Genomic DNA, 43,602 nt, shown 5'->3' on the forward strand with positions numbered 1-43,602 from the left:
GCATGATGATGTTGGCGTTGTTGTAGCCGCCGGTGTAGGTGGCTTTGGCGATGTCGCAGAAGCTTCCGACTGCCTGCGCTGGCGTCGCGATCGCGGCTACGGCGGCAGTAGCCGCCAAGCACACTGAAGCTAGGCTGTAGCTCCGTCTGCGTATTGCGGTGGCCCGATGGCCATGTGCGGTCATGCGTTGATTCCCCCTCGCTGGTTCGACCATCCACCGTGGCTTGCGCAGTGGCTGTGAATGTCGTTGGTTCCACCACATTCGCCTGATGGCGTGCCGAGAGCCAGACGCCGCCTGCACCAGTGTCTGGCGCACCTGTGCTTGCTGGGCCTGTGCCGCCATTGGCACTGTCCATACCGGACGATCCGGCGAATACTCGGGTAATGACCAGCCGACGAGACCCACAAATGGTCCAGGCCTCAAGGAAGAGCCAGTTGGGCGTGCGTGGTATGTGGTCCTCAGCCGGCGCGTGGTCGGTGACGGCGTTGGCTTCGGCGCGAAACGTTGGTGAGCCGGCAGGTGTCGGTGCTCGGGGAAGCCGGACTACCGGCGCGGTGGCGTTGGACCCGCCACATCCGGCGAACAGCTGCGGTAGGTTTGACTTGGCGAAGGCAATGGTTCCTGTCAGGGTGATGACGGTGGTGGCGACGGCCATCGCTGTGATCGTCAGGCGTGCCTTCCGAGGGTTGGGTGTGTAGGGCACGCCGGTGGCCATAAGGTCGTCGAGTGTGCTTGTGCCAATTGGCGGCGGCTCGTGGTGTTCGTTGGTGGTCACGACGGCGGCCCCTCGTGTGTGCGCCGCACAGACCGCAGCGTTGCTGGGACCGCTGTTCATGGCGCGGGGGAATGATGGTTTCCATCGCCGACGTAGTGCCTAAGGCAGGCAGATCCAGGCCGCTCGTCCTGGCGGCCCTCCTGCGCCGAAACTACTGTCCACATAGGCGTATTCGGAACGGCGGTGGGATCTTCACGCCGAGAAGGATGCACCCGGACGTGGCCTAGGATGCCGGGCCTGGAAGGCGATGATGCCGAATGAGTGTTGCGTTCGGATGCCAATGCCAACAGGATGTCGAACAGGGCGTCGTCATCCTGTGGGTACACCCGGCACAAGGCGAGTCGACGACGGTGCGTTTAATGATGCCCAAGTCCGAGACTGCGACATCTCAGGCGACGCCGAGGGTGGCGATGAGGATGTCGGCGGAGGTCGAGCAACTGGTGCCGGTCGAGGATGTCGATGGCACGGCGGGCTTTCGCGCGGATGGTGACCAGCGGGACGCGGTGCAAGGTGGGTGGTGCGTACAGCAGGTCGCGTAGAATGTTGATCAAGTTGTTCGCGAATGCCTTGCTGTGGCAACGGATGCTGTCGTCTTCCTAATGGACGACCGTGCTGACCGAACCGATCTCGACTGGGTGGACGCCGAGCTCCTGGCGGAGCAGGGCGGTAGCGTAGGGATGCCCGAGTCGCAGTAAGTGCCGTAAAGCATTTTCGCTTGGGCTGGCGTGAGCGACGGGCGGTGCGCAGCTGGTCAGGCCGGACATCGTCTCCTCTGCCGTTGCCGCTGCGCCACGATCTGGCGAAGGTGTGTGGCCCGGCGGGTGTGAGATCGGGTAGCGGTGAGTTCTTGCCGCCTGACCCATGGGTTATTGCGCATCCGCGGATTCTCTTCGTGGCATTGGTTTCAAGGCCGGGTGACGCCGTTGTCGGCTGGTGGGTTGCGCGTCGGTGTCGCAGGCCGCGTTGCAGCGTCAGGCATGCGATGGCGGCGGCTACACCGATCACGGCCCCCGCTCCCCACAGCAGCCCAGTGCCTCCGAGCCCGATTAGGACTGTGGCGAGGATCGGGGCCAGTAGTGCGGCCAGTCCTTGTGCCAGCCCCCATAGGCCGAAGTAGGACGCCATGCGTTGCGGCGGAGCTAGAGCGGCGACGAAGTCTTGTGCGACGGCGAGGAAGACCACCTCACCGGCGATCCATAGCGGCATGGTGGCTGCATACCAGCCGATGCCGTTTCCGACGCCGGCTATGGCAAGGCCGCCGCCGACCGTGGCTATGCCAGCCGCGCAGGCGTGTAGTGCGTTGGCAGACAGCAGCTTGTGCTGTATCGCGAGCTGTACGGCGGCGACAATGAGCGGATCGAGAGCCAGAAGCAGCCCGAACTGCAGCGGTCGGGTGCCGTGTTCGGCGATGACTAGCGGCAACGCGACGACGCTCTGCATGTGGATGGTGTAGAAGACGAGCGTGATACCAGTGAAGGCGAGGAGCCTACGATCCTTGAACGCTATCCGTAGCCGGACCGGCACATGCGTGCGCCGGGGATGGTCGGCGCGCACGCAGTGGAACACGGCGATTCCGAACGCCACATTGATCAGCGCGTTGGCCGCGAACAGCGGCCAGAACGCGTGACTGGCGACGACTCCGCCAATGATGCAGGCCGTGCCGCGGCCCACGTTGAGGGTCAGGTAAAGCACGGCAAGCGCCTTCTTGCGCTGCGCTGGTTCGGGAACTACATCGGCCGTCAAGGCCGACAACGCTGGCCGGTACAGGTCGAAGGTGAGGCCGGCAGCGCACGCTGACGCCGCTAGAAGCCCGACCCCTCGTGCCGAACCGAAGGCGAGAAAGGCTAACGCGGAGGCGAACGCGCCGCCGGTGATGACGACGCGGCGCCCGAACCTATCGGCTAGCCACCCGCCGACGGGCTGCGATGCGGCCCAGCCCAGCCCGAACGCGACCATGACCAGGCTGGCCGACGTCGCGGTCAGGTGCCGTTCGGTCGACAGGTAGAACGCACGGAACGGGATGACGAAAAAGCCGAGCCTGAACATGCCCGCTCCGGCGGCTAGCAGCCAGTATTCCTTCGGCAGTCCACCGAATCGGCGCTGCATCCACTGTGACGCGGCAGTGCGCCCCGCATGCCCTGGCACATGTTGCTGTCTGCGAAGACGGGGCGAGGTGTGGGTGGGTGCGTAGCCGATGCTCATGATCGGGCTCCGGCAACAGGGCGCAGCACACCGACCTGATAGCGGGCGGCAGCTGCGCCCATCGTCGACAGCACGTGCGCCGCGGAGTCGCCGTGCAGCCAGGTGTATCCGGCTAGGCCGCCCCATAGTCCGCTGCCAGTTGGTCCGCCCATCTGCCCGGGCGCGATGGCGACGGTGGCGTCCAGGACACCGGGATACGCCACGAGCTGTTCGCGGGAAGCGACGTGCACAACGCGTCCCGACGGCACTGCCGGGCCGCACCATCCCACATAGCCGGGGCGGGGATCCAGCCGCACCTGCGGCTGTGCCCCACAAGCCAGCTGGGCGTGGATGGTGGGCACATCAATGCCGTAGGCGAACCCGATCGCTTGCTGAATGCCGCCGCCCCCGGGGCGCGCGGCGATTTCTCCCACGTACCAGCGGTCGTCGACGGTGCGCATCACTTCGGTGTGCGTGAACCCGGTCCGCATCCCCAGCACGGTCCCGGCGCGGGTGGCCAGATCGGCCAGGAATGCGCCCACGCCGTAGGTGGATTCGAGCAGCACCGATCCCAGCAGCGGCGAGCTCATGCCCTTGAGCGGCGGCAGGTGGTACAGGCCGGGGATCTGATAGACCGGCTTGCCCCCTAGCCACAGTCCATCGATGTGGTACTCCTCGGCGATCTGTAGGTACTGCTCGACCACGATGCCGTCGGGCTGATGGGCCAGTCCGGCGAAGGCGGGCTCGCCACGGTAGAACGGCGATGCCGGGACCGGCCGGGTGAAGATGCCATCGGCTTCGTACTCGGCCAGTTCCTGTTTGCTGGCCACGATATGGGTGTTGACGGAGGCGAAACCCTTGCGGGGCTTGAGGACAAGAGGCCAGCCCAACGTCTTGGCCACAGTGGCCGCGTCGCCGACGCGGGTGACGACCTGATGCCCGGCCACTGGGATACCGGCCCGCCGCAGCCGGGTCTTCATGACAGATTTGTCGACGAACCCGATCGCCTCGTCCAGGGTCTGCCCGGCCAGCCCCATGCGCTGGCGGATGAACGCGGCGGCGATGATGGCGCCCTCGTAGCGCGTGGCTACGTGGCCGATCTGGCCACGCAGCCGGTCGGCCAGTGCGGTGAGCTGGGCGAAGGCATCCCAGCTGGGCACAGTCACCATCGGATAAGGCAGCTGCGGTGAACGAAGCTCGGCGTGGGCACTGGTAAGGCAGACCAGCACTGGCTTTCCCAGGGTGGTGAGGGCGGCTTCCAGCTGCGGCATGTGGTTGGCAAGGACAAGGGTCGTTTTCACGGAAAGGTCCCCCCGGACATGGATTCTGCTGACGGATAGGTGAAGAGCTGCGGGCTACTGCATGCATCCGGCGATCGGCAGCCTTCCGGCCCCAGCGCAGAGCGCCGCGCGACGCGACACCTCAGCGATGCCAGCCGCTACCGGCGGTGGTCCGGATGGCGGTGCGGTTGGGGACGGAGCCGACGGAGGTTTTGGTGGCGAGTAGCGTGTCGCGGTCATTCCATCTCCCGGAATGTGATGGCGGCTGTGTCGATGCCAGACTCGCCTGCCCAATCACGACGGAACCAGACTGTCCCGTGACCTGCGCTACTGTCACCTGTCCCGCTGGCACCTGTACTGCCAGGAGCAACGTCGGGATTGGACGAATCCGTCGTGCGGCAACGTACTATTCGATCTCTGTTGTGGACGTCTGACGTCGCTTCAGATCCGGCCGCCCATCGGCCGCGCGCTGCTCCTACACCGGGTGGGACTGCGCGATGTTGGCCTGAGTTGACCGGCGCACTAGCCGGGGTCTAGTGGCGCGGGTTATTAAGTGCTCGGCCCGACCGAGTGTTCGCAGCTCGGTCGACTTGTCGCTGCCGTGTATTCGTGGGGGTTGGCTCATGGAGGTTAATGAGGAGCTCAGAACGCTCATGCGTTCGTGGCGGGCGCGCCTTACCTGCGACGGGATTCCCGGGCTCCGGTCGCAGAGGCCCAATCGCCGTGGCGACGATGTCAGCCAGGCCGATATGGCTTGGCTCACCGACGTCACTGAGGTCTGGTACGCCACACTGGAATCAGGCAAGTTGGCTACTTACAGCGATGAGTTTCTCGATCGAGTCGCGGGCGCTCTGCGGCTTAGCCATCACGAGCGAACCGTGCTGTATTACCTTGCCCTCGGCCGCGAGCCTCGACCCCGGCCGCAGCTGCCACAGCCTGCCTTGCAGTCGGTCAGCCCCGCCGTGCGTCAACTTCTCGATGCCCTGCCATGGCCCGCGTGCGTCGCCGATTCCAGTTTTGAGCTGCTGGCGAACAACCAAGCGTTGGAAGACTGGCTGCCGTACTTCCGCTGGGAACGCAACGTGATGGCGTGGGTGTTCAAGTATCCGGAAAGCCGGGTGCAGCTCATCGATTGGGAAACGGTGTGGGCACCGGTCATGCTGGCCCAGATGCGCGCCGCCAAGGCACGCATGCCGCAGAACGTGGCCCTTGGGCAGCTTGTCGACGAGTGCCTGGCAGCCAACGAATTTGCGCGAAATCTGTGGGACACCCAGCCGGAAGTTTCCATTCATCCGGATGGCGACGTGCGCCAGCTCTATCTTCCCTACTCCGAGGACAAGCCAACCAAGGTAGAGGTTGTCGCCTTGGCCCCCATGCGCAACGCGGACACGCGCGTCGTGATGTTCGTCCCTATCGATGGCTTCGTTCCGCCGCCACCGGCCGCGGGTTCGTAGGCTCAACTGCCACTTTGTCAACTGTTACTTTGTAGCTACTGCCCGCCAACTTCAGTATCCTCGGGGGTCTTGAGTTCCCGACTCAGATCAATCCGGTGAACCAAGGCGAACAGGAGCCACAATGGACGGACTTCATCATATGATCAAGGGGCAATTGACCGCTAGATAGGCTGGGCGTCGTGGGGCGCTGTGCGGCCACCCGGGGGGCGTTGTGATCGCACAACGCATGGGTGGCGGCAGGGCGAAATTCCACACCGTCTTTCAATGGACTTCAATCAAGGCTACGGGCGACCTGCCTACCAGGCGATCGCCCACTGTGTCCGTGCGCCGAGATCCGGCCGGAAATCCGCTAGCAACGGGGGAGAATTTCCGTGATCACCATCGACCATCGACAGACGACAAGGTCTAAACAGCTGCGCCGGCAGATGAGAAAGTGGCGCGAATCGTTGGACCGCAGCTCCATTGCTGGACTGGTCGGCAGCAAGAGGATCGTTACCCAGGAAGAGGCGGCAGTGCTGTGCGGACGTGCCGTATCGCACTACGGAAACTTAGAACGCGGCAGGATCGACCTCAACTATTCCGACGAGGTTCTCGACACTGTGGCGGACGTGCTGCAGCTCGGCGAGACATCTCGGCGAGTGCTGTATCTGCTTGCCACCGGGCGCGAACCCAAACCGGCCCCATATGCGGCAACGAGAGTGAACACCGCGGTGCAGGCCAAGCTGGCGTGCCAGCCATGGCCGGCCTACGTGCTGGACCCCCTATGGAACGTCGTGGAGTACAACGAGGGGACTCTGCAATGGTTCCCGCATGTCGCGACTGAGCCGAACGTGATGCGTGCCTTGACCTGCCTACCTCAGTTGCGCCGGCAGCTGTTGGACTGGAACGACATCTGGCTGCCGCGCGCTATCGCCCAGCTGAAAGGACAGCTCGCCTGGCCCGAGCATGATGAACGCCTGGACCAGCTGGTCGCTGACATCCTCAACCGCTGTCCGCAAGCACGGCACTGGATGTACCACGACGTCACGGTCTGGATGTACGAGGACGGCCAGGTACGGCGAATGATGGTGCCAGGAGCAGATCGTCCCACCACGGTCGTCCTGTCATCGGACACCCCGGCGAGCAATCCGGGAACTCGGCACGTCTCGATCGTGCCGGTGAGCGGCCACATCCCAGCCAGTTGCCAGGCTTACCTACCTGCCGTAAAAAGGTAACTACATTGGCCGAGTTGAGTTTAGAATGTTTGAGCATGTTTCGAGCGGACCTCTAGCGCACGTGGTGATCGTCGACGTGTTTGTAACGGCGACGTAGTCCCGTCGGCCTGTCCAATATGGCCTCCATACCCATCGCCAGCGAGAGCGAGAGCGAGTGGGCATGCCGGCGAGGACGGATCCCGGCAACGCTTCGCGACAGTTCAGACACGCAGATTTGCAGCGCAACCGCCGGACAACATCGACAGGTAGTCCGCCGCACTCGCGATCCACATAAAGCACGGGCAGGTTGCCATGGCTCTGCCCGGTCCTTCCGGCGAAGGAAAGGCCGGACAGCAAGCCATGGCGCCGACACTGCACGAGGAGTGATTAGTTTGTCCGGGGCTCATTCGGGGGTAGCCGCCGCTTGCCACCAGCCAGCCCAAGTCCGCGACATGCCAGGTGCCTTGGGAAAGCTGCGGTACCAGAGCGGCATTAGTCAGCAACGTCGCGGCTGCGTCGTACCTACCGCCCGTCCGCACACAGCACGTGTGGGATGAGGATGTGCGGCGATGCCTAACGTCACGGGCGTCTACGAGTTGCACACTCACGATGGCGGCCACATCACACAGCCCAGCGCCGGCCAGCTCGCCGAGGCCATCATGGCGTTAGCCGCGCCGGACAACAGATACCTATATGTGCAGCCGGAACCAGACACCAACTGGTACGTCGAAGTAACCCTGCCCGATCCCGCCACCGCCGACGTGTTCAACGGTCCTTACGAAATCCACTTCCAGGACAACGATGCCGACCCGGCAAGGTGGAGCGTCTACGGCGACGACCCGCAAGTCATCGCTACGCGCATACTAATCTGGGTCCAATCGATGATCAACGCGCGGCTATGATGCGAACGTTCCGTTCCATGACACTTAAAGCACAGGCAATTTGCGTCACGGGTAGGTGCTCGGCGTTCCAATCAGACGGGCCTCACCGCACCCGCGTGGGCGGGATACCGCTGCGGTGAGGCCCGATCGTTAGCGTTCACTGCGATGGTGCGCGGCGGGAGCCCACGGATGCCGCATAGCACATTTGCGCCAGCGACCTGTGGGCTCGTTTCAAGCCGCTCCTCGAGCAGGCGATTGCCTGCTGTGGTGATCCGCTGCACGTTGCGAACGTATTTGACGTCGCCGAATCCGCGGTCCGCTACGCGGACGTCGACTGCCATCTCTTCGAGATGGCAGTCGAGAATTGTTACACGTTCACTGGGCATCACCCGGATCCGCTTGGAGCATGAGCGGTCGACTCGATCGCCGCCGCGGCCGGTCGCCGGATAGCGTCGTGCTGGCCGTTGACCGCCCGGTCGCCCAGCCAATCCAGCCTGGCTGAATCCTCACGCCACCCCGCGCCGACCGCCGCGGCAACCGTCTCCCGGCACCGATCTATGCGTTCGGCCGCGGACCCGGCGCCGAACACCGTCGAGATCACGTCGACGACGGCATGCCTAGGGTCCTGGCCGCTTTCGAGTCGACCCTCAATCACCGCAACCGCAAGCGCAGCCAGTAGGTCGCGGCTGGCCTCGTCGGTCTGCGCGTCCTGCTTAGCCTTACCCGGCTCTGGTGCCGATATCGTGTGCACGCTATAGGTCGAGGCGACCAGCAGCCTCTTGCGCTCGAACGGCCGCTCGACACAGTTTGCATACCAGCTCGGGTGAGAATGCATAGCAGCGACCACCGTTGCGATGTCGCGCGCCACCGAGTACATGGCTTCCCGATCGTCTGCGCCCTCGGCCGCCCGTTGGCGCGCCCACATTCCGATCGGCCGGACCTGCATGCGCGCACCTGTTTCCACGCCCACCCACTCCAGCATCTTTATCCCCAGCTCCATCAGCTGCTTGTCATGGTTCAGCTTCTGCGTCAGCCACTTCGGGATACGTGGACGCTGCAGCGCGCCGCGCTCACCGCGACGACGTCGATGAGTGTCGACTGTCACGGCGGGCACCCGCCTGACGACCCAGCCTTCGAGGTTGTGTATCGGACTACGGCCGTTACGGAACAGGTCGTCGAGGACCGCATCCATGTCGTCATCGAAACAGTCGAGGCCGTCTTGGCACAGGTTGCCGGCGGACACGGCGTTCCTACGGCGCGCCCCCAGCGGGCGGGTCAGTCGGTGAAACACCACCGGTTGCAACAGCTCGTACGCTTCGTTCCGGAGTCGGCGACGTTCATCAACGGAGGCAGCGCTGAAGTGAGCGACAAGTTCGCCCTGCCGCGCCAGGTCTCGCACACTGGGCTGGGTGCCATCGACCTGCATCTGCGCTTTGTCGCTCAGCGCAGTCGTATGCACGTTGTGTGTGCCGCCGAAGATGCGTGTGCGTTGCACCATGAACTCCAAACTTGCCTTGCCTACATCGTGTGTCTGGTGCAGCAGATGCGTGAGGACGATCAAATCCAGCGCGCCTTCTACGACGATCACGAGGTCGGAATCGGAAGCTACCAAACCGGCGGTGTCATGAACATTGAGGAACTTTCCGCAGCTGATGGATCCACCGAGCAGCGCTGACTTGGGGGTGATTGCCGAACTCGCAGCCGCGAGCGCTGCCGGAAGCTCGGCCCTCCTGTACGGAATTTGGTCTCCGCTTAAGATGAGGCCGCACCGCTCAAACGCCGCGGCCCTTTCTTGCTCCGCGGCATCGTCGGCGTCGCTGCGGATCTCGGGCATGCCACACCGAGCATCGGGTGGCAAGAACACCGGCAGATGGCTTCGATCCGATGCATTTGGGAGGATCTCGGCCGAGCCGGAACCCCCGTTGTGTTGCGTACCAATGTAGATGCCCGCGAGCTGAAAAATCGAATCTGATCCGCACGCAGCTGTCACCTGCTCAGCAGCCGGGGGAGGCGATACAACCGCCTGAGCCTCTGCCTCGTCTAGGATGTGTTGAGCTTGCGCATTTGCCTCCGACACTAGCCGACGGGCATCACGCTCGGCCTCCTGGCGGAGCCGTGCCTGCAGATCGGCGGCCTTTGCCAGCGCAGCGTCCTGATAGGCGTCAGCTTTATCGCGAATACGCTTGGCGTACCGCTCAGCCTCTTGCCGCACCCTGCGGGCGTAGAAATCCGCGGCGTCCCGGATGGCTGTTGCCATCAACGGGCTGTGGCGTACAGGCTTTGGAAGCAGCTCGATCAGTCTTGACCCGGAAAGGTCGACCTCGATGCCAGCCACCCTGAGCGCGTGTGATGTCGGGCAGACCAGCGTCGGTTGCATCTCCACTGGCAGTTCCTGCGCCGTCATCGGACTGCGCTTCTTGTGCTCACGCAGCTTTGCGCGAACTGCATCGTCGGACAACGACTGCTCAGTGGCGCCTAGGAAAAGATCGACCACCTCATCAAGCAACTCGCGGAGCGGCTCGTTGCCTGGATTGTTGACAGTCATCCCCGTCCCTCCCGTCGTTCCTCAAGGCCAACCGAATCGTGATCGAGCAGCCAGGCTTCATGAAGCCGGGCTCTGGCCAGCGACAGCTGCTTGCGGATCGCCGCCTCGTTCTTCCTGAAGTTCTTACTCATCTCGTCCACAGTCATCCCGCCGAATACCAAACCGCGGATGACCTGGCCCATCGCTGGCGTCAAGACGTCCCACCGCGACAGAAGCCACTCCTTGAGCTCCACGAGCGCTAGACCCGAATCGTCCACGCCGACAAGCTCGTCGACCTCGCCCTCATCTTCCTGCAGCAGCACCTCCAGCCCACGCGTCGAATCCCGGAACAACGCGGCGATATGGCTTTTCACCGCCTTGCGGGCGTACGCCAACGGATGGCCGATGGTTTCCCAGCGCTTGTCCACATCGAGCATCGCGGCGGCGGTGACCTCCTCGGCCTCGGGCCAGGAGATCCCTCCGCGAGAGAAGGCGAAGGCCGCCAGCACGCGGTAATTTTCGAGGTAGAACGTGTCGAATGCTGCCTGCACTGCCTGTGACCTGACAGCGCGGGCAGTCTGGGTCACCGCGCTTTGTCCCGTGTTGGGCTGCGCCACACCGGGACCTCCGATCGGTAGCTGGGCCTGTCACATAGGGAAGGTGCAGTTTTGGGGCCTCGTGTGAACACGAGACCCCAAGATTTTTCGGGCGAGATCAGCGATCCAAGGTCAACACCCAGCCGACCAGCGTGGTCGCCATCGCCGCCACTGTCACAGTCACGCCCATCGAGTCCGTGATCAGATAGGTGCCCACCGTCTGCGCAATCGCGGCGTTGATCAGACCGACCACAGTTCTGGCCGAGAACCGACGCCCCCCAGGTGCTAGGGTGATATTCACGAACAACTTCCTCCTGCCTCACGGCCAGCCCAAGCACCGGCTCACTCAGGTAGGTGCGAGATACCGCGATCATGTGAACATTTGCAGGTCACCGCGGCGCAGAGTTGGCCTTGCTCGCCGAAGGTCATCCGCATCGTAGACAAGGCTAACGATCACACACGCTCCGGCTTGGCCAACCCATTCGTCGACACGGACGTCCAAAGCGGCCGCCCCGCCGAAAAATGATCAGAACGCGGCTCCCTGGCAGCTTCATCGACTAGTACGGTGTGCTGAAAGCCTGGCGTTTCCGTGTCAACACACAGTGGGACGACACCGAGGGGAATCTCGCCCAGCACGGGGTTGTCAACCGGTCACACATGCCGCGGTTCGCCACGAAAATCCGGCAAGACCGCGCCATAGTGACGCACACGATCCTTCGAGCTCGCGGCGATCATCCTTCAGTGTTCATGAGCTGCTGGAGGTCAGTCCGATATCCCGCAAGTTCCATTTCTGCATATCTGGAACTCCTCTGTGTGACACCGGTTCATTCCATTCATTGAGGATTTTGGCGGGCTGACGTAACTTCGGATTTCTGAAGCGTTTCAAGAGGGGTGATCCCAGTGGCTGCGGTACCGGGCCACAAGATGGCCCGACACCGCCAACCCACACCTGCTGATCAACCGGGAAACAGCACTGACCTTCGACCCGATCAGCACCTGCCTTCACCGCGCCTGCGACCCGCGGACTGCCTGCCAACCTCGATCGCTTGCGAGTTCATCGGCAACTCGAGGAAGCGATCGCCAGCAACGCGGACCCGCTGCATCTGGCCGAGATGTTCGACGTCTGCGACAAGACCGCCGTAAAAAAAGCTACCAACGCACGCCATCTGCTTGGATCCACAGTAGAGCGGCACGCGTCCGGCTCCATCGGGGGCGAGGAGAAGCCAAACCGTACACCGCCGACGCGTAGGTACATATCTGGCTGGCTGATCAACCGATACCGTTCTCTGCCGACGTGCCACATGTTTTGACTGCCCATACGTTGAGGAGGCTGTCGGTGCATGGCATTGGCGCTCGGGTCGTGGCTGCATGCTTCGTAGCGTTAGCGACATTTGTTGGCTCCTGGTGGATGATCCAAGCTCAGGTCGGTTGGGGCCAAGACACGGCGCTCGGCGTCGCTGGGGCTGCGATGGCAGTGGTGCTATTTGTCCTTGGGTTCTGGGTTCTGCGCGGTTCCCGTGGATCAGTCGTCGAGACTGGAGATAGTGCTCGTGCAATGCCTGTAACGAATTTGAGTGGTCCAAGATTGACTCGATTTCCGACCTCCGGTTTGGCCGGTGTGGCTTCCGTGGTTGTCGTGCTTGCTTGCGTAGTAGGAGCCTTTGCCGTTTGGAATTCAAAGATCCGGGGGAACGGGGAGACGCTGGTGGCGGACCTTGCGGCGTCGGTAGAAGTAAATCGACCGCAAGCAAAGATAACTCTTGAGCGCATTACGCTCCGTCGGGCGCACGTTGAGTTTACGTTCATCGTGAAGAACCTCACGGAGTCCGATATTGTCGTTATGCACCGAGAACACTCTTGTGCGCTTCGGGATCAGGCGCATCGAGACCTTTGGCGGGGTACCTGCATGAAGGATGCCGAGGGTTTCTTCCAAAATGACTCAATTCTTGGGCCGGGAGAGACCAGGACGTTGATCGCACAGGCTGATGTTGATGGCATTGAGGCTGCTAGATTTGCCTTTCTTGAAATCTCGGCAGATCTGGGCTTGTTCGCATCGACGCGGATTGAAATGCCTGAGGCGGAACTTCGGCCCGTGGGTGCGGTTCCTTCTTGAGGGATATCGGTCCCCGAGCCACACCAATCGACATATACGGATGCGTGACCGCCACGTCGTGAAGCTCGCCCGACACCATGATCACAAGCTGGAGCTCGCTCCAAAGGAACGCACCCGACCTGCACAAGGCACACGGGCTGACCTGAACCACTGACATGTAAACTCACCCGGCGAGTCATCAGGAACCCACGGGCCCATCAGCGCATACTGACCCCGACGGACCCGTGAGTTCCCGGTGAGAATCCGTCTATTTCCCCGAACCTGCGGGGATTACGTGCTTCTTTAGGATGAGGACGTCCTCGTGTGCAACGAGGTGGGCAGGGACGCCTTCGGCACGGGTCTTGCGCACGGCCATGAGGCCGAACAGGTTGGCCCGGTGGATGATCTGGCCGTCGCGGACAGCGGCTAGCATCGCCGCGCACCGCTGGACCGGTTGTAGGCCAACACCCTGCGCGATGGCCAAAAGCTCGCCAGGCAGGTCGATGAAGTCATCTGGCCTGCGCCGCACCGGACGGCAGGTGATCGCAACGGTGCCTCCAGGGCGAAGCAGCGCGACGCTCGCCGACAGGATCGCGGCGAATCCGCCTAGCAGCCCCGACCAGTTCTTGTAGGCGAGGTTGCCGTGCTGACGGTCGCCATAATGCTGATCCCATTTGCGGACACCGTCTTTGGTGCCGCGCACCAATCCGTGCGTGCCGCGCCCGTACGGCGGTGAGGTGAGCACGAGCGCTACTCGGCCCGCCGCCGAAGCGGGGACCAGGTCGAGGAGTGCCGTGGCATCGCCGGTGAGGATTTTCGCGGCGCCTGTCGCGCCTTGCGATGCGGCGAGGTCCACGTTGGCCTGCGCCAGTGCGGTGAACCGTGGCTCGATGTCGATGCCGATCGTGTCACGTCCGACATGGACGGCTTCGACCGCGGTCGTGCCGGATCCACACATCGGATCGAGCACCAGGTCACCGGGCGCTGTGAACGTGTTGATTGCATGTGCGGCGATCGCTGGCAGCATCTTGCCCGGATGGCTTGAGGTCTGGGCGACATAGCGTCCCCGGCGCTGGTCGCGTGACGGGCGTTGGCAGGTCAGCCACACTGACGTGACGGGCATTTCTTGTGTCATCACCGGCCACCTTCTTCGGCGCCGCTGTTTGTGAAGATCAGGACGTCGGTATGGATGTCGAGTTGGGACAATCCGTCGGTTGCACCGGTCGCGGCCACGACATGCTGTAGGTAGCGAAGCCCAGCCGCTTTGGCAGCGGCCACGACATCGGCCGGCAGGATCGGATTGCCATGCGCGAGCAGAACTGCCACACAACCGCCGGGGAGCAGCTTGGCCCGACATAAGGCGAAGAATTCCTGACCCAATACGCGGGTGTGGGGCCAGCCGGTGACGATTAGCGTCGCCGGTTCCTTGCCCCAGCCCGATTGCCGCGCGGCCTGGAGACGGCTTCGCCGCCCCGCGGCGATGACCGCACGGGCCAGCTGCGGCCCGTCAGTCAGATCGATGATCAGCTGACTTGGGTGGGTGAGGTTGTGGACTAGCCGCACCCCCGTCTGGTTGGACATCGTCTCGTCCTGCGCAGGTGCCGGGACCGGCCACACGGTGATCGGCACGGGGTGCTCGCCGGACACGACCTCCCCGACCGGGAGAGGCGCGTGTTGCGGATTCTGCTTCCTCATAGTGGGGTGGCCCCCGACGCGGACAGCGGCAGGACGTACTGACAGGTCCCAGTACCGGGCTGAGAGGCGAAATGGACCACCCTGAAAACCTCTCAGTACCTCTCAGCGGCAGAACCACAGGCCACAACGCTTGCCAGATGGTAGGGCCGAGTCTGGGCGGAACCTCTCGGTAGCGTTCGGAGCGTCTCAAGCCGTTGGTGATGGCCCGTTTGAGAGGTGCGAGTGCCGCAATCAGAGAAGAACTGGCCCGTGCAGCGTGTGCGGGCTTGGCCTTCTTCAAGGGAGCGACACCATGGCGATTCTTACCGCCTTGTCAGCGATCGACCACGCCTTCGCCCAGCTGACCACCGAACGCCCGACACCGATGTTCTTCGACGCCGGCACTGTGCCCGGGCTGCCGGACCGGCCGATGTCGTTACAGGAGCTGAGCGATCTGCTGCGCGGTCGCGTCTACGTAGAGGTCACCGACGCGGTCTGGCGGCAGCTGGCAGGACATGCCCGCCAGTGGGGCGGGGAGTGGGTGACCGCCGCCGCCGGGATAGCCGCGCCGAGCCTGACCAAGATGGCCTCCCGCCTCGGCCGTAAACATCCGCAGCAGATCGAAGACATCGATTCCGAAGTGCTGGCTGGGTTCCTCGACGCGCTCACGCATGCCCCGCTGGAGCCACCGCAAATGTGGCTGCGGTTGTGCTGGGCCGCGTGGCGCGGCGGCCTGCGCGCGGTGCCCCAGGAGGAGATGCTGGAACTGAGCTGGGATGTGCCGTCGGGTTCGCGGCTGCCGCGAAGGCCATACGGCCACCCCGATCTGCTGCTGGGACGGGCTTGCCGGGCTGGGGTCATCACCCCCGATGCGGCTGAGCTGATCGGCGCAACCCGGTACGGGGGCGAGCTGATCGACGTTCTGGCGGCGCAGAAGGACATCACCCCGGCCGCGTTGCGCAAACGTAGGAGGGCTGCAGAGCTTCGATTGGCCTCCGTGTTGCGCACCGGCGACCTCTCAGGCCCAGCCCACACTCCGAAGGCGAACACCTCACAACGAACCACGCGACCGGAAACCTCACAGCTGCGGCTGACAGGAAACCTCTAACCAGCGCTGACAGGCACTGAGAGGTGCTGAGAGGATTTCAGCCCAGTCCATTTCACCTCTCAGCCCGGTACTGGGCGGTGCATGTCATCCACGGCATGCCCGCCCGGTGGGACACCGAAGGCGGGCTCAATCACCACGGAGTCCGGTTAGCGGCAGCGCACGGCGTACTGACACCAGCCGAACCTCTAGCCCGAAAGGCAGAGCGCCCCGGACCGCACCCCACGGGTGATCGTTTCTTCTCGCTGGTCCCGCCGCGGCGGCCCCACAAGCCTTGTGGAGCCCCGCAATGCACACCTTCCAAATCATCAACTCTGTTCTATCTGACCTTTCCGCTTTCGCGCCCGACCCGGGCGGCGGCACGGACAACAGACTCGCGGATGTCATCAAAGGCATCACCAGCTGGATCATGGGAATTCTGGCCGTGGTCGCCACCATGTTCCTGACCGTTGGCGGACTTCGTTACATGTCCGCCGGTGGCGACCCGTCACAAGTCGAAGCCGCCAAAGGCAACTTCAAAAGCGCATTGGTCGGGTACGCGCTGGCAGTCCTGGCCCCGGTAATCCTGGGCATTTTGGCGAGCATTCTGGGCGGCCCGCAATGACCGGCATGGTGATGACCGGCATCGTGATGTGGGTGGGCGGCCGGCTCATCGCCATCCTGAACTGGCTTGCCACCGGCTTCGCCGTCCAAATCGGGTCCTCACCCGACGTCACCGTCTTCCCTCAGGTCAAAGCGTTGGCGGGCAAAAGCGCTCTGGTGGTCAGCGCGTGCTATGTGTTAGCAGTCGTGGCGTGCGGCATCGTGACGATGGTTTCCGGATCGATGCAGGCCCGCTACGGGGTTAAGGAACTGGTTCCACGCTTGGTGTTCGGGTTCGTCGCCTCGAACTTCGCCGTCCCGCTTTGCGCGGCGCTGATCGAGGTCGCGAACGCACTGACCGAGGCGATGGTCGGCGGCAACGGTACCGCGGTCTTCGACGCGGCCACCATGATCGTGACCCATCTGGGTGCGGCGCTGACCGACGAAAGCACGGCGCTGCTTGCGGTCATCATCGGGGTAACCATCGTGTTCCTGTTCTTCACGCTGATATTCACCTGGATCGTGCGGGTGGTGGTGCTGGTGATTTTGGGCGGGCTCGCCCCGATCGCGATGGCCTGTTACGGCACCCCATGGACCGAGCCCGCCGCGCAGCTGTGGTGGCGGACTCTGCTGGGGACCCTGGGCACAGCCATCCTGCAGGCGATCGCGTTCTCGATGGGTATCAAGATGTTCATCGATCCTGAGCTCAATGTCTTGACCCTGCTCGGGATGGCCAATGGCGATGTCGCCAACCTGCTGCTCGCTCTGGTGACACTGTGGATGACCGTCAAAATTCCCGGCCTCATGCGCCGCTACGTGACAAGGGGCAGCGGCAACACCAACCCAGCGGTGCTGATCATGCGTACGGTCGCGACTAGCACGGTCGCCCGTAAGCTGCCGATCAGGCGAGGTGCGTGATGGCCACACATGACACCGACGACATATCCGCGCGGGCGGTGGTACCAGCCGACATCGGTCAACCTGACAAGATCGCTTTCGGGTTGACATTTCGTCAGCTGGCCATCATCGGCGGCATCGGTCTGCTGGGTTTCGGCGCATATCGCCGCTACGGTGACCAGCTGCCGTCGCTGGTGTGGCTGATCCTGGCCGCGATCCTCGGCCCGGTCGCGGTCGTCATCGCCTTGGGCCGCCGGGACGGGTTGAGCCTGGATGTGTGGCTGCGCCACGGCCTCACGCTGACCCGCAGCCCGAAAGTCCTTGCCCCCGGCCACACTCACGGCATCACCGCCGTGCACATAGCCGGCAAACCTGTGCTGCCTGCACCGTTGCGGCTGCCCGTCACCGCCCTGACCAACGCCGGAGTATTGACCGCCGCCGGAACCGCACGGCGGGTTATCGCATGCTCTGGCATCAACATTCATCTGCGCACCCCAGCCGAGCAGACCGCGCTGCTGGATGGTTTCGCCAGGTTCCTCAACGCTCTGACCGGCCCGGCGCAAATCCTGGTCACTGCCGTGCGCCACGACCTTGCCCCATATGCCCAAGCCGTCGAGGATACGGCGGCACGGCTGCCGCATCCCGCGTTGCAGAACGCCGCCGCCGGCTACGCCCAGTTTCTGCGCGAGCTGGACGCCAGCCGCGAACCGCTACGCCGCCAGGTGCTCATCGTCGTTTCTGGCGAGCACAGCGCGGAGGCGGCGGTGCGTGCTCTGTCTGGGCTGGGCGTGGAAACCGAGCTTCTTGACGGCGGCCAAATCGCAGCTGCACTCGCCACCGCGGCCGACCCCTTCACCTCGATCGCGCCGGGACCCAAGGCGGTACCTGGCGCTCCAATCACCTTGCGGAGTACATCATGACGAAACCGTGGAACGGGCTGTGGAGACCCACTGCCACCAACAAGAACAATGCCGCAGCGGCCGGGGATCTCGCCTCCCCGGCCGCTTTGCATGTAACCCCCACGCATGTGAGGGCGGGGGAAGGGTTCGCTGCCACCGATGTGGTGTGCGGCTACCCGGCCGAGGTCGGCCCGGCCTGGCTCGATCCGCTGCTGTCCTACCCCGCTCGTGTCGACGTTGCCGTGCATTTCGACCCGGTGCCGTCGCCGATCGCCGCGCGGTTGCTGCAAAAGCAGCGCGCGCGGCTGGAGTCCTCGCGGCGCATCGACGCCGACCGCGGACGCCTGGCGGACCCGATCACCGAAGCCGCCGCTACAGCGGCGCACAGCCTTGCCGACCGGGTGGCGCGTGGGGAGAAGCTGTTCGACACCGGCATCTACATCACCTCCCACGCGGCCAGCGAAGAAGATCTCAATATCGTGCGGGCCGGGATTCGTGCTGCTGCCGCGTCCTCGCTGCTAGACGTGCAGCCTGCCACGTTCCGTCACCAGCAGGGCTGGGAATCCAGCCTGCCGTTGGGCATCGACAGCGTCCGGATGCGCCGCATCTTGGACACCACCGCCCTTGCCGCCAGTTTCCCCCTGGCGTCGCCGGATCTGCCTGCACCCGCTCCTGGTACTTTCACCAAGCCGGGCGGTGTCCTGTATGGGCTCAACACCACCTCGCCGGGCGTCGTCTTGTGGGACCGGTGGTCGTGCGACAACCACAACAGCGTGGTCTTGGCCCGAAGCGGCGCGGGCAAAAGCTATTTCACCAAACTGGAGGTCTTGCGCTCTCTGTACCAAGGCGTCGAAGTCTCCGTCATTGACCCAGAGGACGAATACACACCCCTGGCCGAACATGTCGGCGGTACCGTCGTACAGCTCGGCGTACCCGGAGTGCGAGTCAACCCACTCGACCTGTCCCACGACGGCCGACCCGACACCCTGACCCGTCGGGGCCTTTTCCTGCACACCCTCATCGCCGTCATGCTCGGCTCCGCTGGCCGGGATTCGGCACTGAGTCCGGGGGAGCGGGCCGCGCTGGATCGGGCCATCACCGCCACCTACGCCGCTGCGGGCATCAACACCGATCCGGCCACCTGGACCCGCCCCGCCCCGCTTCTCAAGGATCTGGCGGCCACCCTCGGCACCGACGGCAACCAGGCCGCCCGCGACCTTTCCGCCCGGCTGACACCATGGACGGTGGGAAACTTCTCCGCGCTGTTCGATGGCCCCACCACCACCCCGGGCGGTGCCCACCTGCAGGTGTGGTCGCTGCGACACCTCGCGGACGAGCTGCGCACGGTCGGCACCTTGCTGGCGCTGGATGCCATCTGGTCCGCCATCGACGTCCCAAACCGCAACCGGGACACCAGCTTGCGGCCGCTGGCCCGCAAGCTGGTGGTGGTTGATGAGGCGTGGCTGCTGATGCGCGACGGCGAAGGCGCCCGATTCTTGTTCAAACTGGCCAAAGCCGCCCGCAAGCGGGCCGCCGGGCTGATGGTCGTCACGCAGGATGCCGCCGACGTGCTGTCCACCGACCTTGGTGTGGCGGTGGTGTCCAACGCGGCCACCCAGATCCTGATGCGCCAAGCCTCCCAGTCGATGGACGCGGTCACCGAAGCGTTCAACCTCACCGCAGGGCAGGCACGTACCTTGATGGCCGCAGCACGGGGCGAGGCGATCTTGTGCCACGGTCGGACACGGATCCCCTTTAGAACTATGGCCTCCACGGAGGAACACGCCATCGCCTTGACCGGGATCGGTGAAGAACCGTGATGACGGCGACGATGTCCGGGTGGCTGCAGTGGAGTGCCGCCCGGCCATGGCTGGCCATCGGCGCAGCTGCGGTGGTGGTGGCGGTGGTGTTCGGCCGTGACCGGCTTGCCGAATGGCGGCACCGCAGGCTGGCCGTCAAGGCCCGCCTTGTCACCGTCGCGGCGCCACCGGAAGTCACGGCGGAATCGGCGGCGGTCCTGTGGACCACGATGACCGGGGTGCTCACCCCGTCGGTGTGGCGGCGCATCGTCTACGGAACACCGCATGTGGCGTGGGAGTACACGTGGACCGGCCGCGCGCTGGCCATCGGGATCTGGGTACCTGGCACCATCCCGCCCGGTGCGGTGGAGGCGGCGGTGCGGGCGGCGTGGCCCGCCGCCACTGTGGCCGTCGCAGAGGCGACTGCTCCGATACCGGATAGCGTGGCCGATGCGGTAGGCGGGGCGCATTGGCCGCTGCAACACGATGGGCTGCCGTGGCGCACTGACCATGACGTCGATCCACTACGGCCCCTTTTCGCCGCCGGCGCCGAGGTGGGCAACCGGGAGCAGGCCTGCGTGCAGATCCTGGCCCGCCCTGCACCTGCTGGCCGTGTACGCGCCGCCCGCCGACGCGCGACGCAGGCCAACTTCCCCGGCGGGCGGCCTGACGTGGCCGCCCGATTCCTTTCCACTGGTGCGCGCCTGCTGGCCGAGGGAATCACCGCGCTGGTACAGGCGCTGCTACCAGGCCCATCCCCGCGACGAAGCCCTTCCGGGGCGGCTGCGCGGGTATCGCTGGACACCGTAGCGGCGGCGGCAGCGAAAACGGTGGTGGACAAAGCGATCCGGGTACCACACTTCGAGATCGCGATCCGGTTCGCCGTGGCCGCCACCCGTCAGCCGCGCGACGCGAATATCGATCCGGTGCGGGCCAAGCGCCTCCACGAACGGCTTGTCGGGCTGGCGCACACCTTCGGCGCGGCGTCGGCGGTGTATACCGGCCCGAACCGGTTGCGGCGGATGAAGATGCCTGCGCCGGTCGCCACGTTGGCCGGGCGCAGGCTACGGCATGGATTTATGGCGACCGTTCCGGAGCTGGCCGTGTTGGCGGGGCTGCCGCTGGATCTGGCGGTGCCAGGTTTGGACCGGGCAAGGGCCAAGGCGGTCCCGGCGCCGGTTGCTGTCCCGTCGGGCGGGCGTGGGGTCAAGGTTTTGGGCAGAGCCCAGCTTGGCGGGCACACCGTCGGCGTCAACGTGGTGGACACCCGTCAGCACATGCATGTCATCGGCAAGACCGGCTCGGGCAAGTCGACGCTGCTGCTCAATCTGATCCTGGCCGATATAAAGGCTCGCCGGGGTGTGGTTCTGATCGACCCGCGTGGAGATCTGGTCAACGACATCCTCGACCGGCTTCCCGCCACCTACGCAGACCGGATCGTCCTGATCGACCCGGCGCAGCAGCGGCCCGCCTGTTTCAACCCGCTCGACGACGTCGACGACCCGCAGCTGGCCGTCGACAACCTCGTCGGGATCTTCTCCAAGATCTTCCAGGGGCAGTGGGGCCCCAGGATGGACGACACGATGCGGGTCGCGTGCCTGACATTGATGCGGCACGCCAAACCGGTGCTGGGCATGATTCCGCCGCTGCTGCAGAGTAAACAGTTTCGGGTCATGTTCACCGAAGGCCTCGAAGACCCCGACGGGCTGGGTGGCTACTGGACCTGGTACGACTCGATCAACGAGACGTTCCGCGGGCAGGTCATCGCCCCGGTGCTGGCCAGGTTGCGGGCGTTCCTGTTGCGTGACTTCGTCAAAAGTGTCATCGGCCGCCCGCAGTCGTCGTTCGACATGGCCGACATCCTGGACGGCAAAGCGCTGCTGTGCCGGCTGCCGAAGGGAATCCTGGGCGAGGAGACGACCCGCATCCTGGGTTCGCTGATCGTCGCGCGCACCTGGCAAGCAGCCGTGGCGCGGGCGGCAATCCCGGAAGACCAGCGAAAAGACGCCACATTGTTTGTGGACGAGTGTCAGAACTTTCTGACTCTGCCCGGATCCGTGGCCGATATGCTCGCCGAAGCACGCGGGTTCCGGCTTGGTTTGGTGCTGGCCCATCAGGATCTGGCACAGCTGCCGAAGGAGACAGCGGCGGCCGTGTCGGCCAACGCCCGCACGAAGATCGTATTCAACGTGGATCCGTCTGACGCGCGGGAACTGTCCCGGCACACCAAACCTGAAATCGACGAACACGACCTGTCACATCTGGACGCCTACACCGCAACGGCGCGGCTGCTGGTCGCCAACCGGGAGCTGCCGGCATTCACTTTCACCACCAACCCGCCTGCGCCGATCGTCGGTGAAGCCACGGCGATCCGGCAGCAAGCGGCCGGGGCGGGCATCGGCGGGCAGAACGGCCAAGACGACCCACCGATGATGCGGGTCGCCAAAGAGGCGACGCGTAAACGCCTTTCAAAAGATCGCGAATAGACAACTGTCGTCGCCGCGCGGGCTCGACTCCGTACTCGATGCGCGCTCGAATCCACAGCTAGACGATCTCGACAGATCACCTCGCTCGGAAACCTCTCAGGCCCACTGGCCAGCCAAAACCCACCCTCGGATGAGGATGTGGCGTGTATGGCCCATCCAGACTGCCTATCTTCTTCTTATCTCCCCGGATTCTTACCGACCAGTTTCCCCTTTATTCCCTTCACTTTTTGGCCTTCAGGCCATCTTCTGTCAATGGAGTTCATCGTGCCCGTGACCACCGATCACCTCACCGCCCGCACCTCGCATCTGACACCGCGTGACAGAGACCTGCTGGACAAGCTCGGCGACCATAAGGTCCTTTCCACCAGCCATGTCCACCACATATGGTTCGCCTCCAGGCGCACCGCCGAAATGCGGCTCAACGAGCTGCGCGAGCTGGACATGGTTTCAAAGTTCACGTTCGCCCGCCAGGGCGGCGGTGTCGACGAGCACATGTGGACCCTCGGCGTGCTCGGCCATCAATGGCAGGCCTCGCGCGACAAGCGTGCCGAGCCGACCCGCCGCGCTGCGCTCGCAATGATCCACCAGACCGAAGCCAGCCGCACGTTGACACATCTGCTGCTGGTCAACGAGTTCTTCGCTCGCTTGGCCGGGCACGCCCGCCGGCATCCCGGTGCCAGCCTGGAACGGTGGTGGTCAGATGCCAAGTCCACCAGTGCCTTCCGGGGCGTACAACCTGACGGGCATGCCCTATGGAGCGTCGAGGGCGAATTCGCCGGCTTGTTCCTGGAGGCCGACACCGGCACCGAGCCACTGACCCGCGTGGTGGCCAAGCTGGCCGCCTACCGCAGGCTCGCCGCCAACGACAGCGCCAGCTATCCAGTGCTGTTCTGGTTGCACAGCCCCAAACGTGAAGCCCATCTACAGCAACAACTGCGCGCCGCTAACGTACAGGTATCGGTTGCGACAGCCACCCACGACGCCGACCCCGCCGGGCCAGTATGGCTCACCTCGGGCAGTCGAGACCGCGTCCCGTTCTGGCAATTGCCAAGCAACCACGGCGCCGCGGTGGCCGGGAATCCGAACTTCCGCGACGGGGAGCTCGACCTACCCGGCCGCGACCCCTTCCACCCTTGAGACCCCGAGCGGAAACCTCTCAGCACCAAACCTCTCAGCGCCCGCCATAGCCTCTCAGCCCCACCTCGTCATATCGGGAAACCTGTCAGCCCTGCTCATAGCAGTGCCAGGGAAGCCTGTCAGGGGGGCGGGCTGAGAGGTTTCGTGGCTACGGTGCTTCACGTTTCTCTTTGTTTATCGCACCCCAGCCCCATCCTCGCCGGATCTGCCTGCGCGAGCGGGAACCACCCATAGCCCACCTTCGGGTCGGCTCGTGGTCCTCCTGCCCGCCACCAACGGCAGCCATCCAGTTGATGACGATCTATCGGCCGCGGTGCTGTTCACCCTGCCCAATCCACCCCTGTGAAAGGAGCACTCCGTTATGTCCCCGAACCCGCTTTCCGAGACGCACGTCCTGGTCTGTTTCGCCCCTGGCAAAGACACCGGTTGGATTGCTGTGTCACATGAGGTGCACAAACATGCCGGAGTTCACGGCAGCCCAGCCCGCCGTATGAAGGCTGCGCCCCGCCGTTGGTGGCAGCTGCCCGGCCGTTGGGCCGGTCATCTGCTTGAGGTGCAGCTGGCCCCTTCAGGCCCTGCTTTTGCTGCCGGTGGCCGCAAGGCAGCCCTGGACCTCGATGGCACCGCACGTACCGCGGACCTCGCGGCACGGGCACGGTATCAGGCGTGGCACCACGACATTGCCGGTACCACACCCAGGGCGAAGACCTGGGAGGACTACCTGGCCGGCAACGCGGCGAAGAGGGCCGGCACACAGGTTGGCCGAGAAGAACTTCGCCGCCAGTTTCTGGCGCAGCCACGGGTCCTGGCGATGACCGCAGCGTCGGCATCTGGTGTCCACAAGTTCGATCCCTATGAACTTGACCTGTACCAGTGCAACGAGGCGACATATGCCTGTTTCTATTGGCAGACCGCACTTGTCGGGGATGCCCTCATCACCGCCGACGGGCAGTACCTCAAACCGGCGAGCACCTCGACCTCTGACAGGTTCGAGTACTTCGGCAAGGCCCTGGCCTATCTGCGAGGTCTCGCCGATGACAGCTGCCTGTGCGTGGTCGCCGTCTCGTAACGGGTTCCACCTTCTACAGCCGATGTCTGCCGGTCCCTGCAGGGACCGGCCATCGGCCTGCCCACAAACACCTCTCGGAGAAAAGGAGACATCCGTTGTACCTCACCCATCCCGCACTTCGCCGCATCGCCGCCGCCACCGGCGACGTATGGCCCGATCTGATGTGGCGCTTCCACACCTACACCCGCGACGCCCGCGGCGAGGTGGCCACATTGCTGCATGAGACAAGCTTGCGGTTCAACGACAGCAGCAACCTTGTGGGCCAGGTACTTGGCCGAGCCGCCGACGACATTGCTCGGCTGCAACGGGAACTAGCCACCCACGGCCAGGTACATGCTGGCGGCACCGACCGGCGGCTAGCCGACACGCTCGCGGCGATCGAGCGGCACACCGTGCTGGAACAGCAGCTGCTGCGCCAGTACGACGCGTGGCGCAGCCACGTCGACTCACCCGCGGCCGGCGGAGACTTCCGCCTGCTCGTCAAAGCGGGCGATGCGAGTTGGGGTGTCGCCGAGTTCCGGCGTCACGACCGCGACCAATGGCATGTGCTGCCCGACGAGGAAGCAGCCACCCGCTTTGGCATCGGCAAGCACGCTCGCCGGGCGATCGGCGCCGTTGCACGGATCGAAGGCGGCTACCAGCTCGCTGCCTACCACGATCCGGAATTCCCGCACCCGGATGCGCCCGAGCGTTCGCACCAGCTGCCGGTGTTCGAAGACCTTCAGGCCGCAGCCCGCTGCCTGCTGCGCTGGTGGGCCTACCGAGAGGCGGACAACTGGGACGGCAGATATCCCCACAACTTCGCCCCGGACGAGCTGGCCGCCCTATCCGAATAGAGAGGAGACCGTTGGTATGAATGCCTCGGACCCCATCGGTGCGCTAGTCCGAAAGCGCACCGGCCGCACCCTCGACCAGCATGCGCTCGACAGGCATCCAGCTGCGGCAGAGCTACCCCGGATCGCCGAGCTGGCACGGACTATCAGACGCGAGCTCATGCTCGCCATCAACGACATGGCGCGGCTGTTCGCCGATGGTGGCGACGCCGACCCCCACCGAATTCCTGAGACCCTGCTAGACCCAGTGATCGACTCTGTCGTGTTGTTCACGGCGCAATATTTGGACAGCCGGGCACTGCTGGACATCCTCCTCGTCGACCTGACACGCCGCCGACTCTCCAGTGCAGCGCCCCAGCCGGTACGCCGCTATCTGAGGGAAGGCGACATCGTAAACGTCACAGTTCCGTACACCCCGACATGCATTTCCGGCTCCATCGCCGGCTGCACCATGCGGGTCACGGTCACCGCAACCGGCGCGGTAACTGACCCGGTACTCGGCCCGGTCCGTCTGCACCTGGCCCACCACGACGCAGGCATCTACCGCGACCCGGCAAACGGCCGCCTTTACACCCTGGACCACGCGGCCGCGTAAGCCCGCGCCCTTGCCTCGGCCGCGGCACAGACCGCGCATTCTCCAGGCTGCCCGGCATCCATTAACCGGCAACACCATCTCTCGCACGCCGCCGGCTTTCGGCTGCGCGCCGGACAATGCTGCCCGGAGCGCGAGGCACCACCCCAACATTTCGGCCGGGCACAACCGTGTGCCCGGCCCACCTTCAGAACAGGAGCAACCGAAGTGAAGAAACTCAAGACCGCAGAACAAGCCGTCCTGACCGCCGTTGGGCAGCTAGGCCACGGCAACGTGCATCAGCTCGCCGAGGCCGCCGGCTACGCCCGCTCCACGGTCGACAAGGCGATCAAAGCACTGGCTGAGGCCCAAATGATCGTCGAGTACGACACCGGTGCGGATCCGGCCGAAGGTGTACCCACGCAATGGCAGCTCGCCGAAAACGACGCGTCGGCTCCGATCGGGACCGATGCCGACACAGCGGCCGACGAAGTCGCCGACATCGATACCGACGCAGACGAGCCTGTGCCGGACAATGACGACACCATCGGCGACATCGAACCCGCAACAGATGATCAGACCGAGGGCGTGGGCCTCGACGGTGAGGGCGAATCGGGTAGCGAGGGCAGCGACAGCGAAGATGAGTTCGGGAACGACCACGACGACGCCACCGGTACCGACGACTTCGACGACGATGAGCAGGACGACGGCGATGACGCCGATGGCGATGCGGCGCCCGTCCGCCGGCCGGGAAATCGCCGAGTGATGCAGATCGCTGGGGCGCTGGTCGGCTACCCAGACGGTGCCACCGCCGAGGAACTGTCCGGCGACACCGGGATTCCCGACCCAGCCTTGAACCGGCTGCTGGCCGCCATGGTGTCCGGCGGTGCCGCCGTCGTAGTGGCCACCGACGACGAAGATGCGCCACCACGGTGGAAGTCGGGCACTACCCGCGCCGCCGACATCGATCCTGACCCGGTGATCGTGCGCCCACGGTGCGAGGTCTGCCAGCGCACCTTCCCCGCCGACTGGACACCACCAGCCGCCGACAGCGAGGCGGATCGCGACCGCAAGGCGCCCGACTCGAAGGTGCTCATGCTGGCCGGGTCGATGGTCTCCTACCAGGACGGGGTGAGCGCCACTCAGCTGGTCGACGACACCCGCCTGACACCGCAGATGGTGGCCCAGCTGCTGGAAGCCATGCAGACCGCCGGTGTCGCCGAACGCGTCACCACTGGCGGCGCGGACGGGCAGCCCAGCCAAAGGCTATGGGTACTCAAGCCCGGACCGCTGAACACTGTGGACCCAGAGCCGAAGTGCCCCGGCTGCCGGCGGCCGAGGCCGGGCGTACGGTCCTCCTCCCGCAACACGCCCGCTGGTACCCGTCGACCCGACGCGCTGCCTCGCGGCGTGCTGCGCGAGGCCACGCTCAGGTTCATTCTGGCCAGGCCCGGGATCGTGCTATCGCCCGGCGCGATTGCCGCGGCGCTCACCGTCGAGCTCAACCGCGATGCGGTCAGCCCGGGTGCGGTGAAGGACAACTGCGCCTACCTCGCCCACGAAGGCAAGATCCTCGAGGTCAGCAGCGCGCCATGGTTGTTCAGCACGCTGGCCGACGAGGCTCAAGACACCGTTGACGCCGAAGATGTTCAGGCCGACGAGGCCGCTGCCAGCACCGTGGGCGGCGAAGACCAAGACGGCGTCGCCTAACGCCGCCGCTCTAGATAGCCATGTCGACCCACAGACGTCCCGCATCGAGTCCGGCACGCATCTGCGTGCCGGGCTTTGCCGACGCATCAACAGAACGAAGGTCCAATGGACGACGAGCAATTCATCATTGCGCCGGTCACCGTGCTGCACGGGCACACCAGCCCCGACACCGCCTACCTCGTACCGGACTATCCCTATGGCCAGCTGCGGTGCCAGATCCGGTTCTGGCTGCACACCGCAAACAAAGGCCAGACCAAACAGCAGACCCGATTCATGTACCAGACCACCAACCCCCGCCGCACCGCCGTCGTCTGGAACCAGCCACAAAGCTCCACCTACGCCCAATGGATGATCATGTATCTGGATCATGGTAAGCGCGACCGGCAGGAAAGACCGTTCGTGCAGTACCTGGCTAGCGGAAGGTGGGTCGATCCGGCCCTGCACGACAGGGTGCGGCTGTGCGGTGCCTACGAACAGCTCACCGAGGACAACCGCGCACAGCTTGACTCGATGACCGGCCTAAGCCGCAAAGCCAACCCGGACATGTGGGCTGCCTACGAGAAGCGCAAAAAGGCCGTGCTGGACTACTACACCGAGCACGGCCGGCTGCCGCAGCGCGACGAAGACGGCCTGACCTTGGGCGGCTACATCTTCGAGCAGGACCTGCGGGTCATCGCGGGCTGGGTCCTGGTCACAGCGAAACCCGCCATCTAACCGTCTGGCCACGGCACCTTCGTCATACACCCAGTTGCCTTCCAAACGACGACCGCCGGGTTCAAGTAGGCCCGCATAGCCGGAGCGACAAGGCGCAGCCAAGAAAGTCGCGTATGGCGAGTCCGTGGCCGCCAGCGCAAATCATCGACACCGCCCGCCAAGTATGGCGGGCTTTCCTATTTCTCCCACCGATAAGGAGCGACCTTCACGTGAGTGAGCAAGACATCACCGAGCCACCAGCCAAGATGCTCAGTAAGGTCCGGGCATTGCTAGCAAAGGCACAAGACGTTGCCGCCACCAAGGAGGAGGCCGAGGCGTTCTTCGCCAAGGCAACGGAACTGATCGCCAAGTACGGCATCTCCCGAGCGTTGCTGGATGCCCAGCAGCCGACCGGACCCGTCGCGGCCGACAGGATATTCACCGTGCAAGGCCCATACGCCGAACGCAAAGCCGCCCTTCTGTACCACGTCGGCGAGGCACTGGGCGGTAAAGGAATCCGGCTCGGCAAAGGCCCAGGCCAAACCGTGCGCATCCACCTGTTCGGGATCGAGTCCGATCTGGAACGTGCCGAGCTGCTCTTCACCTCCCTGCTGTTGCAGCTGCACCGCTTCGCCGCGCTGGACTTCGCTAGCGACCCGCATGCGTACAAGTCCGTCCGCAAGTGGCACGGCGACTACATCCGCGGGTTCACCGCCACCGTCGTCGAGCGCATCAGGCGGGCCGAGGCAAACGCCAAAGCAGCCGCATCCAACCACCCTTCAGGCCCCTCGGTAGCGCTGGTGCTTGTGAAGCGCTCCGACCTGGTCCGGCGGGCCTTCGCCGAGCAGTATCCGAAGGTTCGCAAAGGGTCTGCCGTGCGCGTAGGTCAGGGCTACCTCCACGGGCAAGCCGCAGGCCACCGCGCCGACCTCGGCGGCACCAGCCTGCCCGGCACATCCCAAGGTGCTCTGCCCAATAGGTGAGGCGAAAGCAGCCCTCCACCTGACCGCGACCCGCCGGTCCCACGGCGACGGAGTCTGCACCAAGCCGTCCCATCGCCCGGAGTGCCTCGGCGCAAACTGCCCGGGTCGCGGTCACGCCCAAATCCGCCAGAGGAGAGGAGTGCAAGGAAGCAACCTGAACCACGTGGCATGCAACTGCCCGTGCGCCTTACCACCTATCCGCTATACCGGAGTCATCGAAGACGGCACCGGTGGCGACGACCTGATCCCGTCCATGAACGTGTTCGGCCACACCGAAGATGAGGTCTACCGAGGAATCTTCACCACCATAGCTGAGTCGCTTACCAACGGCGTGTTCACCGATCTCCCCCAATGGTGGCTCGAGGAGAACCCTTTGGACCAAGTCCACCTCGACGAGCTCGGAGCCGCCCAGGAATGGCTGGAAGGCTTCCACGATCACGCTAGCTATCCATATTGGACGATTCTTGAGTCCGCCTCAATCCTGGACATGCGCCAGCCAGCCACGCAGGGCGAGTAGCCGCCATCGATTCATTTAGCCCGCTGTGGGCCGCCCCAACAAGGCGGCCCACAGCTCATTTTGCCGTTCACGGCCGAGGAGGAACGCTTATGTACCAGCGCTCGCACAATTCCAACCAACACGCCTGCAACTGCGGGTGTCTCGTCCACGCCGGCAAACCGAGGCTGTTTTTCACCGACCCCGGATGCGACTGCATCATCAGCTGTGCCAGCCAGCCCCTGACCGTGCATGCACCGCAGACCGGGGGTGCCCTGTTCCTCGATCGGAAACGACGGCTCTGGCATATACCCGGGCTTGGGTCTGGCCGCTGGGACGGGAACAGCGCGATCCATTCTGACGCCGATAACGGCTACCAGCTCATCGATGCAGAGCCGGAGCTGGCTGATCTGCTGCTCGCCGCAGACGACGCGCTCGCGGCACTCCTCTGCGGCCACTAGCCACATCAAGCTGACCCGAGGCCGTACACAGGCGGCCATTTTTTGTTGCCCCGAAGGGACATCACTCCATGAGCAAAGCCGTCATCTTCCTCGCCGTCGGTGCCGCCATCGTCTGCCTTACTCTTCCGGCGTTGGTTGTCTCCGCCGTCTTCTCCGGTGGTGGCTCCGGCTGCCTGACATCGACTTTGGCTGGTGGCGGAAAACCCCTACGCCAATGGGACATGGAACAGACCGCTATCGCCAAAGCCATCTTCGACGTTTGGGCTCGCAAAGATGTCCCCCACTGGGGGCTAGTGATCGCATTCGCTACAGCGATGCAGGAGTCCGGGCTGCGCAACCTGCCACACCTCGGCTCCCACGACGACCACGACTCGATAGGCGTCTTCCAACAACGTCCCAGCCAAGGATGGGGTACCCCAGAGCAGCTCGCCAGGCCCGAGTACCAGGCCGAGCGGTTCTTCGACAAACTCCTCGACGTCCCACACTGGCAACAACTGCCGCTCACACAAGCCGCGCAGGCTGTTCAGGTATCGGCCTACCCGAACGCGTATGAGAAATGGACCCAAGATGCGCTACAGCTCGCCGCACAGTTTTCCGTGGGCGGGCAAGCACCTCGAGGAGATCCGGGAATGTGCTTGAGTAGCTGCCCACCGCCCGCAACGAGCACGCCGAGCCCCGCTGGTGTGCCTAGCGTGACCGCATCCCCGCCTGCCATCGATGGGGAATGCACGACCCTGGTGCGGGCGGCGTCCTGGCTGACCGCATGGAACGGCGGCCCGGTCCCATACTCGGCCAACACCGACCCGAGCGCATACTTCGGCGGGTACCGCCGGGACTGCTCCGGATTCACCTCGATGGCGCTAGGGCTCGCAGGTCCCGGCTTGAACACTGCCGGACTAGCGGCCAGATCGCGGCGGCTTGAAAAGTTTGACCTGCGCGCCGGAGACCTGCTGATCAACCCAACACCTGGTGGCCAAGGACACGTCGTCATCTTCGATCGCTGGACCGACGCGACCATGACCTCGTACATCGGATACGAGCAAGCAGGCAGCGGAGGCACCTACCACCGCCGCATCCCTTGGCCGTACTACGGCACCTATCACCTCGACCCTTACCGACTCGCTAACTGAGCCGAATTACATTAAGTGCAACATACGACACGCGGTGGTGACGCCAGGGTTTGCCTCGCTATGAGCTAGCCGGTTATCTCGGTGGGCTTTATCAATACCCCAGTTTCAAGGTAGATGTCGTAAATCCGGCGCAAGGTCGAGGCAGACTCCTCGGTCGCGTTCCCGTCCTCGCCGTGAAGGCATTGAACATAAGAACGGGCCACCGGCATTATCTCTGCGTCGAAAATTTCAATAACATGCTGACGCTCTCTAGTGCCGCCATAGTGGGCGCAGTCAAAGGCAGTGGCCAGAGCACGAACCGTCGCGGCTCCGAGACGGTCAGCTTCGGCGCGCATTTTGGGGTCAGGATGCCCGCGTGCAATCCGTTGGACCCGTCGCCGCAAATCCGTCCTCCACCGCTCCTGAAGGTCAGTCCACTCGTCACCAGAGTCGATCGCGCCGCCGCCCGCTCGGCGTACTGAAACGCCGAGCGCGACCAGGCCAGCATCCAAGACAAGGCTCGCAACATCAACAATGACGTCGACTGCTTCATCGTGCCAATGACGACGGGCGGCGCGCTGTTCCTCGGCACCCTTCGTGATCGTCTGCATTCGCAGGAGCACCAGTGCTCCGGCGAGGGTCAGTGCCGCTGTGAGCGCTGAGGCGGCAACCGCTGCCCAAGTCATGGATGCACTGTTCCACTCCCCGGGCCACTGCCGCGAGGCCCCAAACAGCCGATTGGCGGGTGCCCCACGAGGGACGAATGGGCGAAGGCTCTCTACAGGCACGAAAATCCGCCATCGGCTCAGGACGTGATCGAAGGACGGCTCATCCAGATCGGGCTGCGCGCCCTCGAACTCGGCAACAACGTCGTGATCGACTACGGCCTCTGGGGTCGAGACGAGCGCTGCACTCTACGGCAGCGAAGCGATCGCCGCCGCCCTGACTGACGACAAACGCGAGCGTCTCGACACGACATGAACGCCCCGGACGCGACCAGCACGCCAACGCGCCGCACGATGGCCACCGCGTTCCTGCGCGCACTGCGACCCTGAACAAGTTCGCGGGTTAAAGATCAGTGACGGCTTGTGGCGTCGGATGCCCGCTGCGGACCAACCCGCCACGTCCCTTCGGTCAGAACCTCACCGCTAGCATCCGCTCTTCGGCAAATCCATGTATGGAAGGTAGTCATCGGGATTGCCCTGCCTGTGTCGTGGCCGGCGCTCCTAATCGCATTGTCAGTCGTGCGGCCAAACCCACGCTAGCGCCGAGCCACCCGCCGGGCTAACGATCATGGCGTGGATGTCAGAGGCAGGGGCTAAACTCCTGTTACGGCAGACGCACATGCCCGCCTCCATGGCGGACCGCCCACGACGGCCCGGCGCGAAGGACAAGGGTCTCCGACTCGTGCGGACTTCTGTCGTGCCTGAAACAGCGGCTGAAGTCGTGGGCTACAGCCGGTGAGGAATCTGGCATGACCAAAGACCGCCGCGCCAAACAGGACGCACGCGAGCGTAAAGCGCTGACGGGCGAGTCGTACACCACCGCTCGACGCCACACGTCCCGGACCGCAGAGCCGCAGTTCAAACCCGATCACTGCGCCAGCTGCCTACAACAGCTGCCGAACCAGGTAGAGCGCCTGTTCTGCTCCGAACTCTGTCGGCAAACAGCCGAAGTTATCCGGTATTGGCGGGCCATCGTCCGCGACGGCCGGATCGAAAACAGCGACGTCAGCTACGCCCTGCAGACCAGAGTCGCCCACCTGCTCGCCGGCGGCTACCCGAAGCAAAAACGTCACCTTTCCGATGAGATCCGCCAACAAGTTTGGGCACGCGACGAGGGACGCTGCCGCGGCTGTGGAAACCCGGGCGAGGAGATCGATCACATCCACGGCGACTCCGCGGATCTGGCCAATCTGCAGCTGTTATGTGCGCCGTGCCACCATCGCAAGACCGAGCAGCGGATGGTCCCCGCTGGTGCCGAACAGAAGAGTTACATCGCCGCGCTGCAACGCAGCCGGGTCGCCCCGCAATCTCCGCTATTGTTGTGTGACGACCATGAGCGGTGGTCCACCATCGAACGCACACTCCGCAAGGAGCGCCGGGAAGGTTTGCTCGCACAGCTTGCCGAATACGGCTTCAAGCGGGCCGACTTCGCCAGCTACTCGTGGTCTGACATGTGGGACGAGGTCCTCGATGAGAACTACGACGAGGACGACTTCGAGGCGCACGGAATCGACGATGACAGCGGCTTCGGTCCAGACAGCTACTTCGCGCGCGCCATGGCGAAAGACGACTGATCCACCGGCCACACCACGGACCCAAGATAGAAGCCGTCACAGCACTGTCTGAGCACTACATGTTTGCGGGCTCGCCCACGGCCGTCGGCGAGCCCGCAAACGGCCCTGCTGCAAATGTCCCGGTCGAAGGTCGGCGGGCGACCGTTGACGGGCCGGTCCCCGGATGTGCCGGTGGTCAGCCTGGTCGTCGGGTTCGGCGATGATTGGATGCTGCCCCGCCCGCGCCACTCGATAGCGGCGGGGCCGCCGAGGAATACAGCACAAACAAATATCGACACTGCGCCAGTTAATTGAGACAAGGGGCCTAGCCATTGCGGGGATTTTCGACCTCGGAGGCTCGCAGGATGTAGCGAAGTTGTGCGGCAGCGGTGGGTGTGCCGGCATTGGCTTCGGCTTCAAGTTCATCGACGCGGCCCTGTTCGGCCAGCAGAAGGGCCAGCCGGAGGGCGGCGGTCCAGTTACCGGCGTCGGCCTGGTTGCGCAGGATGCCTGCAGCTTCATCGACGCGGTCCTGCTCGACGAGCAGATCTATCAGGGCGAAGGCGGCATGATTGTTGCCGTTGTCAGCAAGGTCGCGAATTTCATCGACGCGGCCTTGATTGGCGAGCAGCCGAACCAGGTCTCCATTGGCTATCCAGTCGCCGGCGGCGGCCCGCTCACGCAGGACGTTCAGTCCTTCGTCGATTCGTTTTGCGTTCTTGGCGAGCAGCCGGATCAACTGGTTGCCCGCTTCCGGGTCGCCGGCGTCGGACAGTTCGCGCAGGATGGCCGCCGCCTCGTCCACGCGGCCGTCTTCTGCGAGCGACCAAATCAGCAGGTCGGCGGCCTTCCGATCGCCGACGTGCGCCCATTCGCGCAGACTACTTATCGCCTCGTCAACGCGGCCGTGTTCTCTGAGTAGCTGGACTAGCCGCTGCCGGGCTTGCAGATCTCCACCGCTGGCCCGTTCGCGCAACTCGTCGACGCGATCATGCGCGGCAAGCAGATTCGCCAGCAGGCGGGCGGCATGAGCGTTGCCGTCGTCGGCCAGGTCGCGCAACTCATCTATGCGACCCATTTGGGCGAGCAAGTCAGCCAGCCGCGCCGCGAATGACTCGGCGTTTGCTCGCTCGCGAAGCATGCTCACCCCTTCTTCAAGGCGGTTCTGCTGGGTTAGAACATCCACAAGCCGGTACGCAGCGTTCGAGTCCCCGGCATTGGCCCGCTCGCGCAGCTCGTCTACGCAACCCTGGTCGACGAGCAAGTCGACCAGCGCATGGGCGGCGGCCTCATCGCCAGAGTTAGCTCGAGGGCGAAGGATATCCAATGCCTCGTTGATACGTCCCTGTTCGGCGATTACACGGGCCAGCCTTACCGCCACAGGCCATACACCGGCGTCGGCCGCGGTTTCGCCCCCGGCGTCCGATGCGCTGCGGTAGAAGGCCTCGGCGTTTTGCGAACGACCCCGGCGTTCCGCAGCATCGGCCAGTCGCAGAGTGTCGTTGGGATGGTGGTGGTCGATGAGTGCCTGCCAAACGACGTCGGGAAGGTGAACGGTGCGTCGGATGCGGCGGCCGTGCTGATATAGGTAGTCGGCCACGACATATCCCGCGACTGCTCCCATTCCGGCCGGTAATGGATTTAGTAGGGCGGCGGCGCCATGCACGACGGTGGTGGCGTAGCCGAGTGCGGTGTCGAGCCAGTCAATGGATGCGGTGGCCTGCTCGGCTGCGGTCAGGTAGCCGGGGCCGGCGGCGGCGAGCAACTGTCGGGATAGCGGGGCTTGGACGCCGACCCGATGGGCATCGAGGGCGGCAGTGATGACCGCCCGGCTATACGGGTCGGGGGCGTTGTCCCATCGACGGACGAGGGCCGGTCCGGCGGCGAGGACTTGTGTGACGCCACCGTCGGGTGAGTCCAGTGCGATGCGGATGCGCTGGTCGCCAGCCAGGGATTCGGCGCGGCTCCGCTCGGCCGGGCTGAATTCGGTCGGTACATGTACCACGTAGGCCAGATTGAGTAATTGGCGGTCGTTGCCGTGAGGGTCTGGCTGACCGAGCACCGGCCGTGTGGTCCGGCTGGTGTACTCGTAGGGCCACAACGTTCCGACGAGCACAAGCCCGGCAGCAATCAGGTCCCGAACTACGCTGGCGGCAAGGCCAGTGCCCGTGTCGAGATAGCGCTGCAACTCGTCCAGCCACGCCACCGCGCGCGGAGGAGCTTCGACTGCAAGCCGGCGAATCGCGTCGGCGTCGGCCGGGTGGACCAGCCACCATTCTGGCATAACGGCGCGAACCGCTTCGACCAGCGCCCTGGTCTTCCCCGCCGAGGAACTCCCGACCAGCAGAACCAACCCACCGCGTTCGGCGGCCGCAACGATCGCGGCACATAGCTCCGCGTCCAGATCCCGAGGCACATAGGGCGGCAGTTCACCGTCCGCCCCGTCGACGTGGATCGCGGCGTGGACACCAAGCAGCCGGGGTCGAGCCTCCCGCACCCGCACCCCGCCTGCCGGGCGGCGTAAATGGCTGGTGGCCACCCGCTCCCACGCCGCCAGCCATGGTTTCCGCGCCTTGTCGCCCAGGCCACACGCGGCTAGGTACCTCTCCACCGTCTCCCGTGTAGGGACGGATTTGGCGTGCAGCATGTTGCTCAGCGTGGATGGCGGTAGAGCGCGCGTACCCTTACCGCGGTTTGGGTTGATTACCTTGTCGAGAGCGGCGTAAGACATCGAGCCTCGCAGCCACTGGAACGCACTGGCAAGCTCGGACAGGGTGTGCACGCCCGCGGGATCGACGTCGCCCACGTTGACAACGACCGGGTCCCTGCTCACCGCCCGACCTCCTATCTGTTCGGTGGCCCTCGCTGAACACCATCCAACCCAGCGTAGAGGGCTACGAATCTGCGTCAGCACTCCTGGTCACTCATTCGAATGCCTCCAATCGCGTTCGGCGTTCTCCCAAGCCGATGCCGTATAGGCGGACCAAGGGATTTCCTCGAAGGTGTTCTAGGGAGAACCGGCCGGCTCCTCCCACCACACCCGCGACGGGAGCACGCCATGACACAACAGCTGACGGAGAAGACCTGGCGACGAAAGGTCACCCTCGCTGCTATCACCGGTCTCATCTCCGGCGCAGCCCGAGCCATCACCGCCAAGATTCTGGATCACCTGACGTCCCACTGACAAACGACCAATATGCAACTTGTTCTAGCATCAGCACCGGGAATACGGCATATCGTAATATTGCACGCGCACCAACCAACTAGGCGCCTACTAGACTGGAATTGCTTGCAGTGCAACAGATCATGTTTCGAGGGATCGGTTGGCGTTCGAGCCTGTCGCGTTTGCCGTAACGATGTTGCATCAGGCGCGGGTGCACGATGGCCGCCCACCCGCTGGCCGTTGTCCTACGACGAAGTGCAGCCGTTGTTCGATATGGTCGATCAACGCGTGGCCGATGGCGGCGCGTCCAAACGCAAGGGCGCGCCGTCCGCGACCCGTGACGCCGCGGTCCTCAAGACCGTCTACGCGTTCGGGCTGGCCTGCTTGACCGCTTCCCCAGATTCCTCGAAACCGTCACCACGCTGGAGATGTGTAGAACCTGGTCAACGTTTTGGATGGCTATGATTCACTACCGGTACGGTGCCTCGTGCCGAGCAGGCGCGCGACGAGTGTTCCGCCGCATCCTCTATAAGGTCGGTGAGATAGCGATACGACCGTGAGAGTTGTAACAGCAGCGCCCCTAGCAAGGAGGTGTGTCGCATGTATCCAGAGATGTTCGGTGATGTCGATGTGTTGATCACTGCGGCACTATTCGGCATTGCGCTTTGGGTTGGCATTGGCGCAATCTTCCTTGGGAAAGGCATGGCAGATAGCACGAAGAGTGTCTTAGCCACACTTGAAGAGATGAGGCGAAAGTCAGCGGCAGCACTCGAAGCACCCGCTCTTGTCGACACCGGAGAAGTGCTCAGACAGATCATGGTGGACGTCAATCGACTTCGGCGCCAGGCTACATCGAGTACAAGGCGTACGTTTTGGGCTGGACTCTTGCTTGGGCTGCCGATCGGAGTATTGGTCAATTGGCTGTCGTCGCTACTGGGCATAGGCGGATAACTCACGTTCCGACTGCGGGAGTCGCGTGCGAAGAGAGTTGGTTATGTTCGGATGACGAGAGTCGGTCACTCAGTGGCGTCTTGATGTACCGGCCCGACACCTCTGCTGGTCCTCGTCATGTTGGCGGGGTTCTGCCGACGGGTGGTGAACTGGTCGCGCTCCCTCTCGGGGGATTGCGGCTAGCGACGTGCGTCTACGCTTGAGTGTATCCGAGCCTAACAATGTGAAGCCCGGTGCAGAGCGCGCCACAGCGACCAGGTTAGGCAAATAGGGGGCGAGAAGGCAATTTCAGCGGCCGCGATCGAGTCGAAAGTGGAGTGAGGATGGGCCTTGAGGAGCAAGTCGCTTCACGCGCAAGAGAAATCCATTCCGATGGCTTCGCAATGTCGATTGGCTCGGTAATCTCACTTTATCGCGATGGGGGAGTTGACATTCACTCCGAGTTTCAGCGTGTTCCCTGGACGGATGATCAAAGATCACGGTTTATCGAATCGATCCTTCTTGGATTGCCGATTCCCCCAGTTATCGTTTCCCAACGTCCAGATGGCGTTTGGGACGTCATCGACGGAGCAAGGCGGCTATCGACTATCTTTCAGTTTGTCGGCATTTATCGAGATAGAACAGGCAACCTAGCGACGCCTACAACACTGCGGAAGACCGAGTATCTTCCTGCATTGGATGGATATAGGTGGGAGGTTATGTCGACGGATGGCCTGGTGTTTAGCGAAAGAATGCGTCGCGATTTCGAGGCCGCAAAGCTCCACTTCCGTATTACAAGTGTGACGCTGCAGCAGATAGCGTTCGATCTCAATGGTCTGCGACACCAAGCTAGCGCTGGGTCGAAACGTACATTCTGGGCTGGGCTTGTTCTGGGGATTCCTCTCGGCTTGCTGGTGAATTGGTTGTCGTCACTATTTGGGATTGGGGTTTAGCGTTAACCGTTCGGGATCAGCAGTTGACCGAGAATGCGGGCATCCGATGCAACGTTGAGATACCCGGTGGTGACGCTTAGCTTCGATGCTGCCGGCCACCTCGCTGAGGTAGCCCGTAAAGCGCGCGCGTTGCACTGAATGCAACATCAAGCTGGTCGACCTCTCGAAATGGCTCGCCTCGTTATGCCCGACGGAGTGTCGTGTCTCGACCCGTGGACGCCATTGTTTGAGGCGATGTGAGGCGATGTAAGGCGTCCGAAGCCGGGGCACGTGTCTTGGTAGAGACCAACCTCAACACTGTCGGCTTTTCGGCAATTTCTCGATTGCTCTGGGTTCGTACGCTGTAGCGATGAAGATTGATGCCGACCAGGTCGGCCTTCTTGGGGGCGCGGCGATTGCCGGGGTGATCGCGATCAGCGCATCTGATGGGCCTTACGAGCCATTTGAGACAGTGATCGGTATCGTGCTTGCGGTGCTGGTGGCCGCAGGTTTCAGGCCAAGGTATGCAAAGAGCCCGCGGGAGCAGTTCTTCAACTCCGTGCCACCAGCGATGGTGGGAGGGCTGCTTGCCGCCTTGATCGTCGCTTTTCCTTTTCAGCAGTGGATTTACCCCCGCAAGCCTAACCCCGATCCTGCTGAACTCATTGTCCTCTCGTGGTGGCTGGCAGCTGTCTGGCTTGTGGTCACGGCAGCCTTGGCCAAACGGCTCGCTTCCAAAGCGGCTCGGGCGAGCGGACGGTCGCCGACTGCCTAGGTACCTAAGCCCTATTACGTAGCTCTGGATGGTGGGTCAGAAACATCAGAAGCTGACGCTATGCCGAGGTGGGCAGGCCGGGGTTGTCTGCTGGCCAGTTGGGTGACGACCGCATCCGGGCGGGTCAAAGCGACTGCGCTTGCCGCGAAGAAGTCGGCGAATTGCGAGGCGGTCTGCCCAGACCGCCATTTGATCGCGCTGTTGAAGTTGTCAGCGATCCTGGGCGAGATGCCGGTGAGGTACTGCTGGTTGAGCGCGGCGGTGACCTCGCTGTGCAACTCTCGAACGCTCTGGCCGTGGGCGGCGCTCGCGGCCGCGATGCCGTCGGGGCCGGGGTCGCCGCGCAACTGCATCAGACGGAGTTCGGACGGCCTTATCGCAGACGTGTCGGGCTTACAGGTGCGCAGCGCGTCAAGCTGATGCTGAACCCGGTTCAGCATCTCGACCAGCGGCGCGTTGTGTGCCGGAGTGAGGCCGCTGATAGGGAGGCCGAGGGTCTGGACCCATGCGATGGTTTCCGGCAGGACCGCCAGGGAGATCGATCCCATGGATTCGTAGACGTTGACGTAGCGCACGGCGTCGAGTCCCTCCGCCCTGAGATCCATCGTGGTCATTTGGGACACGGGCTCGTGGTTCTCATCGCGGTAGCCGGTGTTGACTCGATCCGGACTGATTTGGAGCGCGACCCGATGCAGATAGAACGCCGTCGGGTCGTCACGTTGGTTGCGAATACGCCTCAGCATGTTCTCGATCGCCGCCCCGTACGTCCCGACATGAAGTGCCTTGTTGAGCTCGTTGTTGACGAGGCGCTCAATGTGGTCGGCCGGCAGATGGAAGAGGTGGGCGTTGGCGGCCAGTTCAGTTCGGCGTGTCACCGCGTCCACCGCCAATGGCCAATCGGCCAAGGTACTGGTGTGATACCAGGCGAAGGTATTGATCCGTGTGTTGTCGAGCGCAGGATCGTGCTCGTCGCGTAGCGCCGCGACCGCGCGGCCGAAATGGATCGATCGCGGACAGTGTTCACATGGCATGTGTGCTTCGTCCTTTTCGGCGTAGTAATCCTCCGCCGACAGAGACGACACGGCGCCGCACTCGCATCTCATCCGATAGCCGTAGCCGAAATCGCTAACCCTGTCCTCCAGGGCAGGCATGACGATGGTGTTCTTGTTCATGCCGCGAGGCTATCTGCGACATCCGACAGACCGAGACAACCGCGATCAGCACAGGCGTGCAGTGTGGCGCCGCGCTCAACCTGTCAGCAGTCTCGCGCGCCCCGGTCGAAGAGGACTGCCGCCGGTTACATCAAGAGCGCCGAGCAGCCGTTACCGCCCGCTATTCTGCGCAGCCAGCCGGCGCCTGAAGCCTCTACAGCTCTAGCACCGATACGCTTCGATCATGCGCCCGGTCCGGCCCGACTACTCGTGGTTACCCGAACATCAGCATCATGTGGCTTTCACGCTGGCCCACGCCGACGAACTGATTTACCGCGTCGCCCAGGGGCTCATTGATTACCTGCGACCCGGCCCTCTGGAGCTGGAAAGCATCCCGGACGGACTGCTCTGCCATGTCAGGGTCGCGCGAGTCGCACCGCTTCCGCCATCGATTCCGCGGCTCACCGCCGATGCGTTGACACAGTTACGCGCCGCCATCGAACATACCCTATTTGCCGAGGTGGAACATCAGATCGGCCGGAAGCTCAACACGAGCGAAGCCCGCCGCATCGAGATGCCAGCAAGCACAAGTAGCGACGGATTCTCGGACTGGTTACGGCAGCGACGTCGCCCCGACCTTCCGCCCATGGTCGATGGGGCGCCGCTGATCGCTCGACTGCGTGATCTTCAGCCGTACAACCGCCGTGACGCGGACAACCATCCCCTACGCGTGCTTGCTGAACACACCAACCTCGCCAAGCACCGCACGCCAGCTGTCGCCGCCACCTTCGTTGCCAAGGTCATTCCCGACGTCGAAGCACCAGATATCTCCATCAGCGCCAGCTCCGACCAGCCGGCCCTCGCGGGAGACACGTTGGCCACAGGCCCACTCCGCAAGCGAATACCGCTATCGATCTGGCCGATGGTATCTATCCAACGACCACACACCGAAACCTGGCATGTGCTCATCAAAGAACTCGGCTACCTCGAGGATTGGGTACGCACCACCGCAATTCCAATCCTGGTGACCGGCACACGTGACCACTCCCCGCTGCCACCGCAAATCGATGTCAACATCGGATATCAGAACCTTAAGCAAGCGTTGTCCGCGGCGGGCTTCACGCCAGCTGAGAAGCGATCCGAGCGGAAGATGCTCGCATCTATCGCGCGAGACGGCATGGTCGAAACTCTCGCCCTGCACCCAGACGCCCCGCCCGCCGCCGTCATCAAGACATGGGCCGAAGCAATGAATGATGACCAGATACTGCAGCGGCACGAAAGCCTTGCAAGGCTGGGAAGCCCAGACAAACTTCGACAGCTACACACAGTGATGCTCAATCTTCTTGAAGAAGTAAGACAGCATGACGAGTAGCCCCCCACCACTGAGATCGGGTACAGGAGGGTCACTGCGACCGGTGAGAACCCTCCGCCACGGCACCCACTCGCATCGAAGACGTCCTTTCACGCCTCAGGCTTTCCGAAACAAGCACAACTTGCGGCCACCCGCGCTGAGCAAGAGATCTACGCTCCTGACCAATGGCAGGCCGAGCGCCTATGTGTCGCAGAACCACGGTCTCCCGGCCTCGTGCAGCCAAAAGTCCTGATCACCTGTTACTGGTTTCGGTCGCTCCACCTGTCACCCAGGAGGATGAAACTCAGGATGCAGGCGAAACGCGATGGGCCGTCGATCGTTCACCCCGCGTGATAGGGGAGGGATCCGATCGTAAAGGTGCACCTCAGACGCGTGCTAGGCTGCCCACCGCCGACGATGACGCCGCGCCGTTTCGATTGAAGCTGCGCGACGCTAAAGCGAGATGGCCGCAATGGCAAGCATTCCAAGACCAGCGCCGGGAGCAGGGACGCAAGGCGGCCATGGACAAGTATGGCAACTCGGTCCTGGCCAGCTTTCTGCTTGACGTGCATGTGCCGAATTTGCCGCCGCCGACCCAGGTGGTCGCATACGCGCTGGAGCTGGAATGCAGCCACGAGGAATTCTGGCTCGTGAAGAAGGACGATGCACCTAGGTCGCCGCCACAACGGACCCGATGTCCCATCGTCTGGAAGTGCCGACTTAGCAGCGGCAGGTCCGCCGTTCGGTATCTGACCCCAAGCGAGCCAGAACCAAAATATGCGGGCATGGCGGCGACCAGATGGCATGTCGAGCTGGATTGCGGGCACGACAAACCGATGCTGTGCCACGAGTCAGAGAGTCTCGCAACCGGGGAACCGACTAAGTGCCTGACCTGCCAGCCGGAGGCTATGGGGTTTGATGTGCGCATCACGGCCGTCGGTCGACGCTTGCCGGATCAGATGGTGCAGAACTGGACCGTGGAGCTTAACTGCGGCCACACCGGCATCGACCATTTCATCCCAGTGGAGAACGCCGACGATCCGGCCGCCTACCGAGCAGCGCGCCCGCGCGCGAACGGCATGTCCTGCCTCCGGGAAGAATGTGATCAGCGGCAAGTCCGGGGCGTGCGGCGCCTAGGACTGATCGGGAAGGTCGGTGTGCCGAAGACCCCACCGCCTGCCCCGCTGGATCCGGTCATTTCGACGGCCAACGACGTCCGGCGACGACTTTCCAAGGCCCAACGGGAGGAACTCATCCGTTTACTCGAAGGTGAGCGATGACGTCCGCAGCACGTCGGCCGGTCGTCGTACGACGCGCTGGAGAACTCGATTGAACCCGCCTCGACAGGTACGTCGTAGCCCACCGGCTAAGGCAGGTGGCCGGTCAGGTGGTGGAACCTCGCGGTTCGGCCCGCCGCGCGTGGTGGTCCTTGTTCCGAGCAGGCCGTTGGCAATGTCCCGATGGCTCAACGTGTTCGGCGAATACACGGCGGTTCGTGGTTACAGGATCGTCACGGTGACCACGGATCCGCTGGCAGCGATGGC

At 63.9% G+C, this 43,602-nt stretch carries 39 protein-coding genes (1 of these 39 running past the window's edge); 28 read left to right on the top strand and 11 right to left on the bottom strand.

The genetic code is table 11. The annotated features are described in order from the left end of the window. From Rhe02_RS04710 to Rhe02_RS04720, 3 genes are all read right to left on the bottom strand, one after another. Positions 1–118, bottom strand: the start of a protein-coding gene (locus Rhe02_RS04710) for a peptidoglycan-binding domain-containing protein (protein WP_203906809.1). Its footprint begins 290 nt before the window's first position; 118 of the gene's 408 nt are visible here — the first part of the coding sequence; its start codon is at positions 116–118; the stop codon falls past the left edge of the window. 967 nt (positions 119–1,085) lie between these two features. Then, on the bottom strand, positions 1,086–2,978 hold the full coding sequence (locus Rhe02_RS04715; protein ID WP_203906810.1) for an MFS transporter: 1,893 nt from the start codon (positions 2,976–2,978) through the stop codon (positions 1,086–1,088). Beyond that, the gene (locus Rhe02_RS04720) at positions 2,975–4,258 is read right to left on the bottom strand and encodes a hypothetical protein (protein ID WP_203906811.1); all 1,284 of its coding nucleotides are present in this window, start codon (positions 4,256–4,258) and stop codon (positions 2,975–2,977) included. Before Rhe02_RS04720 ends, Rhe02_RS04715 begins: the two co-directional genes overlap by 4 nt. A gap of 632 nt (positions 4,259–4,890) precedes the next feature. On the opposite strand from Rhe02_RS04720, the gene Rhe02_RS04725 reads away from it, so the two are divergent. The 3 genes from Rhe02_RS04725 (at position 4,891) to Rhe02_RS04735 (ending at position 7,786) form a co-directional block, all read left to right on the top strand. Then, entirely contained in the window at positions 4,891–5,691 is an 801-nt protein-coding gene (locus tag Rhe02_RS04725; RefSeq protein ID WP_203906812.1) for an MmyB family transcriptional regulator, read from the top strand. A 371-nt stretch (positions 5,692–6,062) separates the two neighbouring features. Further along, positions 6,063–6,905, top strand: a complete 843-nt coding sequence (locus tag Rhe02_RS04730; RefSeq protein WP_203906813.1) for a helix-turn-helix domain-containing protein — start codon at positions 6,063–6,065, stop codon at positions 6,903–6,905. Between the two features lie 548 nt (positions 6,906–7,453). Further along, entirely contained in the window at positions 7,454–7,786 is a 333-nt protein-coding gene (locus Rhe02_RS04735; protein WP_203906814.1) for a hypothetical protein, read from the top strand. A gap of 364 nt (positions 7,787–8,150) precedes the next feature. Here Rhe02_RS04735 and Rhe02_RS04740 read toward each other — a convergent pair whose 3' ends face one another. The 3 genes from Rhe02_RS04740 to Rhe02_RS04750 form a co-directional block, all read right to left on the bottom strand. Beyond that, positions 8,151–10,310 carry an SPFH domain-containing protein gene (locus Rhe02_RS04740; RefSeq protein WP_203906815.1) on the bottom strand — a complete coding sequence of 720 codons (2,160 nt, stop codon included), beginning with the start codon at positions 10,308–10,310 and terminating at the stop codon, positions 8,151–8,153. Continuing rightward, a complete protein-coding gene (locus tag Rhe02_RS04745) occupies positions 10,307–10,840 on the bottom strand; it encodes an RNA polymerase sigma factor (RefSeq protein WP_203906816.1) in 534 nt (177 codons plus the stop codon). Before Rhe02_RS04745 ends, Rhe02_RS04740 begins: the two co-directional genes overlap by 4 nt. Positions 10,841–11,003: 163 nt before the next feature. Beyond that, positions 11,004–11,186 (bottom strand): hypothetical protein, encoded by a 183-nt coding sequence (locus tag Rhe02_RS04750; RefSeq protein ID WP_203906817.1) that lies wholly within the window; start codon positions 11,184–11,186, stop codon positions 11,004–11,006. A gap of 1,605 nt (positions 11,187–12,791) precedes the next feature. Here Rhe02_RS04750 and Rhe02_RS04755 point away from each other — a divergent pair. Then, positions 12,792–12,998, top strand: coding sequence for a hypothetical protein (locus Rhe02_RS04755; RefSeq protein ID WP_203906818.1), 207 nt, complete (start codon positions 12,792–12,794; stop codon positions 12,996–12,998). A 247-nt stretch (positions 12,999–13,245) separates the two neighbouring features. Here the strand turns inward: Rhe02_RS04755 and Rhe02_RS04760 are convergent, their stop codons facing one another. Beyond that, positions 13,246–14,112, bottom strand: coding sequence for a DNA methyltransferase (locus tag Rhe02_RS04760; protein WP_239123361.1), 867 nt, complete (start codon positions 14,110–14,112; stop codon positions 13,246–13,248). Continuing rightward, complete coding sequence (locus Rhe02_RS49635; protein ID WP_239123362.1) at positions 14,112–14,606, bottom strand: hypothetical protein; 495 nt, start codon at positions 14,604–14,606, stop codon at positions 14,112–14,114. The genes Rhe02_RS04760 and Rhe02_RS49635 overlap by 1 nt, the downstream gene beginning before the upstream one ends. Positions 14,607–14,964: 358 nt before the next feature. Here Rhe02_RS49635 and Rhe02_RS04765 point away from each other — a divergent pair, with 358 nt between their 5' ends. The 16 genes from Rhe02_RS04765 to Rhe02_RS04840 all read left to right on the top strand — a co-directional run bounded on the left by Rhe02_RS04765 (position 14,965) and on the right by Rhe02_RS04840 (position 31,499). Beyond that, positions 14,965–15,759, top strand: a complete 795-nt coding sequence (locus Rhe02_RS04765) for a hypothetical protein (RefSeq protein WP_203906820.1) — start codon at positions 14,965–14,967, stop codon at positions 15,757–15,759. Positions 15,760–16,045: 286 nt separating this feature from the next. Further along, on the top strand, positions 16,046–16,360 hold the full coding sequence (locus tag Rhe02_RS04770; RefSeq protein WP_203906821.1) for a pilin: 315 nt from the start codon (positions 16,046–16,048) through the stop codon (positions 16,358–16,360). Next, the gene (locus tag Rhe02_RS04775; RefSeq protein WP_203906822.1) at positions 16,357–17,256 is read left to right on the top strand and encodes a hypothetical protein; all 900 of its coding nucleotides are present in this window, start codon (positions 16,357–16,359) and stop codon (positions 17,254–17,256) included. Before Rhe02_RS04770 ends, Rhe02_RS04775 begins: the two co-directional genes overlap by 4 nt. After that, positions 17,256–18,155 carry a PrgI family mobile element protein gene (locus Rhe02_RS04780; RefSeq protein ID WP_203906823.1) on the top strand — a complete coding sequence of 300 codons (900 nt, stop codon included), beginning with the start codon at positions 17,256–17,258 and terminating at the stop codon, positions 18,153–18,155. Before Rhe02_RS04775 ends, Rhe02_RS04780 begins: the two co-directional genes overlap by 1 nt. Next, positions 18,152–19,954, top strand: a complete 1,803-nt coding sequence (locus Rhe02_RS04785; RefSeq protein WP_239123363.1) for a VirB4 family type IV secretion system protein — start codon at positions 18,152–18,154, stop codon at positions 19,952–19,954. Before Rhe02_RS04780 ends, Rhe02_RS04785 begins: the two co-directional genes overlap by 4 nt. Next, complete coding sequence (locus tag Rhe02_RS04790; protein WP_203906824.1) at positions 19,954–22,419, top strand: type IV secretory system conjugative DNA transfer family protein; 2,466 nt, start codon at positions 19,954–19,956, stop codon at positions 22,417–22,419. The genes Rhe02_RS04785 and Rhe02_RS04790 overlap by 1 nt, the downstream gene beginning before the upstream one ends. Before the next feature lie 252 nt (positions 22,420–22,671). Further along, complete coding sequence (locus Rhe02_RS04795) at positions 22,672–23,556, top strand: replication-relaxation family protein (RefSeq protein WP_203906825.1); 885 nt, start codon at positions 22,672–22,674, stop codon at positions 23,554–23,556. A gap of 361 nt (positions 23,557–23,917) precedes the next feature. After that, complete coding sequence (locus Rhe02_RS04800) at positions 23,918–24,625, top strand: hypothetical protein (RefSeq protein ID WP_203906826.1); 708 nt, start codon at positions 23,918–23,920, stop codon at positions 24,623–24,625. Positions 24,626–24,720: 95 nt separating this feature from the next. Beyond that, positions 24,721–25,461: a hypothetical protein gene (locus tag Rhe02_RS04805; RefSeq protein WP_203906827.1), complete on the top strand. Its 741-nt coding sequence runs from the start codon at positions 24,721–24,723 to the stop codon at positions 25,459–25,461. Between the two features lie 16 nt (positions 25,462–25,477). Then, positions 25,478–26,053 carry a hypothetical protein gene (locus Rhe02_RS04810; protein ID WP_203906828.1) on the top strand — a complete coding sequence of 192 codons (576 nt, stop codon included), beginning with the start codon at positions 25,478–25,480 and terminating at the stop codon, positions 26,051–26,053. A 204-nt stretch (positions 26,054–26,257) separates the two neighbouring features. Beyond that, positions 26,258–27,739 carry a hypothetical protein gene (locus tag Rhe02_RS04815; RefSeq protein ID WP_203906829.1) on the top strand — a complete coding sequence of 494 codons (1,482 nt, stop codon included), beginning with the start codon at positions 26,258–26,260 and terminating at the stop codon, positions 27,737–27,739. A 105-nt stretch (positions 27,740–27,844) separates the two neighbouring features. Continuing rightward, positions 27,845–28,453 (top strand): hypothetical protein, encoded by a 609-nt coding sequence (locus tag Rhe02_RS04820; protein ID WP_203906830.1) that lies wholly within the window; start codon positions 27,845–27,847, stop codon positions 28,451–28,453. 209 nt (positions 28,454–28,662) lie between these two features. After that, positions 28,663–29,415 (top strand): DUF2786 domain-containing protein, encoded by a 753-nt coding sequence (locus Rhe02_RS04825; RefSeq protein ID WP_239123370.1) that lies wholly within the window; start codon positions 28,663–28,665, stop codon positions 29,413–29,415. A gap of 139 nt (positions 29,416–29,554) precedes the next feature. Beyond that, entirely contained in the window at positions 29,555–29,932 is a 378-nt protein-coding gene (locus Rhe02_RS04830; protein ID WP_203906831.1) for a hypothetical protein, read from the top strand. 89 nt (positions 29,933–30,021) lie between these two features. Beyond that, positions 30,022–30,369: a hypothetical protein gene (locus Rhe02_RS04835; protein WP_203906832.1), complete on the top strand. Its 348-nt coding sequence runs from the start codon at positions 30,022–30,024 to the stop codon at positions 30,367–30,369. Between the two features lie 68 nt (positions 30,370–30,437). Beyond that, a complete protein-coding gene (locus Rhe02_RS04840; RefSeq protein WP_203906833.1) occupies positions 30,438–31,499 on the top strand; it encodes an NlpC/P60 family protein in 1,062 nt (353 codons plus the stop codon). A gap of 65 nt (positions 31,500–31,564) precedes the next feature. Here the strand turns inward: Rhe02_RS04840 and Rhe02_RS04845 are convergent, their stop codons facing one another. Further along, the gene (locus Rhe02_RS04845; RefSeq protein WP_203906834.1) at positions 31,565–32,164 is read right to left on the bottom strand and encodes a hypothetical protein; all 600 of its coding nucleotides are present in this window, start codon (positions 32,162–32,164) and stop codon (positions 31,565–31,567) included. Between the two features lie 126 nt (positions 32,165–32,290). On the opposite strand from Rhe02_RS04845, the gene Rhe02_RS49640 reads away from it, so the two are divergent. After that, complete coding sequence (locus Rhe02_RS49640) at positions 32,291–32,428, top strand: hypothetical protein (protein ID WP_239123371.1); 138 nt, start codon at positions 32,291–32,293, stop codon at positions 32,426–32,428. A gap of 524 nt (positions 32,429–32,952) precedes the next feature. Beyond that, the gene (locus Rhe02_RS04855; protein ID WP_203906835.1) at positions 32,953–33,777 is read left to right on the top strand and encodes an HNH endonuclease; all 825 of its coding nucleotides are present in this window, start codon (positions 32,953–32,955) and stop codon (positions 33,775–33,777) included. A gap of 304 nt (positions 33,778–34,081) precedes the next feature. Here Rhe02_RS04855 and Rhe02_RS04860 read toward each other — a convergent pair whose 3' ends face one another. Beyond that, the gene (locus Rhe02_RS04860) at positions 34,082–36,562 is read right to left on the bottom strand and encodes a tetratricopeptide repeat protein (RefSeq protein ID WP_203906836.1); all 2,481 of its coding nucleotides are present in this window, start codon (positions 36,560–36,562) and stop codon (positions 34,082–34,084) included. Positions 36,563–36,814: 252 nt separating this feature from the next. Between Rhe02_RS04860 and Rhe02_RS50465 the strand changes: the two genes are divergently transcribed. The 4 genes from Rhe02_RS50465 (at position 36,815) to Rhe02_RS04875 (ending at position 39,556) form a co-directional block, all read left to right on the top strand. Continuing rightward, positions 36,815–36,940: a hypothetical protein gene (locus Rhe02_RS50465; RefSeq protein WP_275412144.1), complete on the top strand. Its 126-nt coding sequence runs from the start codon at positions 36,815–36,817 to the stop codon at positions 36,938–36,940. Between the two features lie 579 nt (positions 36,941–37,519). Next, positions 37,520–37,870 (top strand): hypothetical protein, encoded by a 351-nt coding sequence (locus Rhe02_RS04865; RefSeq protein ID WP_203906837.1) that lies wholly within the window; start codon positions 37,520–37,522, stop codon positions 37,868–37,870. Positions 37,871–38,193: 323 nt separating this feature from the next. After that, complete coding sequence (locus Rhe02_RS04870) at positions 38,194–38,802, top strand: DUF262 domain-containing protein (RefSeq protein ID WP_203906838.1); 609 nt, start codon at positions 38,194–38,196, stop codon at positions 38,800–38,802. Between the two features lie 349 nt (positions 38,803–39,151). Continuing rightward, complete coding sequence (locus Rhe02_RS04875; RefSeq protein WP_203906839.1) at positions 39,152–39,556, top strand: hypothetical protein; 405 nt, start codon at positions 39,152–39,154, stop codon at positions 39,554–39,556. Between the two features lie 14 nt (positions 39,557–39,570). Here Rhe02_RS04875 and Rhe02_RS04880 read toward each other — a convergent pair whose 3' ends face one another. Then, positions 39,571–40,728 carry a hypothetical protein gene (locus Rhe02_RS04880; RefSeq protein WP_203906840.1) on the bottom strand — a complete coding sequence of 386 codons (1,158 nt, stop codon included), beginning with the start codon at positions 40,726–40,728 and terminating at the stop codon, positions 39,571–39,573. Positions 40,729–40,951: 223 nt separating this feature from the next. On the opposite strand from Rhe02_RS04880, the gene Rhe02_RS04885 reads away from it, so the two are divergent. Next, positions 40,952–42,079 carry a hypothetical protein gene (locus Rhe02_RS04885; RefSeq protein WP_203906841.1) on the top strand — a complete coding sequence of 376 codons (1,128 nt, stop codon included), beginning with the start codon at positions 40,952–40,954 and terminating at the stop codon, positions 42,077–42,079. Between the two features lie 500 nt (positions 42,080–42,579). Further along, entirely contained in the window at positions 42,580–43,338 is a 759-nt protein-coding gene (locus tag Rhe02_RS04890; RefSeq protein WP_203906842.1) for a hypothetical protein, read from the top strand. Positions 43,339–43,602 lie beyond the last annotated feature (264 nt).

This window comes from Rhizocola hellebori, assembly GCF_016862955.1.
Taxonomy (GTDB): domain Bacteria; phylum Actinomycetota; class Actinomycetes; order Mycobacteriales; family Micromonosporaceae; genus Rhizocola; species Rhizocola hellebori.

Bases quoted from the DNA above. Each gene is read 5' to 3' on its own strand.
- Rhe02_RS04715 (WP_203906810.1), bottom strand. From the start codon at position 2,978: ATGAGCATCGGCTACGCACCCACCCACACCTCGCCCCGTCTTCGCAGA.
- Rhe02_RS04865 (WP_203906837.1), top strand. From the start codon at position 37,520: ATGTATCCAGAGATGTTCGGTGATGTCGATGTGTTGATCACTGCGGCA.
- Rhe02_RS04785 (WP_239123363.1), top strand. From the start codon at position 18,152: ATGACGAAACCGTGGAACGGGCTGTGGAGACCCACTGCCACCAACAAG.
- Rhe02_RS04855 (WP_203906835.1), top strand. From the start codon at position 32,953: ATGACCAAAGACCGCCGCGCCAAACAGGACGCACGCGAGCGTAAAGCG.
- Rhe02_RS04840 (WP_203906833.1), top strand. From the start codon at position 30,438: ATGAGCAAAGCCGTCATCTTCCTCGCCGTCGGTGCCGCCATCGTCTGC.
- Rhe02_RS04740 (WP_203906815.1), bottom strand. From the start codon at position 10,310: ATGACTGTCAACAATCCAGGCAACGAGCCGCTCCGCGAGTTGCTTGAT.
- Rhe02_RS04725 (WP_203906812.1), top strand. From the start codon at position 4,891: ATGCGTTCGTGGCGGGCGCGCCTTACCTGCGACGGGATTCCCGGGCTC.
- Rhe02_RS04845 (WP_203906834.1), bottom strand. From the start codon at position 32,164: ATGACTTGGGCAGCGGTTGCCGCCTCAGCGCTCACAGCGGCACTGACC.
- Rhe02_RS04890 (WP_203906842.1), top strand. From the start codon at position 42,580: ATGGACAAGTATGGCAACTCGGTCCTGGCCAGCTTTCTGCTTGACGTG.
- Rhe02_RS04775 (WP_203906822.1), top strand. From the start codon at position 16,357: ATGACCGGCATGGTGATGACCGGCATCGTGATGTGGGTGGGCGGCCGG.
- Rhe02_RS04795 (WP_203906825.1), top strand. From the start codon at position 22,672: ATGGAGTTCATCGTGCCCGTGACCACCGATCACCTCACCGCCCGCACC.
- Rhe02_RS04885 (WP_203906841.1), top strand. From the start codon at position 40,952: ATGCGCCCGGTCCGGCCCGACTACTCGTGGTTACCCGAACATCAGCAT.
- Rhe02_RS04770 (WP_203906821.1), top strand. From the start codon at position 16,046: ATGCACACCTTCCAAATCATCAACTCTGTTCTATCTGACCTTTCCGCT.
- Rhe02_RS04880 (WP_203906840.1), bottom strand. From the start codon at position 40,728: ATGAACAAGAACACCATCGTCATGCCTGCCCTGGAGGACAGGGTTAGC.
- Rhe02_RS04835 (WP_203906832.1), top strand. From the start codon at position 30,022: ATGTACCAGCGCTCGCACAATTCCAACCAACACGCCTGCAACTGCGGG.
- Rhe02_RS04735 (WP_203906814.1), top strand. From the start codon at position 7,454: ATGCCTAACGTCACGGGCGTCTACGAGTTGCACACTCACGATGGCGGC.
- Rhe02_RS04800 (WP_203906826.1), top strand. From the start codon at position 23,918: ATGTCCCCGAACCCGCTTTCCGAGACGCACGTCCTGGTCTGTTTCGCC.
- Rhe02_RS04755 (WP_203906818.1), top strand. From the start codon at position 12,792: ATGAAGGATGCCGAGGGTTTCTTCCAAAATGACTCAATTCTTGGGCCG.
- Rhe02_RS04810 (WP_203906828.1), top strand. From the start codon at position 25,478: ATGAATGCCTCGGACCCCATCGGTGCGCTAGTCCGAAAGCGCACCGGC.
- Rhe02_RS04870 (WP_203906838.1), top strand. From the start codon at position 38,194: ATGGGCCTTGAGGAGCAAGTCGCTTCACGCGCAAGAGAAATCCATTCC.
- Rhe02_RS04780 (WP_203906823.1), top strand. From the start codon at position 17,256: ATGGCCACACATGACACCGACGACATATCCGCGCGGGCGGTGGTACCA.
- Rhe02_RS04760 (WP_239123361.1), bottom strand. From the start codon at position 14,112: ATGACACAAGAAATGCCCGTCACGTCAGTGTGGCTGACCTGCCAACGC.
- Rhe02_RS04820 (WP_203906830.1), top strand. From the start codon at position 27,845: ATGGACGACGAGCAATTCATCATTGCGCCGGTCACCGTGCTGCACGGG.
- Rhe02_RS04875 (WP_203906839.1), top strand. From the start codon at position 39,152: ATGAAGATTGATGCCGACCAGGTCGGCCTTCTTGGGGGCGCGGCGATT.
- Rhe02_RS50465 (WP_275412144.1), top strand. From the start codon at position 36,815: ATGACACAACAGCTGACGGAGAAGACCTGGCGACGAAAGGTCACCCTC.
- Rhe02_RS04790 (WP_203906824.1), top strand. From the start codon at position 19,954: ATGACGGCGACGATGTCCGGGTGGCTGCAGTGGAGTGCCGCCCGGCCA.
- Rhe02_RS04765 (WP_203906820.1), top strand. From the start codon at position 14,965: ATGGCGATTCTTACCGCCTTGTCAGCGATCGACCACGCCTTCGCCCAG.